Origin of the sequence: Silvibacterium sp., assembly GCF_047605705.1 — a bacterium.
Lineage (GTDB): Bacteria > Acidobacteriota > Terriglobia > Terriglobales > Acidobacteriaceae > Silvibacterium.
On sequence record NZ_JASGFD010000027.1, the window covers coordinates 1 to 57,671 of the forward strand.

Here is a 57,671-nt window from a genome sequence, read left to right on the forward strand (position 1 = left end):
GAAAATTGCCTGCCAGGTGAATCCAAAAGGGCGAACAGAGACGAGAAATCCACGAACAACCGAAGGCCCTCGCCTTGTATGGCGCGACATTTGGTCTCGCGAATATCTGCGGGTGGTTGCTTGGTGGATTTCTCGTCTCTGTTCGCCCTTTTGGATTCACCTGGCAGGCAATTTTCTTCGTCAACATACCGATAGGAATCGCCGCGTTTGCCGGAGGCATTTTCCTTCTCGAAGAGAATTGCTCGGAGCACGCCAGAAGGCTCGATATCTTAGGTGTCGCGCTGCTCTCGCTAACTCTCGGCTGCCTTGTATATCCACTCATACAGGGGCGGGAGGCAGGATGGCCACGATGGATGTTCGGAATGCTGTTTCTGTCGCTGGTTTCGTTCAACAGCTTCCTCCGCTACGAGAAATACCTTTCCAAAGAAGGCCGAGACCCTCTGGTAGAAATTTCGTTCTTTCGCAACCGCCGATTTGTAATAGGCCTGGTCATGGGGCTGGTCTTTTACATGATCTCGGCGTTCTATCTGACGTTTTCGGTGTATCTCCAGGGCGGACTTCATAAGTCTCCCCTGCAGGCCGGATTCGCCGTATTGCCTTTTGCCGTCAGCTTCTTTCTAGGATCGCTGGCCTCTTCCCATGTCATGCGCCGTCTTGATATCTATGCGCTGACCCTGGGCTTCGCACTCCAGGTGGTTGGATTCGGAACGGTAGCTCTGGCCGTCCGATATGGACTGCTGTGGGGACTCGAAACAGGACTCGCATGTGCGGGAATTGGCTACGGCATCGTCATGCCTGGGGTCATCAAAGCCGTCATCGGCGGCATTGACGAGCGCCATGCGGGCCTGGCCTCCGGAACAGTGATGACGACACTTTAGATCGGCTCGGCATTCGGCGTCGCAATCGTCGGCGGCGTGTTCTACACCGTTCTCCATGCGCAGACGAATCTCCCCTCGCATGCCCGCGCATTCAGCGACGCGACCGCCTTGAATGTTGCGCTTCTCGCATTGGGAGGAGTGTTGTCTCTGTTTCTCCCTAGAGACATGAATGCGCCGGGCATGAGTCTTCCCTCAGCAGGGATTACCCTTGAATAGTGACATCCCGCCGGGGCAAGGGGAAGTCGCATTCTGACTCTGCGTGCCATGCTCTCAGGATTTCATCGGGTCTCACCACCGAAATCAAACATCCGCCAGGACCGTCATGTCGGGCAGATCGGGAGTTCCCGGTTTCTTGTAGCCTACGACGATCAGGCAGCGCTTGAGAAGACGAAAGAGCCAGCATCGCTGCTGGCTCATTCGTCAATACTCCCGAATAGTCTGAGCTGAGCGTGTTTAAGTAAGTCTCCGCTAATGGCCTGTCGTTTCGGGTTTTAAGTGCTGAGAGAACCAATCCAGTTCGCGGGTAAGTGAGTCGATCTGGTGTTCCGTCTCGTGGAAGATATGAGGCTCGCGCGGATAGACGACCATGGCTGCTTCGCGGTTCAGGTAGCGTAGTGCATGGTAGAACTCCTGTCCCTGGCCGAGTGGGACGCGAACGTCGGCGCCTCCATGCAGAACAAGCGTGGGAGTATGGCAGTTGGCGGCAAAGCGAACCGGCGAGTGCAGGTCCAGATCCTTATAGCTCTTGGCGTAGACGTTATATAGCGCGTCGAGATAGCTCGGAGCAATGTCGGTTGTCGTGGCCATGCTGTAGATATCTGTCACCGCTGCGCCAGCCATGGCTGCCTTGAAGCGATCTGTGTGCGTCACAGCCCATGCAGTCATGAAGCCGCCATAACTCCAGCCTGCAATCACCATGCGATCGGGGTCGGCATAGCCCTGCTGGATGACCCAGTCCGTGCCCGCCATGACATCGGCAAAGTCACCGCCGCCGCCATCCTGGTAGTTGGCCTCGGTGAAGTCGATGGATTGCCCGGAGGAGCCACGGTAGTTCGGCTGTAGGACAACATAGCCCTGCGAGGCCAGCAGGAGAGCGTAGTTGTACCATGTGGCGCTGAATCCAACGGTAAAGGATTCTTCAGGACCGCCGTGAATGTGAATGGCGGTCTTGTAGCGCTTGCCGGGCGTGTAGCCGGGTGGCAAGGTAAGCACGCCGTAGATAACACGGTGATCCTTTGGATTGATCCATTGCACTTCACGCTGTTCGCCAAGCGCCCAGTCTTTTGTCTGAGGGTTGGTGTCTGAGAGGACGGTCGCAGCATCCGCGCGCCAGAGGGTGACTTCCGCCGGTTGTGTGGGAGTCTCACTCAGGAACGCAATGGAAGAGCCGTCTTTGGTTGCGTCGAAGTCGAGGGCCGTCGGTGTGAGGTGGTCAAGCTGCGTGACCGTAAGCGTCGCGGGATCGAAGATGTGCGCTTCCGTGTGCGCATGGACAAAGGCGTTCACAAGCAGCCGGTTGCCGGTGAGCCAGCGCATTTCGTACAAAGTGCCGTCGAGCTTGTCTTCGAGCCGGATGTCTTTGCCGGTCGAGAGATTGCGGATGAAGTGCTCATCGGTGATGCGCTTCTGTGTGAAGCGGGAATAGGAAACGTTCTGTCCATCGAGGGAATAGACAGGTGTTTCATAGCCGGATTTTTTTTCGATCACCTGCGTGATCTCGCCACTGGATGTCGAGAACACTTCGACGACAGAGACGCGCCAGTAATCGTCGATGCGCGGCGTGGGCGAAACGCGGGCAAGAATGCCTGTGCCGTCCGGAGACCAATCGATGGAGTCTACATTGATGTCCTGGCGGGAGAGTAGTCGCGCCTGGTGCGTGTCCACATCGTAGATCCAGAGGCGATCGAAATGATATTCGCCGTCGATGATCTCGCGGTCATCCTTCTTCTTCTTGCGCACGCTCTCCTCGGGAGTATCAGCATCCGTACGAAGAAACGCGATGTGCTTACCGTCTTTCGACCATTGGAAAGACTTGATGCCGCCTGGAATGTTGGTGAGGGGCTGCGCCTCGCCGCCATCGAGTGAGATCGACCAGAGCTGCATGCCCTTTTGCTCATCGTCTTCGCTCGGCACAGGGGCAGGCGGCGGAGGCTGAGAATCTTTTTGCTGCGTAGCTGGTGTCTGCGATTGTGCGGGTGGAGCGCCCGCGGGCTTGTTGATCAGTTCTTTCGGGATATCGCCGCGATAGTTTCCGGGAGCGACGCTGAAGTGAAAGGGCGAGCCTGGCGATGCGAGAGGGTTCGGGCGGCTGGAGAGAAAGACAAGGGTGCGGCCATCCGGTGACCAGGCCGGAGAGCTGTCGTCTCCTGCGCCGGAGACGAAGAGGCGGGCGGACGAAGAGCGATCAGTGGGGACGAGCCAGATGTGCTCGTTGTGTGGCTTGCCGGCTGGCATGGGCGTCGTCACGGTATAGGCAATGAGCTTGCCGTCTGGGGAGATCTTCGGTGCCTCGATGCTCCTCAGTCCTGCGATATCAGCCGGCTGTACGGTGTGCTTTTGCGCATGACACGGAAAGGGGAGAAGCAGGGAGGCCAACGCAAGGAAACAGGCGGGGCGACGTGAGGCGAAACGGGAGACGTGCATCGAGGCTCCTGGAATATGGCTCAAGAAAGGATCAGAGCGCGCCGGTCGAAATGGCGAAAGGCGCGCTCTGATTGTTTAGAACTGCAGTTTGAGCGCGAACTGCATGGAGCGCGGCGAGCCGATCTGATAGAGGCTGCTGAAGCCGCCATCGGCGCCACCTCCACCGAGGCTATCGGCAAGCGTGTGTTCGGAGATACCGAAATACTGGTTGGTCAGCGAATTGCGATCGCTGTCATTGGTGCCGGGATCGCCGAAGAGCGGGTGATTAAAGACGTTGAACGCCTCCGCCCGGAACTGGAGCGCAAGGCTGTCGTGAATCGGGAAGGTGCGGCGAAGCGCGATATCTTCCTGCCACGCACTGAAGCCGCGAATGGTGTTGCGCTGCAGGTCGCCTTGCGCATCGATAGAGGGCGTGGAGAAGTGAGCGGGGTTATAGCCCTTGCCGCCGGGGCAGGGCAGACCGCCATTGCGGCTCGCGCAGGTAGCACCGCGAACGTAGAGCGGAGTATTGGGGACGATGTTGGGGCGCTGATTGACCGCGTCGTCATTCCATTCCATCCCGAAGGCGCCGTAGACACCGGTGTTCACATTCACGGGGAGTGACGTGTTGGAGCGGAACAGGCTGTCGAGGGCCCAACCGTTGCTGGCATACCGGGCAAGAGCATGGCTGCCATGGAGGCCGGGCACTTCATAGGTGATGGCGTTCGAGAAGGACTGGCGCACGTCGAGATCGGAGTTGCCGTAATCCTGATGTGGATCGTAGATCGTGTGGTACGGGTTTGGCAGCGCAAGGCTCGAGGAGTTATCGAGCGCATGCGACCAGGTGTAGCTGAAGAGCGCCTGGAGATGGTGTGAGAGGTTCTGCTTGAACTGGACCTGCAGCGAGTTGTAGTTCGAGTACGCGTGATTGAAGTAAGCGGTCAGATACTCGAAGTTGGCATTGCCGCCTTCCGCGGGCTGGAGAAGTTCACTGCGAAGCAGATTGTCTCCCTTGTTGCCGACATAGCTGATCTGGAGAGTGCGGCTGTTGCCGAGACTTTGCTGAAGTGCCACGTCCCACATGGTGACGCGGGGATCCTTGAGGTGGGGATCGAATGCGAAGACCAGGCCATACGGTGGATCGGTGCTGAGGGGAGCAGGCGTGCCGGCAGAGACGTCAAGCGGATACTCGCCGTCCGCGCCATACAGGTACTTGGTGCTGGTGTAAGGAGTACCGAGGGTTCCCTGGGCGCCGATCTCGTTTCCAAGACCATAGTAGACGCCTGCGCCGGCGCGGATGACCGTTTCCATTCCAGGTTGGGTGCGGGCGAGATATGAGAAACCGACGCGCGGAGCGAAATTGGTGCGGCTCTCATTCCAGAGTTTGGTTCCGGCCGGAGCGAGCGCGACGTTCGCCGGGTCTTCCAGATTGGTTGCGGTGTAAAGGGGATATTTGCCGGAGCTCGGCGGAGGATCGATGTCCCAGCGGAGGCCGTAGTTGAGGGTAAAGCGAGGGCCCAGCTGCCAGGAGTCCTCGGCGAAGAGAGAAACGTTATTGAAGATGGGATGAATCTGGGCCGTCTCAGCGCTGTCGATGGCGGCGTAGACGGGATCCTGCGTGGTGACCAGCGTCTTCACATCGGCGAAGTCGTAAAAGATGTCGTATGGCCGGTATCCATTGAGTGGCGTAAGACGCCGGTAGTCGCCGCCGAATTTGAACGCGTGATGGCCATGCGTCCAGCTGAAGCTATCCACATAGTTGAGTTGGCGCTGATGGTTGGTGGCATCGTTGCCTACGTAGTAGTCTCCGGTACCGTCGTTGAAGAAGACGCCGAAGACCGCGGTATTCAGGTTGTATTGTGGCTGCGACTGAAAGAGGTAGGCATCCGAGGGCGCGGTCGCGCCTCCGAAGTCGGTCGGGCTGACCGTGGTGGCGCCTTTGGCGTGGCTGATGTTGAAGCGGAAGTCGTTTACGAGCGACGAGCTGAGGATGTAAGTGGCCCCGGCCGTAATGGTGTCGACGTTGGAGATGGTGTGGCTGAGAGTGGAGCGGGTGTAATAGTCGAAAGCGCCGTACTGCTCACCATCCGAGGGAGCATAGTCACCGCGGACGAAGAGGTTGAGCTTTGAGGTCGGGCTGTAGTCGAGTCTGACGCTGGTCGCGTTCAACGTCGACGGGTTGGAAAACGTGGCATAAAAGATGCCGGTGTAATTGCCGGCGATATCCTGCCCCGCGGAGGGCTTGGCATACGCGTCAAGAAGCGGTGCCACCGCCGAGGAGGCCTGGCTGCGGGCCCAGGTCGTTGGCACAACGTCCTCGCGGGATTCGGGAACGCGGAGTCGCAGTCCCTCGTAGGATCCGAAGAAGAAAAGCTTGTTCCTGACGATAGGGCCGCCGAAGACGCCGCCGAAATCATTCTGCTTCTCGGCCTGGCGAGGGAGACCTTCTTCATTATTGAACCAGTTGTTGGCGTCGAAGATCTCGTTGCGAAGGTACTCGAAGAGCGTGCCGTGGAACTGATTGCTGCCGGAGCGGGTCACGATCGAAAGCTGTGCGCCGGTGGTGCGGCCATACTCGGCGTCGAAGGTGGAGGTTTGTATCTTGTATTCCTGCATCGCATCGACAGATACAAGGTTGTTATATCCGCCGTTGTTGCTTGTTGCCTGTGAGGTGCCGCCGCCTGCGGTGCCGAGATAAACGTTGCTGCCCTGCGTGATGCCAACGTCGGCGCTCACACCGTCGATAGTGAAGTAGTTGGCGTCCGTGCGCTGACCGTTGACGCTGAACTGGCCGGCGTTGGTGTAGTAAGTCTTTGCGGTGACATTGCCTGGAGTCAGCGCAATCAGGGCCTGGAAGCTGCGGCCGTTCAGCGGCATATTCTCAATGAACTTGCGGTCGACAGTGGTCGAAATGGCATTCGAGGTCTCGAGCTCATCGGTCTGTCCATTTACGGAGACAGATTCGCTGGCCGATCCGACTTCCAGTGTGATCTCCTCGCCCAGGTTGTCCTGTGCGTGGAGATCGATGCTCTCGATGATGCCTTCCTTGAATCCGGGCGCAACGATGCTGAGCTTATAGCGGCTGGGCCTGAGCTGGGCAAAGTGGAAGATGCCGTCCTGGCCGGTGGTCGCGGTCAGTGACTGGCTGGTAGCGATGTCGGTGATGGTCACCTTCGCCCCGGGAATGCGCGCTCCGCCGTGATCGGAGACGGTGCCGTTCATCGCGCCGCTTTCCAATTGTGCAGAGGCCATCTGTGTCAGCCCCGCAACGCTGAGCATCAAGATCAAGAGAAGAACAACAGGGTGTCGCTTCATAGCGTCTCCTTAAAAACCTTTCGGTAACAGCGTGCATACTCAGAAAAAAGGCCTTCACCGGCGTGCTATTCGCGCCCGGCGTTTTGCTCGCGAATCATCGCGGCAAGCTTGCGATGCTCGGGAGCGTCATGTCCCCCGAGTGCGTCGGCGACCGCAAGTGCATCGCGCAGCGGTTCGTCCTGCCCTAACTTGAACTTCGCTTCCACCCGCGAAACGCGTAGCCGGAAACCGGTGATACCGGCGAACCTGCGGGTGATCTCACTGCGGGGTATCTCGCTGGTCTTCCAACCCCCGGGATAGGACGATTCCATGCGGTTCACCAGCAGCTCAAGCGAGTGATCGAGCTGCGGCTCTTCCTGGAACTCGATGGTGCCGTAGCAGTGCACAGCCGTGTAGTAGTAGGTCGAGGGCATCTGCCGATCGGGATACCAGCTGGCGGTGACGTAACTCCACGGGCCTTCGAAGATCACCAGCACCGGTGCGGTGTTCTGCCGCATAGCCGCAAGGTGTTCGTTCGCCCGGGCGATGTGGCTCACAAGCACAAGCTCATCGACCGAATCGCTACCTGCAGCCTTTTCCACCAGAAATGGAAGATTGGTGGCCAGAGGACCCGTGTCGCTTTGGCTGACGAGTAGCGCCCAGGGGTTCTCGTCGATGATCTGTCGAATATCCGCCGGCGATTTGGGTTGCCAGCACGGGCGCACAAACATACACGTCTCCTGAAGTGGTTCGGCTGCGCTGCCGCTCCGGCGAATGTTGCCGGCATGTTGCGCAGGTCAGACACGATTGCTGCGACACCGTCAGGGCCTGACGATTTCACCACCGAGGACAGTGGTTAAAACCTTCACGTGCTCGATCTGAACGGGGTCGATGTGAAAGATGTCGTCGGAAAGAACGTCGAAATCGGCGAGCTTTCCGGGCTCCAGACTGCCCTTAATGTCGTCCTGAGATTCCGCGTAGGCAGAGCCCACGGTATAGGCATGCACGGCCTGTTCGACGGTGAGCTTCTGCTCCGGGAACCATCCATCGGGATGCTTGCCATCCAGCGTGCGGCGCGTTATGGCTGCATAAATGGTGAGCAGGGGATTGATGGGCGCGACGAACCAGTCCGTTCCAAATGCAAGCGTCGCGCCGGAGTCGAGCAGCGATCGAAATGCATACGTGCTCCTGGCTCGTTCATGCCCGAGGCGGGTTTCGGCCCATCGTCCATCATCGATGGCGTGATACGGCTGCACCGAGGCGATGACATGGAGCTGACCGAAACGCGGGATGTCTTCCGGGCGCAGTGTCTGAGCGTGCTCGATGCGGAGACGACGGTCAGCGGGACCGTCCTCTTTCTCCAGACGCTCGTACAAATCGAGGATCACTTTGTTCGCGTGATCGCCGATGGCATGCGTGGCGATGTGATTGCCTGCCTGGTCTGCAGCCTTCAGCTCGGCATAGAACTTCTCCGGATCGGCCAGGTCTTCCGAGGGCAGACCTCTGTTTCCTGGCTGGTCGTCGAAGGGCTGTTCAAACCATGCTGTCGCCGAGCCGAGAGAACCATCGGCAAAGGCTTTAAGTGAGCCGATGACCAGCGTGTCGTTGCCGAAGTTGGTCATGATTCCGAGAGCACGATAGCGCGCATCCTCCGGCAACGGAAAGCGGGCCGCCACGCGTACTTTCCATTTGCCTTCCGCGATGAGCTCCTGATAGCCGCGCACGATGCGGGCTTCCATGTCGGCGGCCTCGGTGCCGGTAAAGCCCATGTCCTGCACGCTGGTCACGCCGTTGTCGAGCGCATACTTCTGGGCAGCGAGGAGCGCGGTTCTCACCTGGGCATCGGTCGGCGGCGGAATCGCGCGAGTGATGAGATCCTTCGCCGCGTCCTTAAATACGCCGGTGGGATTGCCGTCGGCATCACGAACGATCGTGCCGCCGACCACGTCTTTGGTATTCCTGTCCACACCGGCAAGCTTCATCGCCAGTGCGTTCGCGAGAATCTGGTGGCCGTCTGTACGCTGGACCCATACAGGATTATTCGGCGTGACGGCGTCGATCCAGTCGTGGCGTGGCAGCTCCACGGGAGACCATTTCTGTTCATCCCAGTTGCCGTCGACGATCCATGCGCCGGAGGGCTGGGTTTTGGCGAAGGCCGCGATGCGGGCAACGAACTCCTCGCGGCTGCGAGCATCGGTGAGCTGAACGCTGGCGAGTCCCTGACCACCCCAGAAGAAATGAACGTGCGCATCGTTGAAGCCCGGAACCACGCGGTGTCCCTTGAGGTCGATCACCTTCGTATCCGGGCCCGCGAGTCTTTGAATTTCAGCGTCTGAGCCGACGGCGAGAATGCGATGACCGGAGATTGCGAGCGCCTCTGCTTCCGGCTGCCTCGGGTTCTCCGTCCATACCTTTCCGTGGAGGGCGATCATGTCCACCTGCGCAGAGAGCGGCCGGGAAAGCAGAACCGCCACAAGCATGAGGATCTTTCGCACGGAATCTCCTGACTCGAATAAGGGGAAGTGGATTGAGCTGGATTGGCTCCAGCCCCGTAAAACACATTCTTTGCAGCGTTTCGTAAAAGTACGGCGAAGTCTGGATGGTGTAAAGAGCCAGTTTTTGCAGTTATGCTGGTGCCAGATTTTCATTTATCGCCAGCCTGAGGTTTCCCCCATGAAAGGCTTTGAGCATCTCGACCTGGATCGCGACTATCGGCGCACCCTGCAGACGCAGCTGACCGAGCAGCTGAAGGGCATGATCCAGCAGGGTGAGCTCAGGCCGGCGGAGAGATTGCCGTCGACGCGAGCATTGGCCGATGAGCTCCGGATCTCGCGCAACACGGTCGTGGCGGCCTATGAGCAGCTGGAAAGCGAAGGCTATCTGCAGGCACATGAGCGAAGCGCCTTCACGGTCGGCGCCGCAGCAAGAGCCTTCGCGCGGCCACGGCGCGGCGATGCCATGGCGGGACAAAGAGCAGTGGGTCCGCCGCGAACTCTCATCGCGCCCAGGCCATTCCGGCCTGCGCAGCCGGACATTCACCTCTTCTCGCTCAAGACCTGGAATCGTCACCGGACGAGGGTGCTGCATGAGTCCCTGCTGCTGCAATATCAGTCGCGATTTTCGATGGGGCTGGATGTGCTGCGACAGAACGTTGGAGCTTATTTGCAGGAGAGTCGAGGGATCCGCTGCCATTGGGATGAGATCGTGATCACCGGCGGCTCGCAGCAGGCGCTGTTCATGGTGGGACAGCTTCTTCTGGGGCGCGGTAGCAGCGTCTATATGGAAGACCCAGGATTTCCTGGAGCCATGAGGGCATGGCAACAGACTGAGGCCACGATCGTACCTGCGCCGGTCGATGATGAAGGAATCTGTCTGCCCCTTCCAATGGCGGAGCAGGCAAAGGTGGTATACGTAACCCCGTCACATCAGTTTCCGCTGGGTGTATGCATGTCGCTGGAGAGACGACTGGAACTGCTGCGAGTGGCGCGCGAGCGCGAGTTGTGGGTGGTCGAGGACGACTACGATTCAGAGTTTCGATACAACAGTGCGCCGCAACCCAGTTTGCAGAGTCTGGACGAGTACCGCAGGGTGATCTACGTGGGATCGTTCAGCAAGACACTATTCCCCGGGCTAAGGCTGGGTTACATGGTGTTACCACCGCAGCTGGTGGAGCGCTTTGCGCGCCTGAAGGCGACACTCGAAGATCATGGACCGCTCATCGATCAGGCTACGCTCGCAAGCTTCCTGGAGAGCGGTGCATTCGACTCGCATCTTCGCCGTTGCAGAAGAATCTACCGCGAGCGGCAACAGCTCTTTCTGGATCTGGTAAGCAGGAAGGGGCTGCCGCTGCGCTTTCCTGTCACAGGCCGAGGGATGAACCTGGCGGGACACTTCGTAATCAGGACCGACGATGTCCGAATCGGCGCGGCTTTGGAAAGGGAAGGAGTGGATACGCCACCCCTCTCCTCGTACTGCAGCCAGGCCCGATGTTCGGGACTGCTGTTTGGCGTCACGGCGTTTACGGATACGGAAATTCGAGCAGGCATCGAAACACTGGCGAGCACGCTGTCCCCCAGCATGGTGGTTAAGAAAAGCAGATCGAGGAACCAATAGGCCCTCCCTGCGCTCTGAGGCCACATCCGGAAGTACCTGACCCGCAGCTCGGGCTATCGAGATTCACTAGAAATTCGGTTAGGAGCCAAGATCGCCTTTCCTAAGCCGAGATCGAGATTCTTCAACCAATCGTTCCTCGAGGTGCGCGGCAATGGCCATCTCTCTTCACTACATCCGAAAGGCTCGGGAGAGCCATGCTGCGAATCGTGCATGGAAACGCGGACCGCTTCATTCTTGAATCTGGTCAGCTTTGTAAGGTTTTCGTCATTTGCTAAGACGGAAGCTCACGGTCCTTGAACCTAGAGCTTCTTCTTAAGGTCGTAGGCCATGTTTTTGTGCGCCGCAACGACAGTTTTGGCCTTGAGTACGGCGGCGCGAAACTTCGTGTCCTTCGTATCTTTTGCTTCGGTCGTGAATAACCGTAAGGCTTTGGCATGATCGCTTACCATCGCATCGATGTATTCCTTGTCAAAGTCGGCGCCCGAAAGACCATTCAGCTTTTCGTACTCTTGCTTGTGATCATCATCGAGATCTGTCGGTGCTGTGAGTCCCCACTCTTCGGCAAAAGGCTTCATGCTGGCCGACAACTTCTTGTGCTCAACCACCATCTTTTCCGCGAAAGTTTTCACGTCCGGGTTGGAGGCCTTCTCTTCTGCCAACTGGCTGAGTTTGATCTCATTGACATCCGATTGTGCAGCCGTCGCTAGAAACTTCTTATCGTCATCCGATTGCGCATGCGCCGCAGTCGAACATAGGAGTATTCCGGCAAATGCCGCCGCGCCTAGATAGGTCTTGACCGAAGATTTCATATGTTAGCTCCTGAACGGTGCTCAGGTACCGCGAGACTACCTCAGCTATCCGTGGGTAGATCATTTTCAAATGCGCTTGCTGGGAATGGGAGATCGTCGCAGTATCATTGGTTGCTCATGTGGAGGACAGATTTTATTCTTCGTGCCCACACAGATTTATCCATAGCTGTTTATGCGTTCCTGTCAAAAGCACTTTTAGAGCTTCAATGAGGTCACTGCATCTCACAGCGTATGTCTGCTCTTGCGGAGATCTCACGACGCCGGCTCCTTCAAAACACCGCGGCCTATGCTGCCGCAACTCTTGCTCATCATGCAGGCGCGCAAACGACGATATCAGCCTCGCCTGGCTCTCAAGATGAGGTGCAACTCTCGCAAATTCATGGGCCCTCGGAAGAGGACGAAAAAGCTCCCGGCCCCTTCCTTGCGCCAGATGGTCGAGTTGGATATGCCGTCGTGGGGCTCGGCAGACTGGCGATCGATCAGATCTTGCCGGCCTTTGGCCGATCCCGCTACTCGAAGCCTGTTGCTCTGGTCAGTGGCGATCGGGATAAAGCACGAAAGATCGCGGCTCAATATGGAATCGCTTCAAACTCCATCTACAGTAGTTACGAGAATTACGAAGGGCTGGCCGCAAACGAACAGGTGCAGGCCATCTACGTCGTGCTCCCAAACGGCATGCATGAAGAATATGTGACCCGTGGCGCGAAAATTGGGAAGCACATGCTCTGCGAGAAGCCGATGGCGACTTCAAGTGCCGAAGCGAAACGCATGATCGACGCATCTGAAGCGGCCAAGGTCAAACTCATGATTGCCTATCGGCAGCAGTACGAGCCGAACAATCGCATGTTGGCCCGGATGGTGGCGTCCGGAAAGATGGGCAAGCTGAGGGGTTTCCTCGCGACAAACTCGCAGCAGCAAGGTGATCCCATTCAGTGGCGGTTAAAGAAGGCAATGGCTGGAGGTGGCTGTCTGCCGGATGTCGGTCTGTACTGTCTCAATGCGGCCCGGTTCCTGTCAGGACAGGAGCCCGAACGTATTTCCGCACAGCTTTGGCAGCCGAAGGACGATCCACGATTCCGCGAGGTAGAAGCAAGTATTTCCTTCAGCCTGTACTTCAAGTCAGGTTTTGTTGCGACTTGCACGGCTAGCTATGACGTGCACAAAAGCCAGATGTTTCGTCTCGAAGGAACGGACGCATGGGCTGATATGAGTCCTGCGTTTGCTTACCACGGCAATAAGCTCAGCTGGTCCCTGCTCGATGGAAAAGAAGAAATGAAGTTTGTACCGCAGGTGGAAGAAAAAGATCAATTCGCGTTAGAGGTGGATCACTTCTCGGACTGTATCCTGCAGGAGAAAATTCCGCACACGCCAGGCGAAGAAGGTTTGCAGGACCATCGGATCATGGAGGCTATCTACGAGGCTGCAGAGAGCGGCAAGGTCATACACTTGTCAGGTCTCCTGCAATCCACACGCGGGCCAGAACCAGAGACAACATAAAATACTTGGCAATAATAAAGACCGTTCTGTCTGAAATATCGGAAGGTGATTCAAACGGGATCGTCTCGCTGAGATTCAGCGGCCGTCACTGGGTTTGTTTGCAAGTTCAAAGATAGATTGCAGCATCCTGCATGTGACGGGATAACACTCACAGGCGACGCCACTCAACCCTGCTCGATTGATGATTCGCACCTTGCCACGCGCGTGCTCAATCAGGCCTTTCTCCGCAAGCGCGCCTGTCACTTCCGTAACGGTCGTACGCTGCGATCCGATCATCTCGGCGAGGAACTCCTGCGTAAGTCCCTGCACGCTTTCGCCGGTGCGGTCTTGCAGCATCAGGAGCCAACGGGCCAGCCGGGCCTTGACTCCATGCAGACGATTGCAGGCCACGATCTGCGCGGCAATCAAAGCCTGATACTGCGTGTAGACCATCAGAGCTTTGCGCAGATGTTGGTCCTGAGCCTGCAGCCGAGCCATGACTTTGAAGTCGGCTCGGAGGGCGGTTCCAGCCATTTGCATGAAGCATCGCGTGGGTATGGGAAGAGAGCCGAGCAGGTGAATGCCCTGCGGAGCACCTTCTCGCCCTACGGTAGCAACTTCTACCGTTTGCCCGTTCGACATCGAGGTCACAATCGAGGCGATGCCGGAGGTCAGAAAGTGAATGTAACGCGGCTCCACATTTGGTTCTTATAGCGAAGTCCCGATAGGAAGCGGGACCCGAACCAGCTGGGAAGCGAGTGCTCGCCTCGATTCCTGCGGCAGCATGTCAAGCAAAAGATTTGAAAGTGGATAAGGCATGATCCTGCTTTGTAGAGATTTCGATTTATTGCTTGGCTGAGCAGGGTTTCTCTGCCGATGCGTCGGCAAGCCGACAGAAGGCGATCTGAGGAAACCCATCGAAGGCTTAGAAGCGACATCTGCGGGAAAGGAAACTTCGATGAGCCTTAATGAACTGCTAGTGGAAGAGTTACGCGACCTGTACAGCGCGGAGAACCAGCTAACCAAGGCGCTCCCTCGCCTTGCAAAAGGGGCAGAAGACCAGGAACTGAAAGATGGTTTCACTCAGCATCTGGAACAGACAAAAGAGCATGTGGAGCGGCTGAAACAGGTGTTCTCCATCCTTGAGGAGAAGCCCACCGGTAAGCATTGCAACGGCATGGAGGGTCTGATCGAAGAGGGGAAGGAAGCGCTGGGCGAAGAATTCGAAGGCGATGTCTATGACCTGGGCCTCATCGGCGCAGCTGCCCGAGTAGAGCACTACGAAATCGCCGGCTACACGGCCGCTATTGCGATGGCTGACGCACTGGGCCAAGGCGAGATCGTCGAACGGCTCAAGGAAACCCTGAAAGAGGAAGAAGAGACACGCGATCAGCTGGAACAGCTGCTGCACACACTGGTCGAGCGAGCGGCGGAAGAATCGGACGAAGATGAAGAGGAGGAAGAAGAGCCGGTTGTGGTGGGCGCCAGGAAATCCTCGTCATCAGGCCATACCAAGGCGAAAATCAAGCGATAAGTCGAATCTGCAAGGGACTGTCTCGCCGACCTGACTGTTTGCGAAAAGTCCCGGGACCGCCGGAAATCATTCCACCGGCGGTCTTCTCTCATAGCGCTCAGATATGCAGAATCTTGGAAGGCTGGGTCTCCGGGGCAGCGTAGGCCGAGCCGGCCCCGGGGGGAATGCTTCGCTGATTGTGCTCTGTAGACGGAGCTACGCACTCAACACCTCAGCCTCTGCATGGGCGCGATCACGTATGCGTCATCTAGCCGGTCGATCTTCCCCAATGAGCCTGCAATCCAAACTCAATCGCGATGCGATCTGGGTATGTCGCGCGGCCCCCATGGAATTATTAGTCCGCCCGGACCCGGTCTGGCCTGGGCGAAAGAGGCTTGCAAAGGGCTGGCGGCTCTACTTCCACCGGGTACATGGAAGTCTTTGGGCGTTCTATCCGTCGTTGACTGCGTGTGCGTGCCCTTGAGGATCTCCTGGTAGGAAAAGAAATGATCCATCGGCAGTCCCGCCTGTGCCGCGTGCGCGGCATCGGGGCGATAATTGCCGCTGCCGTTGCTCCACCATTTGAGCTGCCCATTGTTGAAGCAGGCCTCGCCCGCGTACAGCACCGGCTTTCCCTGGGCAAGCACGGGATGCCGATACTGCGGATGCATCAGTGTTTCACCGCCGGGCATGGTTACGAAGACATACCTTGCATTCGGCACATAATGGCTGTGTTCGCGTCCTCGGGTCAGGCGGTAATGTTCGGAGAAGTTTCGCAGCGAGAAGATCTGCTCGCGATCCACCGGCAGGGCGGCGGCGGGGTTCAGATTCGGATAGATCTTCGGTTGTCCGTGTGCTGGCATTGGCCGGAGGCGCTCCCGGTGTTTCATGCTGGAAGCTGCGCACTTAGTTTCTCATGAAATAACATGCCGGCTAACTGCGAACCGGGGTAAACTAGGCTCGCGCGGAGGAATGAGCCATGCCGCTCCCGGTATCTCGCACGTATCACGGACTTGCCGGCCTTGGAAGCTGCGTGCAAGGGCTATTTGCCTCGCGCCCCTTCTCGTTCGCGGCCGCTACATCCGGCGCCGTCCAGCGAAAGCCCGCTTCCCGTCCTGGTGTGGATTCCTTCCAGGTGGATCTGCGGCCGAAGTCCGGCGGCTGGCCGCTGCCGCGCGATGTACAGGCCAAGATGGAAGCCGCGCTCGGCGCAAACTTCTCGGATGTGCGCATCCACGTTGGACCCGAGGCCTCGTCGATCGGCGCCATCGCCTTCACCTGGGGTTCGGATATCCACTTCGCACCCGGGCAGTACAGCCCGCACACCCCGCACGGGCAGTTTCTGCTGGGGCATGAGCTAACCCACGTGGTGCAGCAGCGCGCCGGCCGCGTCGCCAACCCCTTCGGGTCGGGAGTGGCCGTGGTGCAGGACCAGGCGCTCGAGGCCGAGGCCGACAGGTTGGGTAAGATGGCATCGATGAGTCGGGCTCATGAACAGGCGGCAGTGCCGGCTACGCAGGCTCAGGAGGGCTGTGCCTCGGGCAGCTGTGGTGCGGTCCTTCGCAAGGTTGCCCTGCAACGGAAGGCCGAGGTACCGCGTTACACGGTGCGGCCGGCCATGCGTAGCGGCTCAGGCTGGCGTATCGATGTAGCGCCGTTGGGCGCCGGTCAGCCGGTTGGCTCGCTGCAGCTCACGCCTTCGCGCGATGGGCTCTTTCTTTCGAATCTGAAGGTAGAGCAGGAGCACCGACGCCATGGCATCGCCGGCCAGCTCATCGACGCGGCGCTGATGACCGCCCGCAGCAATGGCTATCGCACAGCGCAACTCGAAGCCCGCCCCGACTCTCCGGCCGACATTTCGACCGGCGCACTCGTTTCCATGTACCGCAGAATGGGCTTCAGCGCCGCTGGCATAACCAGCCGCGGAAATCCGCTCATGGAGCGGGCGGTGTAAGTGGTTGCGGACGCCGTCTACCGAAGATTGTGGAAGTGTGCATGGCTCACAGGCTGCCTGGAACACTAGGAGTACGAATAGCGTCCGGAGTTTCTCCGTTACGAACGGCTCCGCCCGCCGTCTACCGCCCGCAAGTTCTGGCTCAACCCCGGATGGCGACTCCTCCTGTGTATCGGCCCGCTCTCTTGGGCACTCCGCTTGCGCAACGAGATTTGGCAAATGGCGTTCGACTGACCGATAGGCGTCCGCCTCCTCCGGTCTACAGACCGCAGCCGGTTCTGCTTCGTTCGCCTGCCCGATTGCCGGTTTTGCCCGTGGTACAGCGCAGTCGCGATACGGTCACCCTTGATGCCACCTTCGGCCCCGTCGATCTCGGTACGCACGCCAGCCAGCAAACGACATACTCGATCGGTACGGAACATGCCGAAGATTCCGTTGTGGATCTTTTCGAAGCTATCGAGTTTCACGCTGATCTGAAAAACTTACAATTAGATACCAGTCATGTACTCAAAATTAATAACCTCACCGCTTCCCCTTGCAGCTCCACCTACGGAACCTGCAAGAAAGGGGATATGGATGGCTGCGCAGAGCGCCTTGTTGAGCTGGCTGGCAGGGGATTCAAAATAGAGGTGCATGCAGACCACTATTACCAGCCCAAAGGAGTGAGGGGGGCGAAAAGTTTATCTAAGAAGGCCTGCGAAATGATGGAGAGCGCCGGTATCAAGGTAACCGTCGACAAGAAGTAAAAGAGGCGTTTTCTCAGGTGCTTACGTATCGGTAATTATTGCTTCTAATCATCCGGACAAACCTTCAGCTTCTCCGGCGCCGGTGGCTCGGTCGATGTCGCCAAGGCCTTTGGCAACGCCTGCATCCCGTTCTCGCCCATGTTGACCGTCTGGCTGCCGGAGTCCTTCAGCTCCACGCGATGCGTGCCCGGCGTCTGGTAGCTGGCGAAGCCCAGCAGACCTTTCGTCCCGCCCGGGATGGGAACCTGGATATGGAAGACCTGACCGGGCACGAACTCCCACGTGTGGAACTGCACGTCCGCCTTCTTGCCGCTGCCGCGATAGGTGCATCGCCCCTTCGCGCCGAACCACGCCGATGCGTCCATCGCAGCGATCTGTTTTAGCAGCTTCTTATCGCGTACCGCAACGGTGTCGAAGGGCACCACGCTGGTATCGTTGGCATCCGGAGCTACGACAACTTCCAGCTGCACCACGCGGGCTTTGCCCGGTCGCGGCAGCATGCATCCGGTCAGCGAGAGGAGCGGCACGAATAACCAGGCCGCATGGGTATATCTCTTCAAGGAAAGTCCTTCCACCTATGCCATCTTGAAACTACAGCATAAGCTCACCTTGCGGAACTCATAGGTCTATTGCCCGAAAGTAATAGGAATCAAGGTAAGTATTGACCGTGGCCGGATGGGATCGGAGACTTACCGGAGACAACCCCAGCTGTTTGCTGTGAAATCTACCGGAGCCCCAAGTTCGTGACGCAATCGCCGATCCACTTAGCCGAGCTGGCCTTCCATGCCGAGAGCGGAGATACAGAGGCGCAGACCCGCTTGGGCATCCTCTTTCTGCTCGGCGAAGAGGTGCAGCAGGATCTCGAGGCAGCGCTTCGGTGGCTGGAGCAGGCAGGGGGCCATCAGGATGCCGCGCCCCTGGCCGCAGGCCTGCGCGGATACATGGCCGCGAGGCCGACGCAGCCCCGCATCGTGTCTTATATCCGCAGGTTCTGGAGCTGGAAGCTCGGGCCGCAGATGCGTCCTTCTTTCGCCGCGGCGCGCACGTTCCTTTCCGGTAGATCGAAGCCGTCCATGCCGCTCAGCGAGAGCCAGTGAGCCCCATGCGCCTGCGTCTTCATGTCCCCGCCCGCGTGTCCGGAATCTCCGCGTCAAACGCCAGTAGCCGCCTGCGCAGGGCGCTTCTGTGGTTCGGAATCTATGCCGCCGTGGTTGTCGCCTCGTTTGTGCTGCTCGTGGTCGCCTCCGCTCCAGCGGTTTTTGCCGTAGCGGTCGCCTGCGGGCTCGCCGCGCAGGGCAGCGTGCAGGGTATGCGGATCTGGTTTCTGCTTAGGGGGCGCATCCCCGCGGGCCTCGCCACATTCTCGTTTTCGCAACAAAAGATCGAAGTGCGCAGCGAAGACGCAGTGCTTGCGGCCTGGCTGCGGAACTGGCGCTGGCGGCTGGTCTCCGCATCCATAGCGGGATGCGCCTGCGTACTGGCTCTTCGTACTCCAGTTCTGAAGATAGACATGCTTCCACACGCCGTATTCCGCTTGAACTGGCTTGCTCGCGGCGTCATGGCTGCGCAGCCCGCTTTGCCGCTGCTCGCTGCTGCATTGCTGCTGTTCGTTCCCACGCCGTGGTCTGTCTGGTCGCGTCTGGCGATGCTGGCCGTACGCGCCCGCGCCGCGTCGGCAACAGCGCGTGTGCTTCCCCTGGCGGAGTTGCGCGGGCTCGAGGCCGGATCCGATGCCTTGTGGCGAGCCATCGGCGTCGAGCGGCAGTCAGAGTACCAGGCGGCTTTCGAGCGCCATCTCAGCCTGCGGCCGCATGAGGTGGTGGTGAGCCCCGAGTCGGCGCTGGCGGTGCAGTCCGTTTTGGTTACGCTCGCGCGGCAGGACCTCAATCACCTTAGCGAGGCGCTGGCCATCTGCCATGATGTGGACCTCAGTCTTGCTGCCGCGCGGACGCTGGCCGATGCCGGTCGAAACCCGGCGCAGGAGATGCGCGCGGCCGAGCTCGCCGCCGAGACCCAAACCCTCCGCATGCTGGCCGCGCAACGTCGCTGGTCAGAGTTGCGACGCCATGCCGACGAGCTGCAGGAGCGCTTCCGGCAATGCTGCAACGACCTGCGCGCGCGGATGTCTGCGTCTCCACCTGTGGTGCTCGCGGCCGGCAGTGATCCTTATCGCGTGCTCGGCATAGATGCAGATACCCCCACACCTTTAGTGCGGAAACTGCGGATGCGGCTGGCGCAGTTGTATCATCCGGATATCAGTGACGGACCGGGTAACAGTACCAAGATGGCAGAGTTAAATGCTGCCTTCGACGCAGTTATGAGAGAGCGGGATAAGAAGCCCGCCTGAATGCTGTATCTGGCACATGGCCTTGCATGCAAAGGAAGGCCGGCCTTATAACTTCCTCCTCAGACCAAAGAGAAGCGGATTCGTGGCGAAGCTGTGTTGTGATGGAGATTTGCGTGACGACGAAGCTGTTAGACCTGCCTGAGTTGATCGAGTGGCACGAGGGGATGCTGCTGACCCCGCAGCATTTTCAGCAGATGGCGGAGCGGGGAGAGCGGCTCCCGTACTTCCTCTCCGTGCAGACGGCGCCCTATGCCTGGGGCGTCATCCAGTTGAAGATCGACGAGGCCGCCCTGGGCGGCGGCATGCTGCGCATCCTGAACGTGGAAGCCGTGATGCCGGACGGTCTGCTGGTGGCAGGCGGCAGCGATTACGGCATGAGCCTCGAGCTCGATCTGCAGAAGCTCGAAGAGAATCCGGCGCGCATCTTTCTCACCGTGCCGCGCGAGGCGGCGGTCTACCAGCGTGGCGAGTACAGCCGCTATGAGGCCATCCTCGATCGCGCCGATGTAGCGGAGGACGAGGTCTCGAGCGCATCACCCGCGGTGATTCCACGCATCCGGCCCCGGCTGCGGCTCAGCGCTACCAGGGCGGATCTCGGCGGCCTGACGGCGATGCCGATCCTCGAATTCAGCGCGGATGGAACCGTGCTCACGCGTACCGATTATGTCGCCCCGCTGCTTCGTGTGCGAGCCGGCTCGCCCGTGGCTGCACTATGTGGCCGGGTGCGCAAGGCACTGCGGGAGATGGCGACAAACCTTGCCGGAAGACTACGCCCGGGCAGCACCAACAGCGATTCACTCACTGTGCATCAGTTGCAGTGGCTGGTCGCCGCGCTGCCGCCATTCGAGTCCCTGCTCGAAAGCGACCTGGCTCATCCTTACGCGTTCTATCTCGCGCTTACGTCCATCGCGGGCAGCGTGGCCTTTCTGAGTCATGCCCGCGTGCCCCCCATCTTTCCCGCCTATGACCATGACGATCTGCTGCGCAGCTTTCAGGAGGTAGCCCAGTTCATCCGGCTCGCTCTCTCCGAGGGGCTGGTAGAGAACTGGAACGGCAGAAGCTTCGCGCTGGTGAGCGTGGAAGGAGAACGCAGGGACGCAGCCTACGAGCTCGGTCCGACGCTCGAGCAGGCCTTCGGTGCGGATACGGATTTCTCCTCGAATTATTTCGGGATGGTCGTCGTGCTGCCGCCGGGAGTGGCCCCCGACACGATGACCGAGTGGGGAGAGTCGTGTCTGCTCGCCTCGGAGGATGCCATCGCCGACCTCGAGCTGAGCCGCAGCCAGGGCGCGCGCTGCGAACGCGTCGATTTCCTGGAAGACCTGATCGCCGCGCCTGGCTCGCTGCTCTTCCGCGTGAAGAACGACACGCATTGGATTGATCCGCGCCGAAAGCTGGTGTTGAAGCCGGCCCGGCAGGAGCGGCGCAATCCCGAATCCGTGACGCTCTTTCTCAAAAGGCGTTCTGCACACTGACACGCAAGGCGGACGGAGCGGAGCGAGCGATGCCAGAACGAAATCAGAGCAGCTACCCTTACTGCGGCAGTTCCGCGAGTTCTACGCGGAGGTGGCGCGGCTGCGCCGCATGGTGGAAGAGCAGGCTGGCGACACCATCCGCCCGGCCGTTATGCCGCAGCCGGTAGCGGCAGGAGCCGCCGCGCTTGAAGCCGATCTCCGGTATCCCGATGTTTTGGGAAGGGAGGGGAAGTCCATCGAGCTTCTGGTCTGGAATGAGATCGCGCGCTATCTGGATCAGAAGATGTACGAGGTCCGGGCCGCGACCAGCTCTTTCTTTCACGATCTGCAGGAGGAGCTGGTCTATCTCATGGCAGCCTTCGCCGATGAGACCTTCGTTTGCCTGCTCGCGTGGTCTGGAAAGGACTACTGGGCCTCGCATCTGATGGAGCAGAGGCTCTTTCGCACGCAGGTCGCAGGCCAGGAGATCTATCGCCGGATGGACGCACTGCTGGCGCGCCAGGACTTCGGGGCCGAAGAGCTGACGATGGTCTATCTTACCGTCCTCGCGCTGGGCTTTCGCGGTCGCTTCCTGCGCGATCCTGCCGCGGTCGATGCCTATCGCAAGCGGCTCTACGACCGGCTGCTGCTGACCAATCCGGATCTGCGGCGGCAAAGTCCCCGGCTCTTTCCGGAGGCCTATCAGCACACCATTGTTGAGGGAGCGCCCGTGCGACTTCCCGAGCCGAGGCGATGGTGGCTCACGGCAGCCGCGGTGGTAGGCGCATGGCTGGTGCTCTCCTCCGTCGCCTGGTTTATGCTGACGCATTCCACGCAGGAGCTGATCGCCACCACCGCACAGTCCTTGCAGCGGATCGCCACCGAGCAGGCGCTGGCCGCGGGCGGCTCCGGCAAGTGGCGGGTTGCAGCCGCTCCTCCGCAGGAAAACGGCTTTCTCCTCAAGGTGCCGCCTCGCCGTGCCTCGGACCGCGACGTAGGCAGGCCCACTACCGTGCTGGTCGGCGTACGGGGAGTGAACGGTGCCAGTCCGGGCTCGGCCGCGAGCCTGCGGAACTGGCTCTCGCACGGCACAGTCCGTCTCACGCATGCCACCGACGGCGCCGCGCCGGAGAGCATCCCGGTCACCGCCGTCACCCTCGCCGAAGCGCCTCCCGACGGCATCGCCGACGCGGGAGCCGCGCAGTATTTTCTCCTCGATCTGCCGCCCGATCAGCTTGAAGCCGGCCCGCAGCTCAGCTTCCCCGCAGCCAGCAGCTTCGGGCTCGAAGTCGGTTCCGTAATGCTCGTGACGCCGGACATCTCAGGCGCTGGCGATCGTCCGGATGCCGATGGGACGGGGACGCCATGACGCAGAGCATGAGGCAAATCCTGACGCGAGTAATTCATCACGAGCCCACGAGTTCCCGCCGCCGGAGCCATCAGCAAGGAAAGCAGTGCCATCAGCAATGAAATTATGGTTCGACAACCCGGTGCTGCTGATCGTGCTCCTGCTCGTGGTCATCCTGATCGCGCTCATTCTCATCGCGCTCGCGGTCTATCTCGTAAGCCGATCGCGGAAAGAGGAGCAGGAGGGCGAGGAGCCGGCTGAAAAGCCCCAGCTGCTGCCGCAGTGGATGCTCGGTGCCTCCGCGCCCGGCATGCGGGAGAGCTTTCGCGGTTTCCTGCGTAGCTTCCGCCTCCGTCTGCCCGGCTGGGCGGCAAGAGACCAGGTGCCCTGGTTTCTCCTGGTCGGCGAGCAGGGCTCCGGTAAGTCCTCCGTGGCCGATGCCTTATCCGAGTCGGCCTCTGTCCTCGGAAACGAAGCCGATGCCTCGGGCTACGCGCCGCGATGGCTTCTGTTCGATGAGGCGGTGCTGATCGATCTGCCCGGGCGATCGTTTCTTGGTGGAGAAGACCCCGTCGCCGAAAAGGCCGCGCCATCGCGGATGAAGCGCTTCTTCGGCGCCCGCGCCGAGAGCGCGGAAGATACATGGAGGAGCTTCCTCCGGCTGGCAGCTCGTTCCCGTCCGCGGCAGCCCCTGCACGGCATCGTGTTGACCGTCCCAGCCTCTGAGCTGCTTCGCTCCGGCGACGCCGAGCATCTCCCCGCGATATTGCGGAACACTGAGCTGGCCCATCGCCTCGACGATGTGCAGCACCTGCTGGGCCTCAGCCTGCCGGTCTATGTCCTGGTCACGAAGTGCGACGAAGTGGAGGGCTTCGGCAGCTTTTCGCGAGGCCTGCTCACCGCTGCGCTGGCGAAGCACGGCGCGGCTGAAGATGTCGCCGACGACATCCTCGGCTGGTCGAACCCCTACTCTCTCGAGAGCGCCTTTACTTCCGAATGGGTTGACGAGGCCTTCGACTCCACTGTGGAGGCGCTTCTGCGGCACCAGCTGGAGATGCTGGCCGAGAGCTCCACTGCCTCCGATGCCGACGGCGTCATTCTCTTTCCCGCGGAGCTGCGCAGGCTGCAGGCGCCGCTGCGCGCGTTGATCGAGCGTACCTTCCGTCCGACTGCCTACCACTCCTCGCACCGGCTGCGCGGCATCTACTTCTGCGGCCGCGAGGACGCAGCGCTGTCTCATTCGGAAACGAACCTGAACTCCACCGCGAGCCAGCCTCGCCTGCTCTACGTCCGCAATCTCTTCCAGCAGAAAATTTTTGCCGAGCGCTTCCTCGCCTTCGCCGAACGTCGCGGATTCTTCTCGACCAACCGCTCGGTGCTTGCCGCGAAGATCCTGTCCTGCGCTCTCGCTCTACTCTTCCTGATGATCACCCTGCACGCGTGGCGCCGCATCGGCAACTTGCAGACGGACCGCATCCAGCCGGTGCTGCAATCGCTCTCGACCAGCCTTGAGAGCGTCGCCGTCTCCGCGCAGGAAGATCCGACCTCTGCCGCCGAAGTCATCAACGCGCTCGGCGCCGTGCATGAGCCTGAGTACTACGCTGTCGCCATGCCTGTCTCCTATCTCGATGTCGACGGGCTGCACCGTAACCTGAATGAAGTCCTGGAGCGCAGCTTCGGAGTCGTCATCCTGCGCTCCAGCCGCTTCATGCTCGAGGCGAAGATCCACGATCTGGTCAACTCCATCCCTGCGGTTGCGCGGAACGGCGTGCTCGACCCAACCGCGTACCCCGCGGGCGATTCCTGGTCTTCGGCTGCTTCCTACGGCGAGTTGGATCACTATCTCGACGCGATTACGGCGCTCGATGCGAATATTCAGCGCTATCAGCAGATCAGCGGAGCAGGCTCGGGCAGCTTCACGCAACTCAACGAGCTGCTGCGCTACCTGCACGGGCCCAGCTTTCCCGACATTAGTCGCTACTCCCACGATCAGGCCTACATGCGCCTGTTGTTTGACGCAAGCTGGCAGCCGCTCGAACTGCCACCGGGACTCAATGCCGAAATCGCCGCGGGCGCGCATGCCCGCATCACTCAGTTCTACAGTCGCTGGCTCGACGAAAATCCTCTGCTCACAGAGGTCACGGGCCTCGCCGGCACGGGGGGCCTGGGTGCTCTTTCGACGGCAGGCGCGAATCTGTCGAACGAGCAGCTGCGCTCCGTGGTGAGCCGTGTACACGCCCTCGATACCCAGCTGCGCGCCGGAGGATACGACTGGCTGGACATGGACTTCAACCGGCAGCTGTATCCAGCCCTCGGTTCGAAGCTCGACGCCATGCCCTTTGCCGACAGCACATTCATCGGCGCCGTGAACCGTGAGGGCGTGGCTCGTCTCTCGGCTCTGCGCGCAGGCTTGTCCACAACCCCGGCAGTGCTCGACTTCGAGCAGGGCCGGGTGCAGGTCGCTGGCCCTGTGCTCGCGCTCGGCTCGGTGCTCGACGCGCTGCTCGGTTACGACTTCATGGCGGATAACTATGCCAGCGCCACCGGCGACGGCGGCTGCCAGCTCATTCCTCCGGGGAACATCTGGAACCAAGACAAGCTCACCCAGGCCGTGCAGTTACACGCCTTGCGAAACACTGCCCGTGATGAGGTGCTTCAGGCGCTGCCCGGTGAATATCAGGCCTCTGTGCAGTCGCTTGCTGACCGCCGTGCGGCGAATGCCATCTGGGCGCAGGTGAGCGATGCCGCATCCGCCAACCCCGCGGCCGGTGACAGGCAGGAGGCCCTCGAGACCGAGCTGAAGAACTTCAGCCAGTCGCTCGACCCGCTGAAGCAGATCGGCGATTCGCTCACCGCGTTGCGCGCCTCGTCTGAGGCCTCGTGCCTTAACCGTTCGTTGGTCCGCCAGGCCAGCTCCATGCTCATCCGGATCAACGCGCAGTTGCCTGCGCTCTACGCCCACGCTGCGCCGGTTATAGGCGCTGGAAACCAGCCGGTCTCGCAATGGCTTTACGGTGTGGGCTCTTCGGACGATCTCGCCTCCTATCTTGAAGCCGAGAGGCAGAACATCGAGACGCTCGCCGCACAGGCCGCGCCGCTGGTGCAATGGCTGCGAGCCTCCGGCGCTCACTCCGCGGCCCTCAACCGCTGGCGTAACATCGCGCAGGATGTCGACGCCCTGAAGGCGCAGAAGCCCGGCAATCCCATCCAGCTACTCGAGAGCTTCATCACCACCGATCTCGACAAAATCACCCCCGAGGCCGGCTGTCGGAGCATCGGCAGCGGTCGCAGCGCCGACGTCTTTCTGAGCGTGCGCACGCAGCTTGCGGCCATCGTCGTGGCGCACTGCCATGACGTGGCCATCGCGCGCTACAACAACCTCGCCGCCGGATTCAATCAGACGCTGGCCGGCCGCTTCCCCTTCTCCGCGCTGCTCGATACGCGCAGCGGAGCCGAGGCCGATCCTGCGGACGTAGCGCGCTTTTATCAGGCTGTGGACAGCGACGCTCCCGGACTGGCAGCGGTATTGCCCGCGGTGGTGCGCAATCCGGATGAGGTGGAGTCCTTTCTTGCCGCCATCGCCGCGGTCCGTCCGCTGGTGGTTGCGCCGTCAAAAGACCTCACACCCGAGCTTGGCGTCAGCGTGCAGTTCCGCACGAACCGCGGTGTGGAAACCTACGGAGACCGCATCGCCGAATGGCGTCTACAGGTAGGCCAGCAGGTCTCGGCTGCGCCCCCCAATGACGGTGCGTTGCTGGCCTGGCATCTGGGTGACCCCGTAAACCTGGAGTTGCGTTACGCTAATAACTCGCCGCAGAGCCCTTCCACTGTGAACCCTTCTCCGGCAGCCAGCGTGCAGGGGCTCACCGTCAGCTATCGCTACGCCGATCCCTGGTCATTGCTGGCGTTGCTGGCCGATCATCGTGCCACCACCCCGGCCGCCTCGCGCGATCAGTACGTGGCCGTGATTCCAAACCAGCCCGAGGCTGGCGGCCGCGCGACCATGAAGACCGTCGTCTACTTCCAGGTGGATCTGTTGCCTCCCGGCGCAAAACCCGGAGGCGCCACGCTGCCTGTGCCGGTCTTCCCCTTTCGTGCGCCCCTCACGGCGCTCAAATCCACCCCCGCGAGCGGAGACTGACGATGAGCCGATGGATAGAGCAGCCGGAGAGCACGCTGGCGTTGTTGCTGGAGCCGATTCCGGGCGAGCGGCCCTGCGGCGAGTGGCTGCGGTATGAGGGCGTCTATGAGCAGGTGCGAGAGGCCCGCCGCGAGGACGATGCCGCATTGCCCCAGGGCGTATGGCAGAGTGAGCTGAAACGTGCCGACTGGCCGGCGGTCGAGGCTCTCTGTGCCGGTGCGCTGCAGTCGCGAAGCAAGGATCTCTATCTTGCCGCCTGGCTGCTCGAAGCCTGGGTACAGCTCGATGGCTTCGCCGGTGCTCTTCGCGGACTCGAGCTGGTCCATGGGCTCTGCGCCGCATTCTGGGACTCGATCTATCCGGCACTCTCGGATGACCTGGACGCGCGCCTCGCGCCCATCCAGTGGATCAACGACAAGCTCCCGCGCCGTCTCCGCCTGGTGCCACTCACTCGTCCAGGCATGGAGAACATCGCCTCTTACTCGCTTACCGATTGGGACGCCGCGCTGCGCAATCCGAGCGGTAGCGCGGCGCGGCCCGGTGTGACCCTGGCCGCCATTCAGCAGAGCGCCGTGCTCACCGGACGCTCATGGATTCTCACCCTGCATCGGCTGGTGGCGGCATCGCTCGACAGGGAACGCGATTTCGATGCGCTGCTCGACGAAAAAGCAGGCAGGCTTTCACCCGGCCTGCTGCAGTTGCAGAACGAGCTGCTGGCGATTCTGCAGCTACTCGAGTCGCTCGTCGACTCCGCACATGAGGATACGCTTCCGGACCTGAAGCACAAAGACTTATACAGCGAAGAGAACTCCGCGGATGATATCAATGCGTTGGCGATAAGTGAGGAAAGCGATCAGGGGGCGGTGATGATAGCGAATCCCGGTGGCAGAATCAGGAGCCGTGCCGAGGCGTATCAGCTTCTCGAGGAGATAGCGGCCTATCTTCATCGTGTGGATCCACACAGTCCGACGCCATATCTGATATCACGTGCGGTTACCTGGGGAAGGATGCCGTTTGACGAGCTTCTCTCCGAGTTAGTGCGTGAAAACGGCGACCTTGCGAGTATCTTTCAGCTGCTTGGTCTTTCGCGGGACTCGAAATGAAACACAGTCGGTGGACAAAATACAAAACTCAAATTAATAGTAGTATTCAGTTTCCGTTTTAAGTAGACTGCAATCCGCTTAGAGACTTACCTGCGTGCTGGCTTTGTGCAGATTTAGTCGACACATAATATAGATAGTGCACTTCCTTGTATCTTTCGTTCCTTGGTGACTTTCGTTCCCCCAGCGCAAGTAGCAGTCCGATGAGCAGATCAGGGGATATCTATGTCAGAGAGCATTCAGCACAAGCTGGATCGTGTGCGCCCGCCCAGGGTGCAGATTACCTATGATGTACAGATCGGCGACGCGATCGAGGTGAAGGAGCTGCCTCTGGTCGTAGGCGTGCTCGCGGATCTTTCCGGACAGTTGCCCGAGGGCGCCGTCCAGCCGAAGCTGCGCGACCGGCAGTTTGTCGAAATTGATCGCGACTCTTTCCGCGAAGTCTTTTCAAAGATCAATCCTCACTCCACCTTCACGGTCGAAAACGTGATGCGGCTGAAGGGCAAGGACGCAGTCGATGCGCCCCGGCTTCCGGTCTCGGTGAATGCCGAAGCCACGCCGAAGCTCGACAGCGCCCGTCCGCTGGATGCGCTGTTGCAGAACCTGCAGAGCGACGATCCGCTGTACATGTTTCACCCTCTCTGGTTGATCCGGCATACGCCCGAACTCAATACGCTCTTTGAGGCGCGCAGCCGGCTCAGCGACCTGCTCAGCAAGCTCGACGGCAACGACAAGCTCGAAGAGGAGCTGAAGAGCGCCGCCGCCTCTCCGGACAAGCCGAAAGAGCTGACGCTGGACGCTGCCAGTTACCCGCAGCCGAAGGATCCGAAGCAGCTCTCGGCGCCAGAGAACTGACGCTGACGAATTGCGGCTGATGGCCTGGTCCCTCAGCCGGTGCCCCGAACGGCCATTCTACTCAGGATGGCCACGCTGTCCTCGACAGGGCAGGCGCAGGGAGCGTCGTGCGCTCCCGGTAAGGAGAATGCAATGCCGGAACCAACTGCAGAACCGAACAGTGATTTTCTCTCGAACGTCGTAGTCCAGGGTGGCATGGTGCGGGTCGACACCGAAGGCAAGTCCGGCCCCGAGCTGGAGCGCCTCAAGGCCATCCAGGAAGAGCGCACGAAGGATGCCGAGAACCTCGTCCGCGAGTTCCTCGAGCAGGTCTCCTTCGACCCCTATTACAAGGCCGCGCTGAGCTCCTGGTACGAGGATCCCGAAGCCGCGCTGGCTGAACGATATCCTGACCAGCCCGGCCTCGCCGCGCGCATCCGCAAGGTTCTCGAAGGCGATACCACCGATATCGTCATCGCCATCAAGACGCGCATCGCGCAGATCGACGAACTGCTGCAGATGCAGCTCGATCGCGTCCTGCACAATCCCGATTTCCAGAAGCTCGAAGCCTCGTGGCGCGGGCTGCATTACCTCGTCGATAAGTCCGAGACCGGCACGCACCTCAAGATCCGCCTGCTGAATGCAAGCAAGGCCGATCTGGTGAAGGACATCGAGAGCGCGGTGGAGTTCGACCAGAGCGCGCTCTTCAAGCAGATCTATGAAGCCGAGTATGGCACCTACGGCGGCAATCCCTTCAGCGTGCTCATCGGCGATTACGACTTCGGCCGCGATCCGCAGGATGTAGCCACGCTCGCGGGCATCAGCGGCGTGGCGGCCGCGGCACACGCGCCCTTCATCGCTGCGGCCAGCCCGGAACTCTTCGACTGGAAGAGCTACACCGAGCTGAGCACCCCGCGCGACCTCGCCAAGATCTTTGAGACGGCAGAGATGATCAAGTGGCGCTCGTTCCGCGAAAGTGAAGACTCGCGCTACGTCACTCTGACCCTGCCGCGCGTCATGATGCGCTATCCCTATGGCCCCAAGACCAAGCCGGTCGATGGGCTGAACTACACGGAACGCCTTGATGGCAGGGCTGAGAGCCACGACAGCTACCTCTGGGGCAATCCCGCGTATGCGCTGGGCGCGCGCATCACCGATGCCTTCGCGAAGTACCGCTGGTGTGCGGCCATTCGCGGCGCTGAAGGCGGTGGCATGGTCTCCGACCTGCCGATCTATACCTTCAAGACCGACAACGGCGACATCACCTTCAAGTGCCCGACAGAGACCTCGATCACCGATCGCCGCGAGAAGGAGCTCAACGACCTCGGCTTCCTCGCGCTCTGCCACTGCAAGGGTACCGATTACGCCACCTTCTTCGGCGGACAGACCACGAACAAGCCGAAGAAATATAACCTCAGCTCAGCGAACCGCAACGCCAACATCTCTTCGATGCTGCCCTACATCCTGGCCTCGTCGCGCTTCGCGCACTATCTCAAGGTGATGATGCGCGACAAGATCGGCTCCTTCATGACGAAGGAAAACGTCGCGAACTTCCTGAATACTTGGATCTCGCAGTACGTGCTGCTGACCGACGATGCGCCGCAATCCGTGAAAGCCCGCTATCCGCTGCGCGAGGCGCGCGTGGACGTGAGCGAATTTGCCGACAAGGTGGGAGCCTACAAGGCGATCGCCTTCCTGAAGCCGCACTTCCAGCTGGATGAACTCACCGTCTCGCTGCGCCTGGTGGCGGAGCTGCCGCCCCCGGCGAAGTAGTCAGCGCCGGATCATCCAGTTGAACTCTCGGCCCTAACCTCTCAGGAGAACTGCAATGGATGTACTCATTCTTGACTGCGGCAGCGCGATTACCGGGGAATGTGCTCTCACGAATTATGTGGGAAAGATCGAGCTGTTGTCCTATAGTCACGGCGTCGCGCAACAGATCACCGGCGACCAGAGCAATACCAAGCGCACCTCCGGCAAGCCTAACCACCAGGACTTTACCGTAACGAAGTACATGGACCTTGCCACCTGCAACCTGATCAGCAACTGCAACACCGCGACGCCGCTGCCGACAGTGACGATCACGGTGGGGCAGAACGACAACGGCAACGTCACCGCTACCTGGGTCTACACGCTGACCAACGCCCTCATCTCATCGGTCTCCGTAGGCGGCGGCGGTGGTGGCAAACCGCAGGAGACGGTGACCTTCAACTACACTGCGATCAGCTGGACGTATAAGCAGCAGGTAGGCACCGCATCCACCGATCCGGGAAATAACTCCACCACCTGGAACCTCGCCACCAACGCGGCTACCTAATGCGGCCAAGGCTGGTTGAGGGCTCCGCGGTTCCATTGTTCGACCGCTTTGCCGAAGAGCTCGACGACGTTCGCGTCGTCGAGCCCTATCGCATGCACAACGGTTCACTGCTGCTCGAGTCCATCCAGAAAGAGCTCTCGGATCTCCTGAATACGCGGCTTCCACCGCGCCGGCCTCCGGCCGTGGCCTGGCAGCCGACTTCGGAGCCACAGACCGTGCTCGATTACGGCGTGCCCGCCTTCTCATCGCTGAGCAGCGGCAGGTTCGTTGATGTGCAACTGCTGCAGGAGGCCATCCTCGCCAAGATTCGCTCCTTCGAGCCGCGCCTCGAGGATCTGTCGCTCGACCTGCATGCCGACCCCGAAGATCCGGCCGCCATGCTCGGTATATTGCGCGGCATGATCCGGCTCGGAAGCATCCGTCAGCCTGTTTGTTTTCCCGTAAGCCTGCGAGATCACGGAGAAGAAGCCACCATCTCGCTCCCCGAACCGGAGTAAGAGAGCTGTCCCCCATGCGTACCGAAGAAGATTTCCTTCGCTACTATTTCGATGAGCTCAGCTATCTTCGCGACGCCGGCCGCGATTTCGCGCGGGAGCATCCCAAGGTCGCCGCGCGGCTCGACATGCCGCATGGAGAAACGGCCGACCCGCACGTCGAGCGGCTGATCGAGTCCTTTGCTTTTCTCACTGCCCGCCTGCAGCGGAAGATGCATGCCGAATTTCCCACTATTACCACCGCGCTTCTCGGTTCGCTCTATCCGCAGCTTGTGCAGCCGCTGCCTCCCATGGCCATCGCGCAGTTCGATGTAGGGGCCACCATTAAGGGGCTCACCGAGGGATTCCGGATTCCCCGCGGAACCCGCCTCTTCGCGCAGGAAAAGAGCGGCCTCACCTGCAGGTTCCAGACCTGTTACCAGAGCACGCTCTGGCCGGTGACGGTCGTAGAGGCTGCCTTTGAGCAGGCCGTGCACCATCGCCTGCCCGCGAACGGCCCCGTGTTGCGCATTCGCCTTCACGCCCGCGAAGACCTGCTGCGCAATCCGGATTTCCTCCCCAGCCTGCGCTTCTTTCTCGATGGGCCGCCTGAGCTGACCGGTACGCTCTACGAGATTCTTTTCGCCAATGCCACGGACATTTACCTTGCCGACAGCAGCGATCCGAGGCCGGTCTCTATCGGACTCTCCGCGCTCCAGTCCGTCGGTTTCGACCCCGAGCACGAGGTCTTGCCATACCCCTCGCATGCGTTGCCCGGCTATCGCCTGTTGCAGGAGTACTTCAGCTTCCCGCAGAAGTTCCTCTTCTTCGAGGTGGATCGCCTTGCCATGCGCCGCTGTGCGAGCGCCACAGCAGCCCCGTCCGGCTTCCTCGATCTGATCTTCGTGCTGAAGGAACTGCCCCAGCCTGAGCCTGCGATCGGCGCGCGCAACTTCCGCCTCGGCTGCACGCCCATTCGCAATCTCTTTTCGAAGACCACCGAGCCCATCCGCCTCAACCACCTGCAGCTCGAGTACCGGTTGATCTCCGACGTGCGGCGCGAGGCTTCCACCGAGATCCACTCCATTGAGCGCGTCTCCGGTTCACCCAATCCGGCCGAGCGCTCGCGCTCCTACGAGCCGTTCTTCTCCTTTCGCAATGGCGTCTCACGAGATGCCGCGCAGCCATCCTCCGCTTTCTGGATGGCGCGTCGTGTACGCTCCGACCGTGCCGACCTTCCCGGTACGGACATCTATCTCTCATTCCTCGATCCCGCTTTCAACCCCGCGCAGCCGGCGGATGAAACCGTCTTCGCTCACGCGCTCTGCACCAATCGCTGGCTGGCCAGCGAGCTGCCCGACCACGCCGAGCTGAACATCGAGGAGACAACGCCGGTGCTACGCATCGCCTGCCTAACCAAGCCCACGCTCCCGGTTTACCCGCCGCTGGAAGGCGCATCGCTCTGGCGCCTGGTCTCGAGCCTCACCCTGCACTCCTCCACGCTGATGGAAGGCGAAGGTGGACTGCACGCGCTCCGCGAGATTCTCCGCCTCTACTCCTTCACCGGCCACACCTCCGCGCAGCAGGAGATAGACGGCATCAGCAGGATGCAGGCGAGCCGCATCCTGCGCCGCGTAGGACCGCAGGCCTGGCGCGGCTTCCGCCGAGGCATCGAGGTCGATTTTAGTTTCGACCCCATGCAGTACAAGGCCGGCAGTGCGCTGCTGCTGGCCTCGGTGCTGCGGCATTTCCTTCGCCTTTATGGTTCCGTGAATACCTTCACGCAACTGGTCGCGCGGCGCAGCAGTGTCGAGGGCGAATGGAAGCGTTGGGCGCCACTCGAAGGCGCACGGGAGGCGCTGTGACGCCGCTCGAGGGCGCAGGCCTGCTGGCCGCAGAAGAGGCCCCGCAGCTCGATGCGCGCTGGGGCGCGAGGTCGTCCGCGAAGGATCGTCTCTTCGCCGATGCCTCCGGGTTCGACTTCTACCAGGCGGTGAAAATCCTCGAGGTGCTGCATCGCATCTCCGGCGATGGCCGTTCCCATCGCGAGCCGGTACGCTTCCGCTCGCGCATGGCTCTTGAATTCCCCGGCTCCGACATCGAAAGAGTTACGGTCGGTGCACATGAATATGCCGTGCCCGAAATGCTCGTGAACTTCATGGGGCTGGCCGGCGCGCACGCCCCTCTGCCCGCGGCGTATACAGCGCAATTGCTCCGCGACCGGCCCAACACAAAACCGAGCGCGCTGCGCGACTTTCTCGATATCTTCAACCACCGCCTCATCGCGCTGCTGTATGCCATCCACCGGATGCATCATCCCGAGCTCATCGCCGGCTCGCCGGATGAGGGCCTCGGCGCAAATCACCTCTACGCCGTCATGGGACTCGGCCGCGATCCCGGCTCGGCCTCACGGCATCGCCTTCGCATGCCGGACCGCGCGCTGCTGTTCTATGCGGGCATCTTCGCGCATCGCCCGCATTCGGCCAGCGGCCTCGCCACCATCCTGCGCGATTATTTCCAGGTCGAGGTTGCCATCGAGGAGTTTGCCGGTGAGTGGCTCCCGCTCGCCGAAGACCAGTGGACCCGCATCGGCGCAGATCAGGGCAGGAACCAGATGCTGGGTGATGGCGCCATCCTCGGCCGCCGTGTCTGGGACGAGCACGCTGGCATCCACATCCGCCTCGGCCCATTAGGCCTGAAGCGTTTCGAGAGCTTCCTCCCGCATGGTGAGGCGCACAGCGCGCTTTACGATCTCACTCGCTTCTATCTTGGTGACGAGATCGATTTTCGCTTCATCCTGCAGCTCCGGCAGGATGAGATTCCGCACGCATCGGCGCTCGGCAATGAAGGCCCTGGAGTGCGCCGTGCAAGCCTTGGCAGACTTTCCTGGCTCAGGCCACAGGATGATGTTGTCCCTGTCCATGAACAGGGTGCTGCGGGAGAACGCTGAACATGGCAAGTTTTGTACAGACGGCGCTGCCCGTCCAGGTCACCACTCCGCTCGGAGCGAATAAACTTCTGGTCCGCAGTTACAGCGGTGAGGAGGGGATCTCGGAACTCTTCCGCTACGACCTCGAGCTTTATTCGGAAGATCCCGCGCTCGACTTCACGCAGATCGTAGGGCAGAACGTGACGCTGCAGATCCCGCTCTCCAGTGGCAGCTCGCAGTATGTAAACGGGATGGTCGGCCGCTTCACGCAGGCCGGCCGCGACGATCGCTTCACTACCTACCTTGTGGAGCTGCGTCCGTGGCTGTGGGCGCTCACCATGAGCGCGGGCTGCGCTATTTATCAGAACCAGACCACGCTCGACATCGTGAAGGCCGTCTTCAACGGCTTGGGATTCTCTGACTTCTCTGACAAGACCACTGGCACCTACACGGCCCGCGAATACTGCGTTCAATACCGTGAGACAGCCTTTGCCTTCGTCAGCCGCCTGCTCGAGGAAGAAGGCATCGCGTATTACTTCACGCATGACGCGTCGAAGCACACGCTCGTGCTGGTCGACGATACCAGCAACTGGGGCACCTGCCCGGGACTCACAGCCGCGCGCTTCGTCGGCGGCGATCCGCGCTACCTCGCCGACGACATGGTGCTCGACTGTTTGCTCGAGCAGGCTGTCACCGTGGGCGCGGTCAAGCTCGACGACTTCAACTTCACCATCCCCGCCACGCAGTTGCTCGCTACCGCCAGCGGCAGTGACGCCAGCCGTTCGGTCTACGACTATCCCGGCCTCTACGCCCAGCAGAGCGATGGCGAGACCGTTGCCGGCAAGCGGCTCGCCGCATTGCAGACCGAGGCAAAGACCCTGCACGGTAGCAGCCTGTGCCGGGCCTTCCACGCCGGGGCGCAATTCACGCTCTCCGGGCACTATCGCTCAGACCTGAATGCCGCCTACATCCTTCGCCGGCTCACGCAGCGCGGCACGCAGGACGACTATTCGAACAGCTTCTCCGCATTTCCCGCGGCCACTGCGTTTCATCCACCTCTCCGCACGCCGCGGCCGGTCATCGCAGGCACGCAGACTGCAACCGTGGTGGGTAAGGCTGGTGAAGAGATATGGACCGACCAGTACGGACGAGTCGTCGTGCAATTTCACTGGGACCAGCAGGGGCAAAGCGACGAGAAAAGCTCCTGCTGGGTGCGCGTTGCTCAGGGATGGGCCGGAAACCTCTGGGGCAGCATCTTCATTCCCCGCATCGGGCAGGAGGTCGTCGTCAGCTTTCTCGAGGGCAACCCGGACCGGCCGCTCGTCACCGGCTGCGTCTACAACGCCCAACAGGCCGTGCCCTACACCCTGCCGGACGACCAGACGAAGAGCACGCTCAAGACCAGCTCCTCAAAGGGGGGATCCGGCTTTAACGAGATTCGTTTTGAAGATAAAGCCGGTTCTGAGGAGTTATTCCTCCAGGCGCAGAAAGATATGACGGTCAATATCCTCAATAACGAAAGTCTTACCGTCGCCGGAACCCGCACCCTGAGCGTCACCGGCAACGAAACCCATACCAATAAAGGCGATTTCTCTTCTACCATCTCTGGCAACTTCACCCTCAAGATTGACGGCAACCTCTCCATCGAGGCTGGCGGTACAGTAAGTATTAAGTCTGGTACGGACTTCAAAATCACCGCTGGAACTTCACTTACGAATAAGTCCGGTACCACTATGATGAACGATGCTGGAACCAGTCTCACCAATCAGGCCTCGGTCTCACAGACCGTCGACGGCGGTGGTGAACTCACCGTCAAGGGTGGCCTGGTCAAGATCAACTGAAGGTTCCGAGGGGTCAGGGTCATCGGAGGAAAGGAGCACGTATGGCGCCACAGGTTTGTATGGGAGCAGCAATGACCTGCAGCTTCGGCGTAGCTCCGTCCACGCTGATCGTGCTGCCGGAGAACCGCACGCTCACTGGCCCGCCCGCCGCGACGATCATGGACAACAAGCCGATCGTGAATATCCCTCCCTTCGGCATATGCTCCTCGCCATCGAACCCGACGGTCATCGCAGCCACTGCCGCCGCGCTCGGCGTGCTCACGCCCATGCCCTGTGTGCCGCTCACGCTCGCGCCCTGGGCTCCCGGAGTTCCCACGGTGCTCATCGGCAACATGCCCGCGCTCGATGCGAACTCCAAGCTGATGTGCTCCTGGGGCGGCGTCATCGCCATCACCTCACCCGGTCAGACGACCGTAATGCTGCCATGAGTGGACCACTGCAGTTTTCCCTCGATCGTGGCCGCGTTCTTACGCTGGCTGCCTGCTTCGCCGGTGCAGGCCTGTCCATCTTTATTGCAGGAAGCCTCGCAGGCCTGCTCTACACACATTTCACAGAGAACGCCGCACGCTCGTCAGCCGCTGCCGCTGCGGCAGTTGCAAGGCCTTCTCTTGCGAAAGCGGAGAAGCCCGCACTTGCGGTTCCAACTGAGCCGAAGCCAGCGGAACCGAAGATGCAAGACGCAAGCTTTAAAACTGACGGCCAGGTCGCCACAACATCTTCGCCCGCGAGCTCATCCGCAAGCGCGCCAACGAGCACGCATACGGTTGGGGAGGGAAGGGAAGCAGGAAGCACAGAGGCAGTGGCATCCACCAATGCCGCATCCAGTCCTGCAACTGCTTCCATCGCGGACGCGAAGCCCAAGGTTGCCGCCGCGCCCGCGTCTGCTACCGCTCTCGCGCCGGCAGAGGGGAAGTCGTCCGCGGCCCATCCGCTCGAACCCGCAATGCCGCAGCCTGAGCTCGCGGTGCGCGTAGGCTCCTTCAGCAACCGGGCAAACGCCGACGCGCTGGTGCAGTCTTTGAGGGATAAGGGTTATCGCCCGGCCGTAGGCCAGTTTACGGACGGCCACGGCCGCCACTGGTATGTCGTGAAACTTGGGCCTTACGCGCGATGGAACACCGCCTCTGCAGTAGCAGCAAGAATCTCCATCGCAGAGAAGCTATCGCCCGTAATCGGACCTGTTCGCTAAGCCTCGCTGCGATGAAATAGTCTCATCTGAGTGTTTCGGGCTGAGATAGAGAATCATTTTCAGGCCCTCAAGCTGGCCACTTGGAAATTCTAGTGTTGCGTAAAAGCAACGATCTGAACTCTCCTTTGCCTAACACGAAACACCCCTCCACCCTGGCAACGGTGGAGGGAGGTGAAGATGCGCTTCATAGAGATACTATCCTCAAAGCAACTCAGGCTTGTCATTTGCTCGCCGGGATATTGTTTACGGCAAATCGCTTTCCTGCATGAATAGCACTCCTGCTGCTTTTCCGGAGCGCTTGATTCGCCAAAGGGCATCCTGCGATGCCACACGCCATCGGGATTGTTGAGAGCTCCAACATTTGCTAACAGCGCAAACTCTCCTCGGTTCAGTTGCGAAACACGCAATACAGGATTATCTGCCGAGGTGAATCGCTCCTGATATTCGTATCGTACAAATGTATCTGCTGACTGAGCGCGCTGGCCATGACCAAGGAAGTTAGCCTCTGATCTCGGCCCAACTTTTGGCCTTCTCCCATCCTTTCACTTCTTTCTCGTGGCGCTATGGGTCGGAGTTGGTCGCGAAGGATCTGCGAAAATGGCTTGCTAAGATAGGAGCCAAACAACTCGAATGAGCTATCTCGGCTTGCTGAGCCGTGTTTAATCGATATATATCTGTATGGTTTTTGTGGAACTTCTGGCGTACAGCAGCGTATCTTCAGATAGCAATCTGGTATCAGGATCAGGTAGTACGCTCCAATAAGAGTGCGGGAGGGGCTGCTGGCATGCTGGACATGCTCAACTTGGAGTCATAGATCACAGGCCAGATGGACGTCCTGCTATCACCCGTAGGATTGAGTACACATCACAAGATGTGCTGCAGATCGAGCAGGCCTCGCAGCACTTAGCCCAGCAATGCGGGAAAGGCCGAGAGCGGGCTCCCTCATGCTGGGGTGCCAGCAAGAATAGCCGCTAAACGTATTTCTATCGTCTGACCCCACTCTGTCGCAGGCAACGAGGCGCAGGCGTGCATCGCAGGTGGCCACGCGTCCGGCGTGGGCGAGGCTTGAGGGGCAAAGCGCTGTCCGCGAGGAGATCTGGAAAAATGAGTAGCCTTGTTAGCATCGAAAATCTGGGACGTGATATCCGATTCAGCCTGCGTCAATTTGCGCGCACTCCGGGCTTTGCGGCTATCGCTATCGTCACGCTCGCGCTGGGGGTGGGCGTAAATACCGCCATTTTCAGTATTGTGAATGGTCTTTTTTTTAGTTCCTTTCATATTCAAAACCAGAGCCAGATGGTCGAGCTGGGAATGCGCCAGCCCGGCACACAGTGGATACCTCCCTTCTCGAATTCTGAGTACCAGCAGATCGAGGGACAGACGCGTCCCGTGTTCACTGCGGTCGTCGCCACCCAGCTTGGGCTGGACGGCTTAAGCATGTCGGGGAGCAAGCCGGCTCGCGCTTTCACCGAGTATGTCTCAGGCAACTACTTCGAAACACTTGGAGTGCATCCGCTGCTGGGCCGCTTCTTCTCGCCCTCCGAAGGTATGACCCCGGGCGCCGATCCGTATATGGTGCTGAGTTACAGCTACTGGAAAGAACATTTCGCAGCCGATCCAAACATTGTCGGCCACGAGGTTGCGCTCGATGGACATCCTGTGACGATCGTCGGCGTAGCGCCCCGGGAATTCCAGGGGTTGAGCAACATTCTAGCGGTACAAGCATGGATTCCACTCGCCATGGTGGTCACCATTGAGAACCAGCCGCTGGCACAATTCAATGCCCAGGCGAACCGCAGCATGTCTCTTTATGCGAGGCTTCAGCCGGGCGTTACACAAGCGCAGGCAGACAATATTCTGTCGCTCGCGGCTAGGAGACTCGGCGAGATGCATCCCCGGGAGGAGCACAACCTGGAGTTGCATGCGTTTTCGCTGACGGCCGGCCGGTTAGGCGGCGGCTTGGACCAGAACCATGCCTACGAGAGCGTTTCAGCAATCTTTCTTTCGCTTGCTGGATTGGTGCTACTGCTGGCCTGCGTCAACGTCGCCAATCTGTTACTCGTGCGTGCGACTGTGCGCGAGCGGGAGGTGGCCATTCGCTCGGCGCTTGGCGCTCGGCCTTTGCAGCTGATTCGCCAAATGCTGACGGAAAGCATTCTGCTGGCATTACTGGGCGGTTTTGGAGGCATTGTGCTGGGCGTCGTAGGGACGCGCGCCATCAGCTACGTCAATCTCAATACCGACCTTCCGGTCGCTTTCAGCTTTCCGTTCGATTGGCATGTCTTTGCGTTCTCAATTGCCGTTGCGATGCTCGCCGGAACTCTTGTCGGCATCGTCCCCGCAATTAGGGTGTCGCGCGCGAGTCTGAACCTGATTCTGCATGAAGGCGGCCGCGGCATCGCGGGGCGCGGCCACAAGCTCCGCGATGCGCTCGTCACTATCCAGATCAGCGCGGCGCTCGCACTGCTCATCGTTGCGGGACTGTTCACCCGTTCGCTCATAAAGAGTGCGCATGCGGATCTCGGTTTCGATCCGAGCCACGCGCTGGCGATGATGGTCGATCCCAGCGAGATCGGGCATGACCTAAACCAGTCCGCTACCTTCTATCGGACGCTCCTTCCACGCCTGCGGGGCCTGCCTGGCATTGCCTCGGCAACCATTGCGCAGTCATACCCTATGAGTGATATGAATTTAGGGAATGACACGGTCACGATTGATGGATATACGCCGCCATCCGGATCCGGCCAGGCAGCTCCAGCAATTTTCTACAATGTCATCGGAACGGACTACTTCCGCACTCTAGGTATTCCGATCGCCGAAGGTCGCTCTTTCACCGATGCCGATGACGACAAAAGTGCGTATGTTGCAATCGTCAGTCAGGCCTTTGCGGAAAAGTACTGGCCACGACGCGATCCGATTGGGCGCTTCATCACGATGGGTGCTGACCCAAAGCATCCGATGCGTGTGGTGGGCGTAGCTGGTAACGTTCTCTACGGCACGATGGCAGGAAACGAACCGTTTTATTTTTATGTTCCCTATTTTCAGCATGTGGCGATGAATTCTCTGCTGGCAATCGAACTGCGCACGAAAGGGGACGCCAGCGCGATACTTCCCTCTGTGGAGCAGGTGATCCATAGCGTTGCGCCGCTACTCCCGGTTTTTGGAGTGACAACCCTCCATCAGGCACTCTACTCAATCAATGGTCTGCTGATCTTTGAGTTGGTGGCCTTACTCGCAGGCGTGATGGGCTTGCTCGGACTTATCCTTGCCATTGTCGGCGTTTATGGAGTTCTTTCATATGCGGTGAGCCTGAAGACCGGAGAAATCGGCGTGCGCATGGCACTGGGTGCGCAGCGATCGGATATTCTGCGCATGGTTTATCGGCAGGGTATCTGGATCGTGGCTATCGGTCTGACTGTCGGACTAGTCGTCAGCTTCGGGGTTGGGTATGTGCTGCGCAGTCTGATCACCGTTAGTGCCGCCGACCCGATCACCTATGTTTCGGTTCCGGTGCTGCTGGCTTCCATCGCTCTGCTGGCATGTTATATCCCAGCTCGGCGCGCCACACGCACCGAGCCGATGCAGGCCCTTCGGATTGACTGAGCCCATTCGAGTTCACGATGCGAATGCTTACCCGTAGGAGTCGCATCGTGAGCGAAATCCAGCTCCTCTTCGTAGCGCGACCTTGTTCGGAATCGCGGTAATCCTTGAACTTTCAGGTGGCTTCCGCTGGGCAGGAATCAATCAATAAGCCACTTGGTAAATAGTCAACTTAGGAGCATGTTAAGCGTGTGGCAAAATTGCGTTGACCCGGATTAGTCCGCATGATACCGTCGCGCTATAGAAAGGAGAACCCTGCTATGCACTCAGTCTTAGCCCTGCAATCGCTCCAGGTTAGCACCGACTCGGAGCCCGACATTCTGTCACTCTCGTCCCTGCTCAGTATCAGTTGCTGCAAAGCTCTTTAATGCCATGAGTTCGGTGCATTAAAGACGGAATTATTACGGGTTATCTACAGTTGCCTGCCGTACAGCATTTCTCTGTGTCAACATTGACCATATCGCGAATAGTTGATGATTCGCCTGCAGTAACCGGTGACTGGTTCCTTCTGGCCGGACTTATCTGCGATCCGGAAGGAGCCATTCCTCGGATGGAGGAGGGCTATGTACGGCTTAGAGCGCAAACTGAAGCGAGACTTGTTCTCGTATTGCGTTACCGATAAGCGATACTACGATACTCTCGGTTCTTATATACCACCGAAAGCAAGCGATTTCCGCGGCACTATAGCGCAATTTCTGCGTCCTAGCGATACATGCCAACGCATCGGTATTTGGTATCACGTTGTACCTCTGGCGAGTGCTATGCCTCCCCAGGGGTTCAAAATCCACCTATCTGCAACCCTCGATAGCGCTATTGAGGTTCTACATCGATGTATACCCCTACTGCTTGAGACTGACGTCGCATTTAAGGTAGTCGCCGACCGTACACTTTTATCTATAGTCAACGGCAAGCAGTTTCATCGTGCATCATCGGGTAAGTTTGTCACCATTTACCCACCGCAGCATGTTTTCCTGCGATTAGCCGAGCAGCTAGCTAACGTGACAAAGGGGATGGTTGGCCCCTATATTCTCTCTGACAAGCCTTATCGCGATAGTCGCGTTGTGTATTACAGATATGGTGGATTCCAGCGTTTCGATACTCTGACAATTCATGGAGAACATATTCCATGTATTCAGGCGCAGGATGGAACCATGGTTCATGACGAGAGGCTTCCGGCCTTCCATTTACCAGTGGGCATCGAAGATCCCGTGGATGGAGGCGGAGCCATGCCCCACGGCGGCGACAGCTTTCTGCTACATGAGCGCTATTCCATTGAAAGACCGATCACCTTCTCAAACGCAGGCGGCGTATATAAAGGAACGGATACAAAAACAAATCGCACAGTCATCCTTAAGGAAGCCAGACCCCATGTCTGCATGGATGAACAGCTGAACATAACTGCGATTGACCTGCTAAGACGAGAACGCGAGTTACTGTCGAATCTCAATACCTGTCCATATGTGCCGACACTCATAGACTATTTCCAGGAATGGGAGCACGAATTCTTAGTCGAAGAATACTTTGCCGGCATGCCGTTGACAAATTACCGGGCTATGGAGGAAACGGGGCTGCTTGTGAATCGCAATCCCTCTACCCAGGCGACTGCCTCGTTCGTGCAAGAGTTTATGACCATCACGAGGCATCTTCTTTGTGCCCTGGAGTGGTGCCATGCAGCCGGTATTGCGGTGGGGGACATATCTCCCAACAATATTCTGATAAATAGAGATACGCTTGATCTTAAGGTGATTGACTTCGAGGGCTCTACTTTCATAAACAATCCGTCGTCGCAGCCCATGATCGCGACGATCGGATTCTTCAGGCGGGACAAAGATCTGTCACAGCCCTGGAGCAGGGAAGACGACTACTATGCGCTGGGTTGTACACTCTACAGCATCATCTATCCCATCCTCCCGTATTTCCAGTTCTCTCAAGAGATCAAGCGGCAAGTCCTTAGTGAAATAGCCAAAGATTATGGCCTTCCGCAAGATATTGGCCGCATCATCTTCAGTCTCTTCGATGGCGAGGTGCTCGCGACGCGCACAATTGTCGACACTTGGTTTGACAGGCAAGCTGCTTCCATGTCGAACGGGGATGGTGTGACGGCCAAGCTTGAATCTCCCAAGCAAGTCGCACTCGTCATTGAAGAGAGGACGGAAATATGCGACAGAGATACTATCGAGAGCCTAAGTGCTCACACCGAGCAGGTTCTGCCCCAAATAGTCAGTCAGATTCTCGCCACGACTGACTACAGTCGCAGGGACAGATTGTGGCCAGCCGATTATCGTGTGTTTTCCACCAATCCTTTGAGCCTCGCCTTTGGCGCAACGGGCGTCAGTCTTTTTCTTCACCGACAGACGGGGGCAATTCCTCAGGAAGTAACATCCTGGCTGCAATCGGCTCCTCTGAATGCCGAGCACTATCCACCGGGGATGTTTGTAGGCCTGGCGGGAATCGCATGGGGTTTTCACATCCTTGGCCTTGAGGCTGAAGCAAAGGCTGCCATGCGGATGGCTGAAAAATCCCCCTTGCTTTATGCGGGACCTGACATATTTTATGGTGCCGCCGGCATTGGTTTGTCAGCTCTCGCTCTATGGAACAGGACAAAAGAGCAGCAGTACGCCGACCTTTCTTGCACCCTGGGTGCATGGCTGATCGATGAGGCGCAGCAGGCGCCAAACGGTGTGTGGTGGAAGAATGTAGATGGCCATCACTACTACGGATATGCGCATGGCGGTGCAGGGATCGGTCACTTTTTGCTGCAGCTTTATAGTGCAACAGCAGAAAAACGCTTTCTGGAGACTGCGGTGAAAGCAATCGATCTGGAAATAGACGAAGCTGGAGTGCGCGATGACCTGCTTGTCTGGCCACGGGGGAAGAATGACAACTTCTACTCCCCATACTGGCGCTACGGTAATGCAGGTATCGGTAGCTGTCTACTCCGCTTTCACGGCGTAACAGGGGATGACCGCTATATCGTAGCGGCACGGCAGGCTGCCGCGTATGTTGCAACAAAGTACGCAGTACATCCTTCTCAGTTCATGGGCCTTAGTGGAATGGGAGAGTTTCTGCTGGATATGTTTCTCTATACCGGGGAATCTAGATACCTTGTGGATGCTTGGAATATCGCATCGGGGATCAGGATTTTTGAAATACAGAGAGAGACGGGTATCGAATACCCCGGCGAGGAATTGATTAAGTCCAGCCTTGACTATGGTACAGGCGCGGCCGGAATCGGGATGTTTCTGTCGCGGCTACTCAATCCTGGTCCAAGGGAGCTCATGGATCCTCTTCGGACCCACTCATGCAGCATCGCCAATGAGGATGCGCTGAGCGTGTCCCGCGCTTAGGCGCACTGGGCACATCATGATTGTTGCGTTTCGATCTATGCTCCAGGAGGCCTTTAAAGGGTTGCATGGCCATTGGCTCACAATCACTGGTCTTGTCGTGTTCGGCTCCCTTTTGAATGGGAGCTTCACCCTCGTCGACCCCCTGCTGACCAGAGCCATAATCGACAAGGGAATCATAGGACATGATGTCCGGTTATTTGCTGTTCTGGCCATAGCCACTGCGGTACTAGGTATTGGTTATCGAGTCGCCTCTCGGCTTTATGAGCTTTTTGGAAAGAAAGTACAAAACCAGATAGCTGAGACTGTCATTCTGCAGGCTGTGGATGATTGCCTCAAAGTGGCACCGTATGGCAACGATCAGACTCGCAGCGCGGGATATTATGTGTCCCGCATCTATGACGAGCCGGTATCCATGGCAACGTCTCTTATCTCCGGTGTCTCGGCGGTGTGTGTATCCGGGACATCCTTCGTAGCAGCGATGGTGATCTGTGTTTACCTGTCGTGGCAAATCACAGTGGGCCTGCTCTGTATCGTTCCCTTGCTGTTGTACTTGGCCAATCACTTCGCCCCTCAACTGAACTCCTTGGTCAAGCGTACTGCGGTGGAAGAGGCTGAGGCGAGAGAGGTAATCGGAGGTGTCAGCCAGGCCAGCCGCACCATACAGATCTTCTCGCTTGCCGGACATGCCAGAACGCTGGTCCGACAGTCGCTGGGCAAAGCGCTAGCTCTAGGCTACGACGGAGTTAAAGCAGCTAAGACGTACGACATGTACAGCCAATCGCTGCTGACCGTTGCAGAAGTTCTGGTGTTTATTACTTCTGGTTATGCCGTTGCCGTCGGCAATTTGACGATTGGCGGATTACTGGCATTTATGAATGTATTCTGGAAGCTGATCAGTGCTGGTCGAAGGATTAGCCTCCAGTATTCGGAATGCGTGGCATTCGTTTCCAAAATTCACCGTATTCATGAGTTTGGCGCTACCAGCCGTGCACCAGTCGAGTACGAGCCGCCGCAAACTGCGGTGGTTGAATGCGATGCGATCACAGTAAAGTATGACGACAAGCTTGTACTTGGCGGACTTGACATATCCATTGGCCCGACGGAGCGGATACTGCTGACAGGCTCGAATGGAAGTGGCAAATCCACTTTCATAAACTTGATAGCGCAGTTTCTGACTCCGTCCGATGGCAGAATGCGTGTTATTTCGGTGCAGCAAATCAGCGCGGCATTAAGTCCGTTCTATTTTTTGCCCGGATCGGTAAAGGATAACTTGCAGTTTGATGGTCTCACGAGGCTTGAGAAAGACAGGTGCTTTGCCCTCGCTCGTGAGATGGGGATCGATGACTGCATGAATGCTGTTTCCACGACAGCATTATCGGATGGGCAGCGTAAGAAGATGCAAATTCTGATGGCTCTGCTTAAGGACGCTGACCTATATCTTCTTGATGAGCCGCTTGCCCACCTGGATATAGCCAGTAAAGAGGCGATCATACGGATGATCCTGAGAGAGACCTCTGGCCGCGCATTGTGTGTGACAATGCATGGCGACAAGCAATTCTGGCAGCTGTTTGACCGTGTACTTCATATCGGTGGGCTCGGCGCCGAAGAACAGCGCGAAAGGGATGAAATCCGGACCGTCGTATGATGCTGGCCACGCACGCCTCCTGGCTGCTTCTGCAGTCACTGCGACTTTGTCTCATCCGCTGGTTTCAGTGTCTGTCTAACGTGAGACCGGAATTGCATGTATGAACGATTGTGCTTCTGTTGCGGCAGCGCAGCGCGCAACCACACAGCGAATGCCTGTTCTCTAAGCCAAGAAGCTGATTGATGGCTGGTCTTATCAAGGGTAAGGAAAAATCGAATCTTCGCGGTTCTTATGGTTTGCAGCTCTTGAGGTCATGGTCTCGGTGATAGCCGTCTTAGCCCTTCGTGCGATTGCCGTTCGCTCCTTGCATTCTGAATCTCTAGACGAACCCATCATCGCCAGTGCACTTACCGGTCAAAGGTAACCGGATGCTTCGGTGACCATACCTTGACGGTAAATGAGTGCCTTGACTTATCTGCAAATTAGGGTCTCGGCACACACTTACGTCAGCTACCTTGAGCAGGTAGATTCCAGGCTCACGAATGAGCCTCCTCGAAAAAGGTCCGCAATGTCTGGCTGAATGGGATCGTGATTTCTTGCTATGCCTACACTGCCGCGAATTCGCGATGTGAGGTCTCATCAATCTGCAGGGCCTCTACCAGGCGATCCTTCACATAGCGCACGTGCTCGCTCATTGCCGCCATCGCTGCCGGACGATCATTCGCGCAAAGAGCGAGGTAGATCTTGCCATGGCTGGCGGGAGCCGTGCCTCCCGAGAGGTGATACGTCTTGTAACGACAGAGCAGGCTTTTCTGCTGAATGTTCTGAAAGACGCGGCTGAACTCGTCGTTGCCGGAAGCGGATGCGAGTGTCGCGTGGAAGTAGAGATCCTCTTCGACGTGCTTCGCCTTATCCCCGGACTCGAGATACATCTTGGTTCGATCGATGCTGTCAGCAAGTTTCGAAAGCAACGCGGGCGTGATCTCTGCTGAAGCTATCGAATGCAACTCCAGGACTTCGCGGAAGTCGTAAAGGTCTTTCACTTCCTTAGGGGAAAACTCCCGTACGTACGCACCGCGGCGGGCTTCGATGCAGATGAGGCCTTCCGCTTCCAGTCGATTCAGCGCCTCCCTGACCGGGGACTTGCTGATTCCCAATTGGCTGGAGAGTTGTTCTTCGGTGAGCCTGGCCCCTTCGCGGAGTGTACCGACGAGGAGTTGTTCCTTGATGCTGCGATAGGACAATTCGGTGAGGTTAGGAGTATTGGTCAGCTTCTTCATGCGTGGATACAGGTTAATTGAGGGTCGAGTGTCCTGCGGATTCGATCCTGAGGCTGCGATCGCCGTCACGGCATAGCGCTTGCGTTCCAGGAGCGACTCTGTATATTAGATATCACAGCGCATGAGCACCTTGTCATTATTCCTCCAATCCTGTTGTTGATTCTCTGCGCGCCTATCAATGGCCCCGTTCGGCGGCCTTTCTCCTCGAATGGAATGTATGCCTGCTCAACGCATGTGAGCCGGATGTTTCGCGGCCGGCCGGCATGCATAGACCTGCTTCCAGCTTCTTTGATTGAGTCAAATGCCCAATATCGCTTCTTTCGAATGCTCGCGCTGCAAATCCGTCTTTTTGCCGACGAAGGCTCCAACCGTCTGTGAGAGATGCGCCGGAACCCTCTACGTTCGCTATGACTTCTCTGACCAGCATGGAATCGAGGTTCGCAATTCCATCGGCAACACCAAAGAAGGCGGTGGCTGGCCCGGCATGTGGCGCTACCGCAATGTTCTGCCGTCTGTCGATCCGGTAACGCTGGGCGAAGGGTGGACGCCGATGCTTCGCAGCAGACGCTATGAGAATGTGTTCCTCAAAGAAGAAGGAGCCAATCCCACAGGCACGTTTAAAGCGCGCGGCCTGTCCATGGCAATCAGTATGCTGCGCGCGGATGGCGTCACTCGCGTTGCAGTGCCCTCGGCAGGAAATGCCGGCGGAGCTGTCGCCGCATATTCAGCGGCGGCGGGAATCGAAGCGCATATTTTCATGCCAAAGGATGTGCCTCTGGCAAATCAGGTCGAGTGCTTAGCCTATGGCTCGCACGTGACGCTGGTGGACGGTCTCATCTCGGACTGTGCGCGGCTTGTGGGGGAACAGAAGTCGGCCCAGGGTTGGTTTGATCTGTCCACGCTGAAGGAACCCTTCCGGGTGGAAGGGAAAAAGACCATGGGATATGAACTCGTCGAGCAGCTGGGATGGGAATATCCCGATGCTGTTTTCTATCCCACCGGCGGCGGTGTAGGACTCATTGGCATGTGGAAGGCATTTGAAGAAATGGAAGCGCTGGGATGGGTGCGCGGAACGCGCCCAAAGATGATCGCGGTGCAGGCCGCTGGCTGTGCCCCGATCGCCCAGGCTTTCGAGGCGGGTGCGGACGTCAGCCAGATGTTTCAGAATGCCGCGACGTTCGCTTCCGGCCTGCGTGTGCCGAAACCGTACGGCGATTACATCATTCTGGACGACGTGCGGAAGTCGGGCGGAACGGTCGTGTCACTGACAGATCAGCAGCTGCTTGCATCGCTGCGCGACTGGGCAACAAACGAGGGCGTGCTGCTCTCTCCGGAAGGTGCCGCATCTACCGCTGCCTACGATCATCTGATCGAAACAGGCTTCCTCAAGAAGTCGGACCGAGTCGTGCTCTTCAATACCGGATCGGGCAACAAATATACCGATGTGCTCGCCCGCTCCTTCGGGTTGGCTTAACGGAAGAAGCAAACTTAACGTTCCTGGAAAGCAGCGGAAAAATAGCTTGCGCGCCGGAAGAACAATCGTATATTAGATATCACGACGCATGAGAAACCTCCTCACATCCATGCTTCTCCCCTCCCCATCAGGCTTCCGCCTGACCCTCCTTGCTTGTCGATGTCGCTAACGGCATCCGCTTCCATCGTTCTGTCATAAACCGCGAGCTATAACTGGCGTATGCGGGGAAGTCTGTCCCCAGAACTTCCTTTGCCACATGCGATCTTTCTGTCGAGTTTTCTCGAGAGGATAGGTGTGCGCCCCGGCTCATTCTGCGTGCAGTAAACCGCGCTTTGGCACTGCCATATTCGCGCCGGGAGATAGACCATGATTCTCAGAAAAATTCCTACGCTTCTCCTTGTACTTCTTCTCTTGTCCTCCGTTCGTTCTCTTATAGCGCAGACGCTCACCAGCGCAACCGTCGTGGGCGTGGTGAAGGACTCAAGTGGGGCAGTCGTGCCCGGTGTCACGGTTCGCATTCGGCAACCGCAAACGGATGCCATCAGCACAACAGTCAGCGGCTCCGCTGGGGAATATCGATTTCCCTTTCTAAAGCCCGGCGACTACGAAGTCTCTGCGGAAGCAGCAGGGCAAAAGGCTGCGCCGATCGTCATTCATCTGCTTGTGGGGCAGGAGCAGGCGGTCGACCTTGCGCTTTCCGTTCAGGCAGTCCAGCAGACGGTTCAGGTGGAAGGCAGCAACGAGCTGTTACAGACAGAGAACGGAAATAATCTCAACGACTACAACCTGCACTATGTCGAGAACACGCCGGTCAATGGAGGCGACATCACCAACGTGGCGTTTACTACGCCAGGAGTGCGTGTGAATGTCGGCGGCGGCAACACCAATTTCAACGTCAACGGTCTGCCCTTCAGCTCGGTGCTTTTCACCTATAACGGCGCGGACATCGTCGAACCATACAACCTGAATAACAAGTCCGGATCCAGCAACAACACGCTCGGTCAGAACGACGTGGCCGAAGCCTCGGTGATCACCAACGCCTTCAGCGCGCAGTATGGACGCATGGCCGGGGCGCAGGTGAATTACATCAGCAAGTCGGGAACGAATCAGTTTCACGGAAACCTGGTCGAGAACTATAACGGCGACGTGCTGAATGCCAACGACTACTTCAGCAATGCGTCGAACACACCGCGCGGGCGTTCCGTCGCCAACCAGTATGCAGGCTCGATCGGAGGGCCGATCAAGCGGGATAAGGTGACCTTCTTCTTCAACTATGAAGGTCTGCGCTACGCCCTGCCGACAAACAAGGTTGTGTCGTTGCCGTCTACTGCACTCCAGAATTATGTGCTGGCGAACGTGCCCGCAGCTTCACTGCCTTACTATCAGGATCTCTTCAAGCTTTACAACGCAGCTCCTGGAATCAGCCGCGCTGTCCCGGTAACGAATGGCACGGGACAGTTGCAGGACGGTACGGGCAACCTGGGATGCGGTAAGAATAACGGGCTTACCGGTGTAGCTGTCCCTGGCAGCACGGCGACCTTTGGCGGAGCCAACGGAGTGTCCTGCGCGGTGGCATTCGTGTCTACGGCCTCCAGCGTCAACACCGAATACCTGGCGGATGGGCGCGTCGATTGGAACATCAATACCAAGCAGAAGCTCTACTTCCGGATCAGCCGTGATTATGGTGTACAGGCCAGCAGCACCAGCCCGATCAGCCCGCTGTTCAACGGCTATAGCCCTCAGCCCTGGATCATTCCCCAGCTGAACCATACTTATGCCATCACGCCCAGCCTGGTGAATAACTTCGTGCTGAACGGCAACTACTACACTGCTGTGTTCTATGGCTCGAGCAACTTTCAGCAGGCACAGCAGGCTTTGCCGCTTTCCTTCAGCTTTACCGACGGCGGCGCCGGGGACGCGGGATTCCAGGCACTCGGGCCCGCGGCACCGGAAGGACGTCTTGGCCAGCAGCTTGGTATCATCGACGACCTTTCCTGGAATCACGGCAAGCACACGCTTCAGTTCGGTGTGAATAATCGCAATAACCGCATTACGAGCACCGCGAATCAGACCGGCTCGATCATCGGTACATACACCTTCGGCAGCGTTGGCGATTTTTCTCAGGGCAACATTGCCGATACGCACAACTACAACACCTTCACCCAGGCATTTCCTCTACTGCCCACCGTGCACCTGCGCGTCGACTCACTGGGTTTTTACGGACAGGATGAGTGGGCGATCAGGCAGAACCTCAAGCTGACTTACGGCGCGCGTTTCGAGTATCAGGGAAATCCCTGGTGCAAAGAGGGTTGCTATTCCCGCGCGAACACCGAATTCCTGGCGTCCGGTTATGACGCCGGTGCTACCGTGCCGTACAACGCCACGCTGCTGACAGGAATTCATAAGGACTTCATTCAATTCGAAGGCATCATTCCCGAGCCACGCGTAGCGATTGCGTATTCGCCATTCGGTAGCGGTAAGACGGTGATTCGTGGAGGCCTGGGTCTGTTCACGAACACAATCGCGGCCAGCATCGCGGCGAGCGTTTATGGAAACGCTCCAAACAAATTCTCACCTGTTGTCACGAATGGAATTGTGGGCCTTACCAACGATGCGGGTTCGTCGCAGGCCGCGGCCACTGCTTCCAATGCTGCCTTCCAGGCAGGATTTAACAACGGCGATACGTTAAAGCAGTTACAGGCGGCCGTACCATCAGGAGTCACGTTCTCCACTCCCACGCTCTACGTGAACCCGAACCATTTCCATACGATCAAGGCGCTGGAATGGAGCGCGGAGATCGAGCAGCCGCTGTCGAGCCGGGATGTTTTCACCATCTCGTACGCGGGCAATCATGGATATAACGAACCTCTATCCAATACCGCGGCAAATGGCTGGGCAGCCGATGGATTCGGAGGCTTGCCCACCGCGATCCCCGATCCCCGATTCTCGACCGTAACCCAGATTTTCGATGAAGGGTATTCACGCTACGACGGAGTCAGTTTCGTAGAGCGGCATGCCGTCTCACACAGCGTGCAGGGACAGGTGAGTTACACCTGGAGCAAGGCGCTTCAGCTGGGAACGATCTATAACCCGACCGTCTATGCATTGAATGGAGCCACGCCGACAGGTACGGCCAATCAGAATTACGGTCCTGCTGCGTTCGATACCCGAAACAATTTCATGGCCGATTTCGTGTATTCGACACCGCGACTGCAGAATCATCTTCTCAATCGTGCAGTAAGCGATTGGAAGCTGGGCGGAAAGGTGTACCTGTATAGCGGCCGTCCCTTCACGGTTACAAACAGCGGCATCAGCACGGCGAATGTCTTCTCGAGTTCATTTAGCGGTACTGTGCTGGCAAACACCACGAATCCCTCGGTAATCGGCATTCATTGCGGAAAATCTGCTGTGAAGACGCCCTGCTTGAACACCGGCGAGTTCAGCCCTGCGGTAGCAACTGCGACGATACCTGCGCAGAGCAACTGGGGAAACACGAAACCCAACAGCTTTTACGGGCCAGGCTTTGCGTCTTATTCTGCGCAGCTCGGCAAAGAGATTCACGTAAACGAAGTTGCCCGCTTCGAACTCGGTGCGGATGCCTACAATCTCTTCAACCATCCTAACTTCGGCATTCCCAATGCAGATGTGAACAAGGGGCAGACGCTGGGCACTGTCACAACGGATGTAAGTGTGCCAACCAGCATTTACGGCACTGGACAGGGCGCAATTGTCTCCGGACGCGTGGTTGTCGTCTATGGCAAGTTCTTCTTCTGATCTCATCGACCCTTCATACAGGAGTCAGGACCATGCACAAGGCAATTGCGATGCTTCTTCTGTCTGTGCCAGCAACCATGCTGGCGCAGACACCTAAGCTGACAATCGACGATCTGTTGAATCCCCGATACGCAGTGGGAGCAGAACGAGGACGGGGCGACGGCGAGACCTCGGACGGAAAGTACATCGTTACCGTAGAGAAGGGCCAGATCGCGCTTCGACCAAAAGATGGTGGTGAGTCGAAGATCCTGACCTCAACGCCGGAGCCAAAATCCGAACTCGAGCTTTCCCCTGATGGGCAGCGTGTCGCCTATATCAGCGGAGGCCAGGTTTGGGTCGTTGCACTCGACGGAGCCAGCCCTCTGCAATTGACGCACGATCCGGCTGGGCCAGGTGATCCACGCGGGGCAACAGATCACCATCCGCAATGGAATCCCAACGGCAAGTGGATTCTCTATGAGTCCGGGCAAAAGGGCTTCAATGAGCTTTATGTCGTGAGCCAGGATGGTAAGACGCTCAACCTGCTTGCGGCAACAGAGATTTATCACGGTGCTGACGCAATCAAATCCTCCGCGCCTGATCATGGCGACGCCGTCTCATCCGACCGCTTCGATCCTCATCCTCTCTGGTCGCCGGATGGAACGCGCGTCTCGTTCACAGAGCGCTCGCGCGAATTTTTCTCAGGCAAGCTGGAAGTTCTTTCCTTCGACCAGGGCGCCGGTACCGCAGTGGGGCATGCGAAAGAAATATATGTCGCAAAGAACGATCCCGGCGGGGCGTGGGCAGTGAATACCGTCTCATGGTCGCCTGACAATCGCACGCTCGCCGTAGTGCTGCAGGAGACGCATTGGGACAAGATTTGGACGATTCCCTCAAGCGGTGGCAGGCCGAAGGAGCTGACGTTTGGCGGAGGCGAAGATGAGGCGCCTGTGTATTCGCCTGACGGGAAATGGATCGCCTTCGAATCGAATCGTGATCTGCCGGAAGAGAGGCACATCTGGGTCGTCTCTGCAGGAGGAGGTGAGCCGCATCGCATCACTCGCCTGCAGGGAATTGAAAGCGGGCCGCGTTGGAATGCCGACAGCAACTCCATTCGTTTTACGTGGCGGTCGACCCTGGGTGCATCCGCCAACTATGTTGCGGATATCTCTGGCAAGGACGATCCAAAGCTGCAGGGAGCAGTCCGTCCATCACCGTACGAAGGCCTCGGCATTACGCCAGAGATTGTGCACTACAAGAGTAAAGACGGCCTCGCGTTGGCGGGCATCCTCTACAAGCCAGCTGGGTACGAGGCAGGCAAGCGCTATCCGGCAGTCATCCTCCCTCATGGTGGGCCTGAGGGCCAGGTTATTCTGTCCGCGACCCCGTGGTCAGTCTTCCTGGCCGATCATGGCTACGTCGTACTCGAGCCGAATTTTCGCGGTAGCACCGGTTATGGCGAACGCTTTCGGAATGCAAATGTCGAAGACTCTGGCGGCGGCGAGATCGACGATATCGCCGCATCGGCGAAGTATCTGGTCGATGTCGGACTCGTCGATCCCAAGCGCGTAGGCATCTCTGGCGGCAGCCATGGCGGAACCGTCGTTGCCAACGCTGTTGCCAAGCTCCCAGATACTTTCGCAGTAGGCATCGAGAAGTTTGGCGTGGTCGATCGAGCGCTCTTTCTTCGCTACACGAATCGCAATTCCGCGATTCGCTGGGAAACCAAGATGGGTGGGCCTCCGGAGTTAAAGCCCGCCGTCTATCGGAAGGCCAACATCCTGCCCGATGTAGATCGGATCAAGACTCCGCTGCTTATCCTGCATGGAGAAGAAGATCCTCAGGTGCCTCCGCAGGAGTCGCAGGAGCTTGCGGCTGCTCTCAAGAAGGATGGAAAGACATTTACGTACATCACGTATCCCGGCGAGGGCCACGGTTTCCAGCAGCTCGAGCACCGGCGGGATGCCTACGAGAAAGAGTTCGCCTTTCTGAACAAATATCTCCAACCCGACTTGGGGCAGTAGTCGCTGCCTTTGTTCTGTGAATGTTGGTCGATCTCGGATTTGAGGATCAGGATGAAGTTTTATAGAGGCGTCGCAGTTCTTCTATCTGTTATGGTGCCGCTCATTGAGGGAACTGGCTTCGCGGAACACCGCGATCAGGCAAGCAATTTCAATCCCGGGATACAGCCAGTCACCGCTGAATCACAAAGAGCGGAAGAAGCGGCCGAGGATGCCTGGTTCGCGCATGTGAAGGTGCTGGCCGGGGATGACTTGAAGGGACGCAAGACCGGCACTCCGGAATTTCTCCTCGCCGCCGATTACGTCGAGAATCAATTCAAAGCGATCGGGTTGAAGCCGGCAGGAGTCAACGGCTATCGCCAGCCTGTGGGATTCCGCAGTGCGCAGGTCGATGGCGATCACTCCAGTGTCGAGTTGGTTCGCGACGACCATACGATTGCATCTCTCAAAGTCGGCAGTGAGGTGACGCTCACGCCGAACAAGGAGGGTGCTGTCGCCGTGAGCGCTCCCGCGGTATTTGCTGGCCATGGATTAGTGGTGCCAGGAGTGGGAGTCGACGAACTGAAAGGTCTCGACCTTCACGGCAAGGTGGCGGTTATTTTTGCGGGGGCTCCAGCAGCCGTGCATGGTCCTCTGAAAGCTTACTTCCGGAGTACAGCCATTCGCTGGCAGGCGCTCAAAGCTGCTGGCGCAGTCGGCATCGTAACAATTGCTGAGCCGCGTCCTTCACAAGGCGACCCGATTCGTGGACAAGGCGGAGGACAAAACTCTGGCGCTCGTCCCGTCGAGCAGCTCTCCGATCCTGCTCTGAATCCGCTGGAAGGCGCTCAAATAAGCGCAACCGTGCCCGCTGCCTCTGCTGCCGGCTGGTTCACTGGCGCATCCCATAGTTATGACGAGCTCGCCGCGCTCGCGAAGGACGGCAAGCCACTGCCCGGCTTCTCGCTGGGCCTTTCGATTCGCGCGACGACCACGACGAAGGTGCTCTCGGAATATCAGGCCCCGAATGTCGTAGCGCTCGTGCCCGGAAGCGACCCCAGGCTGAAGAAAGAGTATGTAACTTTAACTGCGCACCTCGATCACCTTGGAATAGGACGCGAAGTCAATGGAGACTCCATCTACAACGGTGCCATGGATAACGCCGTTGGCATTGCATCTCTCATCGAGACTGCGAAGGCGCTCGCAAACGGGACCCCTCCACGTCGCTCGATTCTCTTTATTGCATTCACGGGCGAAGAGGAAGGCGAGTTAGGGTCGCAATTCTATGCGCGATACCCCACCGTTGCGCGCGATCGAATCGTCGCGGAGCTTAACATGGACATGTATCTTCCTCTGTTTCCCCTCAGATTTCTCGAAGTGCAGGGGCTTGGAGAGTCCACGCTGGGCAATGATGCGCGAGCCGCAGCACAGCTCAACGATATCGAGGTCCAATTCGACAAGCAGCCAGACGAGAACCGCTTTATCCGTTCCGATCAGGCAAGCTTTGTGAAGTACGGCATTCCGGCGTTGGCTTTTAAATTTGGATGGCTGCCCGATTCGCCGGAGCAAAAGACTTTCAACGACTGGATCCGGGAAAAGTATCATCATCCATCCGACGATCTGAATCAGCATATCGACCGCGAAGCCGCGATCCATTTCGATCGTGTTCTGCTGACACTTACCCGCAGAGTTGCGGACGCTCCCGGCAGGCCATCCTGGTATCCGGAAAGCTTCTTTAGCACCATCCCGCGTCGATGAGCGCCTCCAGCGAGACGAGGGTATGGCCGCTTGAGCGTAAGAGCGGCCAAATTGAGCGACTCGCCTAACGGGAGCGATTGAAGCAGTACCTCGCTTCGACAGGAAACCATCTGGAGAATGCAGTCCCTTGCATGATCAAGACTTGGCATGTCGGAGATGGGGTTCGGCTTGCGAGGTCGCCATCTGAAACAGCATGCCCGATCGTCTTGGCCCATTTCGTTACGCCGCGTCGATACACGCGGCGATATCAGCGATCAAACGTGAGGCCAATAACTGGGTCATGGAGATGGTGATCGAGGCGGGTAAAACCGGCTTTCAGCACCCTCGAGAGGGGAACAGCACTTGCTCGATGGCAGCAAAAAGGGTGCTGAGAAATCTCAGCACCCTTTAGCACCCTCGGGGGTAAATTCTAATCTTGCCACTGTGCCGCTAAATCGTTCATTATCTTCGATTTAGTGGCGGGGACGACGGGGCTCGAACCCGCGACCTCTGCCGTGACAGGGCAGCGCTCTAACCAACTGAGCTACGTCCCCAACTTGCCTCAACTTCTTGATTCCATACTACATAGAAGCGAGGAACTTTGCAACATCTGTGCTTTCGCACCGTTCTTTGCTGTAGGGGCTTGATACTTGGAGGCGCTCAGCAAAGGAGCTGCGCTCGTACCGAACAAGAACCACAACTGCAACCAACAAATTCAATATAGCAGAAACAGAGGCTTTAATTTCCACTGTTTAGCCATTTTCGGAGCAGCGTCTCCGAAAATCGTGCTTGCTTTGGTGCAAAGCTCCGCGCGCTCTTATTCCGCTACCGTCAGTGTTACGAATCCGCCTGCTTCAACGCGCGATCCCGCAGCTGGCAGCTGCGCTGTAACGGTGCCGATCGCAGGACCGGACGCCGTTACAGATCCGGGCGCTGCGGCGGCCGTTAGCGACGGTGCAACATTCACGGTAACTGCAGGCTGCCCCGAAGATGACTGCGGAGCCGTGCCGGCGCCAGGCGTCGTTTGCGTCCGCATAGGAGCAAGCGTGAGCCCTGCGTGCGTAATCTCCAAGGCTGCGCTGGTGTAGCTTTGCCCGATGAAGTTCGGCATCACGTAGCCGCCGTTGTCCTGCTGTGGCGCGGCAGCGGTCAGCAGGCTCACCGTCGGTCGCTCCACACCGGACGCATTCGGCAGCGGCGTCTGCGCCACCACGTAGCCCTCCGTCGTATAGGCATCGGGCATCTCCGCCTGCTCGCCCAGTTCGAGACCCATGCGGCGGATCTGGATCGCGGCCACGCGTGCATCCGAGCCGACGAGATTCGGGATCGCCACCTTTTGCGGGCCGAGGCTTTCGACGAGCCGCACATGCCAGTCCTTGCGCACCACCGTGCCGGCGCGCGGCGTCTGCCCGTCCACATGGCCCACCGGGATATCGAGGCTGTACGAGTGCGCATCCACGTCGATGTTGAGCCCCAGCGCGGCCGCGCGGCTGGTCGCCTCGTTCACCGTCATATCC

At 58.8% G+C, this 57,671-nt stretch carries 38 protein-coding genes and 1 tRNA gene (1 of these 39 running past the window's edge); 28 read left to right on the forward strand and 11 right to left on the reverse strand.

Features of this window, described 5'->3' with window-relative positions; translation table 11 throughout:
- Positions 1-74 precede the first annotated feature (74 nt).
- Entirely contained in the window at positions 75-878 is an 804-nt protein-coding gene (locus tag QM649_RS11210) for an MFS transporter (protein WP_415199128.1), read from the forward strand.
- Between the two features lie 468 nt (positions 879-1,346).
- Here QM649_RS11210 and QM649_RS11215 read toward each other — a convergent pair whose 3' ends face one another.
- The 4 genes from QM649_RS11215 to QM649_RS11230 form a co-directional block, all read right to left on the reverse strand.
- Positions 1,347-3,521 (reverse strand): S9 family peptidase, encoded by a 2,175-nt coding sequence (locus tag QM649_RS11215; RefSeq protein ID WP_415199129.1) that lies wholly within the window; start codon positions 3,519-3,521, stop codon positions 1,347-1,349.
- Between the two features lie 75 nt (positions 3,522-3,596).
- A complete protein-coding gene (locus QM649_RS11220; RefSeq protein ID WP_415199130.1) occupies positions 3,597-6,815 on the reverse strand; it encodes a carboxypeptidase regulatory-like domain-containing protein in 3,219 nt (1,072 codons plus the stop codon).
- 65 nt (positions 6,816-6,880) lie between these two features.
- A complete protein-coding gene (locus QM649_RS11225) occupies positions 6,881-7,525 on the reverse strand; it encodes an FMN-binding negative transcriptional regulator (protein WP_415199131.1) in 645 nt (214 codons plus the stop codon).
- Between the two features lie 90 nt (positions 7,526-7,615).
- Positions 7,616-9,289 (reverse strand): amidohydrolase, encoded by a 1,674-nt coding sequence (locus QM649_RS11230; RefSeq protein WP_415199132.1) that lies wholly within the window; start codon positions 9,287-9,289, stop codon positions 7,616-7,618.
- On the opposite strand from QM649_RS11230, the gene QM649_RS11235 reads away from it, so the two are divergent.
- Positions 9,273-10,907, forward strand: a complete 1,635-nt coding sequence (locus tag QM649_RS11235) for a PLP-dependent aminotransferase family protein (protein WP_415199133.1) — start codon at positions 9,273-9,275, stop codon at positions 10,905-10,907. The two genes, QM649_RS11230 and QM649_RS11235, sit on opposite strands and share 17 nt — an antisense overlap.
- A 299-nt stretch (positions 10,908-11,206) precedes the next feature.
- On the opposite strand, the gene QM649_RS11240 is transcribed toward QM649_RS11235, so the two are convergent.
- A complete protein-coding gene (locus QM649_RS11240; protein WP_415199134.1) occupies positions 11,207-11,716 on the reverse strand; it encodes a DUF4142 domain-containing protein in 510 nt (169 codons plus the stop codon).
- Positions 11,717-11,947: 231 nt separating this feature from the next.
- Between QM649_RS11240 and QM649_RS11245 the strand changes: the two genes are divergently transcribed.
- Positions 11,948-13,213 carry a Gfo/Idh/MocA family oxidoreductase gene (locus QM649_RS11245; protein WP_415199135.1) on the forward strand — a complete coding sequence of 422 codons (1,266 nt, stop codon included), beginning with the start codon at positions 11,948-11,950 and terminating at the stop codon, positions 13,211-13,213.
- 75 nt (positions 13,214-13,288) lie between these two features.
- Here the strand turns inward: QM649_RS11245 and QM649_RS11250 are convergent, their stop codons facing one another.
- Positions 13,289-13,891, reverse strand: a complete 603-nt coding sequence (locus QM649_RS11250) for a Crp/Fnr family transcriptional regulator (RefSeq protein WP_415199136.1) — start codon at positions 13,889-13,891, stop codon at positions 13,289-13,291.
- A 259-nt stretch (positions 13,892-14,150) separates the two neighbouring features.
- Between QM649_RS11250 and QM649_RS11255 the strand changes: the two genes are divergently transcribed.
- Entirely contained in the window at positions 14,151-14,726 is a 576-nt protein-coding gene (locus QM649_RS11255) for a ferritin-like domain-containing protein (protein ID WP_415199137.1), read from the forward strand.
- A 287-nt stretch (positions 14,727-15,013) separates the two neighbouring features.
- Here the strand turns inward: QM649_RS11255 and QM649_RS11260 are convergent, their stop codons facing one another.
- Positions 15,014-15,568 (reverse strand): hypothetical protein, encoded by a 555-nt coding sequence (locus tag QM649_RS11260; RefSeq protein WP_415199138.1) that lies wholly within the window; start codon positions 15,566-15,568, stop codon positions 15,014-15,016.
- A gap of 116 nt (positions 15,569-15,684) precedes the next feature.
- Between QM649_RS11260 and QM649_RS11265 the strand changes: the two genes are divergently transcribed.
- Together QM649_RS11265 and QM649_RS11270 are read left to right on the forward strand one after the other, a co-directional pair.
- Positions 15,685-16,659 carry a GNAT family N-acetyltransferase gene (locus QM649_RS11265; protein ID WP_415199139.1) on the forward strand — a complete coding sequence of 325 codons (975 nt, stop codon included), beginning with the start codon at positions 15,685-15,687 and terminating at the stop codon, positions 16,657-16,659.
- A 314-nt stretch (positions 16,660-16,973) separates the two neighbouring features.
- Positions 16,974-17,405 (forward strand): hypothetical protein, encoded by a 432-nt coding sequence (locus tag QM649_RS11270; protein WP_415199140.1) that lies wholly within the window; start codon positions 16,974-16,976, stop codon positions 17,403-17,405.
- 44 nt (positions 17,406-17,449) lie between these two features.
- Here QM649_RS11270 and QM649_RS11275 read toward each other — a convergent pair whose 3' ends face one another.
- Positions 17,450-17,965, reverse strand: coding sequence for a hypothetical protein (locus tag QM649_RS11275; RefSeq protein ID WP_415199141.1), 516 nt, complete (start codon positions 17,963-17,965; stop codon positions 17,450-17,452).
- Positions 17,966-18,148: 183 nt separating this feature from the next.
- On the opposite strand from QM649_RS11275, the gene QM649_RS11280 reads away from it, so the two are divergent.
- The 18 genes from QM649_RS11280 (at position 18,149) to QM649_RS11365 (ending at position 45,970) form a co-directional block, all read left to right on the forward strand.
- Positions 18,149-18,502 carry a hypothetical protein gene (locus QM649_RS11280; protein WP_415199142.1) on the forward strand — a complete coding sequence of 118 codons (354 nt, stop codon included), beginning with the start codon at positions 18,149-18,151 and terminating at the stop codon, positions 18,500-18,502.
- A 5-nt stretch (positions 18,503-18,507) separates the two neighbouring features.
- Entirely contained in the window at positions 18,508-19,752 is a 1,245-nt protein-coding gene (locus QM649_RS11285) for a hypothetical protein (RefSeq protein WP_415199143.1), read from the forward strand.
- 113 nt (positions 19,753-19,865) lie between these two features.
- Complete coding sequence (tssK, locus tag QM649_RS11290) at positions 19,866-21,227, forward strand: type VI secretion system baseplate subunit TssK (protein ID WP_415199144.1); 1,362 nt, start codon at positions 19,866-19,868, stop codon at positions 21,225-21,227.
- A gap of 91 nt (positions 21,228-21,318) precedes the next feature.
- Positions 21,319-22,575: a DotU family type IV/VI secretion system protein gene (locus QM649_RS11295; protein ID WP_415199145.1), complete on the forward strand. Its 1,257-nt coding sequence runs from the start codon at positions 21,319-21,321 to the stop codon at positions 22,573-22,575.
- 97 nt (positions 22,576-22,672) lie between these two features.
- A complete protein-coding gene (locus QM649_RS11300; RefSeq protein ID WP_415199146.1) occupies positions 22,673-26,695 on the forward strand; it encodes a type VI secretion protein IcmF/TssM N-terminal domain-containing protein in 4,023 nt (1,340 codons plus the stop codon).
- Between the two features lie 2 nt (positions 26,696-26,697).
- Positions 26,698-27,798 (forward strand): type VI secretion system protein TssA, encoded by a 1,101-nt coding sequence (gene tssA, locus QM649_RS11305; protein WP_415199147.1) that lies wholly within the window; start codon positions 26,698-26,700, stop codon positions 27,796-27,798.
- A 222-nt stretch (positions 27,799-28,020) separates the two neighbouring features.
- Positions 28,021-28,650: a type VI secretion system contractile sheath small subunit gene (locus QM649_RS11310; RefSeq protein WP_415199148.1), complete on the forward strand. Its 630-nt coding sequence runs from the start codon at positions 28,021-28,023 to the stop codon at positions 28,648-28,650.
- Positions 28,651-28,782: 132 nt separating this feature from the next.
- Positions 28,783-30,402, forward strand: coding sequence for a type VI secretion system contractile sheath large subunit (tssC, locus tag QM649_RS11315; RefSeq protein ID WP_415199149.1), 1,620 nt, complete (start codon positions 28,783-28,785; stop codon positions 30,400-30,402).
- Positions 30,403-30,457: 55 nt separating this feature from the next.
- Positions 30,458-30,946 carry an Hcp family type VI secretion system effector gene (locus QM649_RS11320; RefSeq protein ID WP_415199150.1) on the forward strand — a complete coding sequence of 163 codons (489 nt, stop codon included), beginning with the start codon at positions 30,458-30,460 and terminating at the stop codon, positions 30,944-30,946.
- Positions 30,946-31,443 carry a type VI secretion system baseplate subunit TssE gene (tssE, locus tag QM649_RS11325; RefSeq protein ID WP_415199151.1) on the forward strand — a complete coding sequence of 166 codons (498 nt, stop codon included), beginning with the start codon at positions 30,946-30,948 and terminating at the stop codon, positions 31,441-31,443. Before QM649_RS11320 ends, tssE begins: the two co-directional genes overlap by 1 nt.
- A gap of 14 nt (positions 31,444-31,457) precedes the next feature.
- On the forward strand, positions 31,458-33,284 hold the full coding sequence (gene tssF, locus QM649_RS11330) for a type VI secretion system baseplate subunit TssF (RefSeq protein ID WP_415199152.1): 1,827 nt from the start codon (positions 31,458-31,460) through the stop codon (positions 33,282-33,284).
- On the forward strand, positions 33,281-34,369 hold the full coding sequence (gene tssG / locus QM649_RS11335) for a type VI secretion system baseplate subunit TssG (protein ID WP_415199153.1): 1,089 nt from the start codon (positions 33,281-33,283) through the stop codon (positions 34,367-34,369). The genes tssF and tssG overlap by 4 nt, the downstream gene beginning before the upstream one ends.
- A 2-nt stretch (positions 34,370-34,371) precedes the next feature.
- Positions 34,372-36,189 carry a type VI secretion system Vgr family protein gene (locus QM649_RS11340; RefSeq protein ID WP_415199154.1) on the forward strand — a complete coding sequence of 606 codons (1,818 nt, stop codon included), beginning with the start codon at positions 34,372-34,374 and terminating at the stop codon, positions 36,187-36,189.
- A 41-nt stretch (positions 36,190-36,230) separates the two neighbouring features.
- On the forward strand, positions 36,231-36,617 hold the full coding sequence (locus QM649_RS11345) for a DUF4280 domain-containing protein (protein WP_415199155.1): 387 nt from the start codon (positions 36,231-36,233) through the stop codon (positions 36,615-36,617).
- 371 nt (positions 36,618-36,988) lie between these two features.
- A complete protein-coding gene (locus QM649_RS11350) occupies positions 36,989-37,378 on the forward strand; it encodes an SPOR domain-containing protein (protein WP_415199156.1) in 390 nt (129 codons plus the stop codon).
- 1,104 nt (positions 37,379-38,482) lie between these two features.
- Positions 38,483-40,981 (forward strand): ABC transporter permease, encoded by a 2,499-nt coding sequence (locus QM649_RS11355; RefSeq protein WP_415199157.1) that lies wholly within the window; start codon positions 38,483-38,485, stop codon positions 40,979-40,981.
- A 560-nt stretch (positions 40,982-41,541) separates the two neighbouring features.
- Positions 41,542-44,325: a class III lanthionine synthetase LanKC gene (lanKC, locus tag QM649_RS11360; RefSeq protein WP_415199158.1), complete on the forward strand. Its 2,784-nt coding sequence runs from the start codon at positions 41,542-41,544 to the stop codon at positions 44,323-44,325.
- A 16-nt stretch (positions 44,326-44,341) separates the two neighbouring features.
- Entirely contained in the window at positions 44,342-45,970 is a 1,629-nt protein-coding gene (locus tag QM649_RS11365; RefSeq protein WP_415199159.1) for an ATP-binding cassette domain-containing protein, read from the forward strand.
- Positions 45,971-46,515: 545 nt separating this feature from the next.
- Here QM649_RS11365 and QM649_RS11370 read toward each other — a convergent pair.
- A complete protein-coding gene (locus QM649_RS11370) occupies positions 46,516-47,190 on the reverse strand; it encodes a GntR family transcriptional regulator (RefSeq protein ID WP_415199160.1) in 675 nt (224 codons plus the stop codon).
- A 301-nt stretch (positions 47,191-47,491) separates the two neighbouring features.
- Between QM649_RS11370 and QM649_RS11375 the strand changes: the two genes are divergently transcribed.
- The 4 genes from QM649_RS11375 (at position 47,492) to QM649_RS11390 (ending at position 56,175) form a co-directional block, all read left to right on the forward strand.
- Positions 47,492-48,664 (forward strand): threonine synthase, encoded by a 1,173-nt coding sequence (locus QM649_RS11375; protein WP_415199161.1) that lies wholly within the window; start codon positions 47,492-47,494, stop codon positions 48,662-48,664.
- Between the two features lie 366 nt (positions 48,665-49,030).
- Positions 49,031-52,438, forward strand: coding sequence for a carboxypeptidase regulatory-like domain-containing protein (locus QM649_RS11380; protein WP_415199162.1), 3,408 nt, complete (start codon positions 49,031-49,033; stop codon positions 52,436-52,438).
- A 32-nt stretch (positions 52,439-52,470) separates the two neighbouring features.
- Positions 52,471-54,441, forward strand: coding sequence for a prolyl oligopeptidase family serine peptidase (locus QM649_RS11385; protein WP_415199163.1), 1,971 nt, complete (start codon positions 52,471-52,473; stop codon positions 54,439-54,441).
- Between the two features lie 51 nt (positions 54,442-54,492).
- A complete protein-coding gene (locus tag QM649_RS11390) occupies positions 54,493-56,175 on the forward strand; it encodes a M28 family peptidase (RefSeq protein WP_415199164.1) in 1,683 nt (560 codons plus the stop codon).
- A gap of 456 nt (positions 56,176-56,631) precedes the next feature.
- Here QM649_RS11390 and QM649_RS11395 read toward each other — a convergent pair.
- Positions 56,632-56,708: transfer RNA gene (locus QM649_RS11395), tRNA-Asp, on the reverse strand.
- A 263-nt stretch (positions 56,709-56,971) separates the two neighbouring features.
- Positions 56,972-57,671 carry the 3' portion of a PASTA domain-containing protein gene (locus tag QM649_RS11400; RefSeq protein WP_415199165.1) on the reverse strand. 122 nt of this gene lie beyond the right edge of the window, so the window shows 700 of its 822 coding nt (coding positions 123-822); its start codon lies off the right edge, out of view; it ends in the stop codon at positions 56,972-56,974.

What these genes read in the sequence shown, in the direction of transcription:
- QM649_RS11215 (WP_415199129.1), bottom strand. Translation starts at nt 3,521, where the DNA reads ATGCACGTCTCCCGTTTCGCCTCACGTCGCCCCGCCTGTTTCCTTGCG.
- QM649_RS11220 (WP_415199130.1), bottom strand. Translation starts at nt 6,815, where the DNA reads ATGAAGCGACACCCTGTTGTTCTTCTCTTGATCTTGATGCTCAGCGTT.
- QM649_RS11225 (WP_415199131.1), bottom strand. Translation starts at nt 7,525, where the DNA reads ATGTTTGTGCGCCCGTGCTGGCAACCCAAATCGCCGGCGGATATTCGA.
- QM649_RS11235 (WP_415199133.1), top strand. Translation starts at nt 9,273, where the DNA reads ATGAGGATCTTTCGCACGGAATCTCCTGACTCGAATAAGGGGAAGTGG.
- QM649_RS11240 (WP_415199134.1), bottom strand. Translation starts at nt 11,716, where the DNA reads ATGAAATCTTCGGTCAAGACCTATCTAGGCGCGGCGGCATTTGCCGGA.
- QM649_RS11245 (WP_415199135.1), top strand. Translation starts at nt 11,948, where the DNA reads ATGTCTGCTCTTGCGGAGATCTCACGACGCCGGCTCCTTCAAAACACC.
- QM649_RS11255 (WP_415199137.1), top strand. Translation starts at nt 14,151, where the DNA reads ATGAGCCTTAATGAACTGCTAGTGGAAGAGTTACGCGACCTGTACAGC.
- QM649_RS11260 (WP_415199138.1), bottom strand. Translation starts at nt 15,568, where the DNA reads ATGCCAGCACACGGACAACCGAAGATCTATCCGAATCTGAACCCCGCC.
- QM649_RS11265 (WP_415199139.1), top strand. Translation starts at nt 15,685, where the DNA reads ATGCCGCTCCCGGTATCTCGCACGTATCACGGACTTGCCGGCCTTGGA.
- QM649_RS11285 (WP_415199143.1), top strand. Translation starts at nt 18,508, where the DNA reads ATGCGCCTGCGTCTTCATGTCCCCGCCCGCGTGTCCGGAATCTCCGCG.
- QM649_RS11300 (WP_415199146.1), top strand. Translation starts at nt 22,673, where the DNA reads ATGAAATTATGGTTCGACAACCCGGTGCTGCTGATCGTGCTCCTGCTC.
- tssA (WP_415199147.1), top strand. Translation starts at nt 26,698, where the DNA reads ATGAGCCGATGGATAGAGCAGCCGGAGAGCACGCTGGCGTTGTTGCTG.
- QM649_RS11310 (WP_415199148.1), top strand. Translation starts at nt 28,021, where the DNA reads ATGTCAGAGAGCATTCAGCACAAGCTGGATCGTGTGCGCCCGCCCAGG.
- tssC (WP_415199149.1), top strand. Translation starts at nt 28,783, where the DNA reads ATGCCGGAACCAACTGCAGAACCGAACAGTGATTTTCTCTCGAACGTC.
- QM649_RS11320 (WP_415199150.1), top strand. Translation starts at nt 30,458, where the DNA reads ATGGATGTACTCATTCTTGACTGCGGCAGCGCGATTACCGGGGAATGT.
- tssE (WP_415199151.1), top strand. Translation starts at nt 30,946, where the DNA reads ATGCGGCCAAGGCTGGTTGAGGGCTCCGCGGTTCCATTGTTCGACCGC.
- tssF (WP_415199152.1), top strand. Translation starts at nt 31,458, where the DNA reads ATGCGTACCGAAGAAGATTTCCTTCGCTACTATTTCGATGAGCTCAGC.
- QM649_RS11340 (WP_415199154.1), top strand. Translation starts at nt 34,372, where the DNA reads ATGGCAAGTTTTGTACAGACGGCGCTGCCCGTCCAGGTCACCACTCCG.
- QM649_RS11345 (WP_415199155.1), top strand. Translation starts at nt 36,231, where the DNA reads ATGGCGCCACAGGTTTGTATGGGAGCAGCAATGACCTGCAGCTTCGGC.
- QM649_RS11355 (WP_415199157.1), top strand. Translation starts at nt 38,483, where the DNA reads ATGAGTAGCCTTGTTAGCATCGAAAATCTGGGACGTGATATCCGATTC.
- lanKC (WP_415199158.1), top strand. Translation starts at nt 41,542, where the DNA reads ATGTACGGCTTAGAGCGCAAACTGAAGCGAGACTTGTTCTCGTATTGC.
- QM649_RS11365 (WP_415199159.1), top strand. Translation starts at nt 44,342, where the DNA reads ATGATTGTTGCGTTTCGATCTATGCTCCAGGAGGCCTTTAAAGGGTTG.
- QM649_RS11370 (WP_415199160.1), bottom strand. Translation starts at nt 47,190, where the DNA reads ATGAAGAAGCTGACCAATACTCCTAACCTCACCGAATTGTCCTATCGC.
- QM649_RS11375 (WP_415199161.1), top strand. Translation starts at nt 47,492, where the DNA reads ATGCCCAATATCGCTTCTTTCGAATGCTCGCGCTGCAAATCCGTCTTT.
- QM649_RS11380 (WP_415199162.1), top strand. Translation starts at nt 49,031, where the DNA reads ATGATTCTCAGAAAAATTCCTACGCTTCTCCTTGTACTTCTTCTCTTG.
- QM649_RS11385 (WP_415199163.1), top strand. Translation starts at nt 52,471, where the DNA reads ATGCACAAGGCAATTGCGATGCTTCTTCTGTCTGTGCCAGCAACCATG.
- QM649_RS11390 (WP_415199164.1), top strand. Translation starts at nt 54,493, where the DNA reads ATGAAGTTTTATAGAGGCGTCGCAGTTCTTCTATCTGTTATGGTGCCG.